54 protein-coding genes and 1 other RNA gene (1 of these 55 running past the window's edge) are annotated in these 56144 nt (G+C 62.5%); 38 read left to right on the forward strand and 17 right to left on the reverse strand.

Features of this window, described 5'->3' with window-relative positions:
• The first annotated feature begins 64 nt into the window (after positions 1-64).
• From gatC to L1069_RS06130, 7 genes are all read left to right on the forward strand, one after another.
• Complete coding sequence (gene gatC / locus L1069_RS06100; RefSeq protein WP_129370376.1) at positions 65-352, forward strand: Asp-tRNA(Asn)/Glu-tRNA(Gln) amidotransferase subunit GatC; 288 nt, start codon at positions 65-67, stop codon at positions 350-352.
• 5 nt (positions 353-357) lie between these two features.
• Positions 358-1845 (forward strand): Asp-tRNA(Asn)/Glu-tRNA(Gln) amidotransferase subunit GatA, encoded by a 1488-nt coding sequence (gatA, locus tag L1069_RS06105; RefSeq protein ID WP_237455059.1) that lies wholly within the window; start codon positions 358-360, stop codon positions 1843-1845.
• Between the two features lie 41 nt (positions 1846-1886).
• Positions 1887-2663, forward strand: coding sequence for a hypothetical protein (locus L1069_RS06110; RefSeq protein ID WP_237455060.1), 777 nt, complete (start codon positions 1887-1889; stop codon positions 2661-2663).
• The gene (locus L1069_RS06115; protein WP_237455061.1) at positions 2663-3352 is read left to right on the forward strand and encodes an N-acetylmuramoyl-L-alanine amidase; all 690 of its coding nucleotides are present in this window, start codon (positions 2663-2665) and stop codon (positions 3350-3352) included. Before L1069_RS06110 ends, L1069_RS06115 begins: the two co-directional genes overlap by 1 nt.
• A 187-nt stretch (positions 3353-3539) precedes the next feature.
• Positions 3540-3967, forward strand: an RNA gene (rnpB, locus tag L1069_RS06120) — RNase P RNA component class A.
• Between the two features lie 107 nt (positions 3968-4074).
• Positions 4075-4242 (forward strand): 50S ribosomal protein L33, encoded by a 168-nt coding sequence (gene rpmG / locus L1069_RS06125; protein ID WP_008554190.1) that lies wholly within the window; start codon positions 4075-4077, stop codon positions 4240-4242.
• A 210-nt stretch (positions 4243-4452) separates the two neighbouring features.
• Positions 4453-4866 carry a hypothetical protein gene (locus L1069_RS06130; RefSeq protein WP_237455062.1) on the forward strand — a complete coding sequence of 138 codons (414 nt, stop codon included), beginning with the start codon at positions 4453-4455 and terminating at the stop codon, positions 4864-4866.
• Between the two features lie 15 nt (positions 4867-4881).
• Here the strand turns inward: L1069_RS06130 and L1069_RS06135 are convergent, their stop codons facing one another.
• The 3 genes from L1069_RS06135 to L1069_RS06145 form a co-directional block, all read right to left on the reverse strand.
• Positions 4882-5355, reverse strand: coding sequence for a GNAT family N-acetyltransferase (locus tag L1069_RS06135; RefSeq protein WP_129370381.1), 474 nt, complete (start codon positions 5353-5355; stop codon positions 4882-4884).
• Between the two features lie 86 nt (positions 5356-5441).
• Entirely contained in the window at positions 5442-6218 is a 777-nt protein-coding gene (locus L1069_RS06140; protein ID WP_237455063.1) for a Bax inhibitor-1/YccA family protein, read from the reverse strand.
• Between the two features lie 198 nt (positions 6219-6416).
• Positions 6417-6638: a DUF1127 domain-containing protein gene (locus tag L1069_RS06145; RefSeq protein ID WP_129370383.1), complete on the reverse strand. Its 222-nt coding sequence runs from the start codon at positions 6636-6638 to the stop codon at positions 6417-6419.
• Between the two features lie 125 nt (positions 6639-6763).
• Between L1069_RS06145 and L1069_RS06150 the strand changes: the two genes are divergently transcribed.
• Positions 6764-7645: a LysR family transcriptional regulator gene (locus L1069_RS06150; protein ID WP_237455064.1), complete on the forward strand. Its 882-nt coding sequence runs from the start codon at positions 6764-6766 to the stop codon at positions 7643-7645.
• Positions 7646-7700: 55 nt separating this feature from the next.
• Here the strand turns inward: L1069_RS06150 and L1069_RS06155 are convergent, their stop codons facing one another.
• A complete protein-coding gene (locus tag L1069_RS06155) occupies positions 7701-8669 on the reverse strand; it encodes an NADPH:quinone oxidoreductase family protein (protein WP_237455065.1) in 969 nt (322 codons plus the stop codon).
• Between the two features lie 352 nt (positions 8670-9021).
• On the opposite strand from L1069_RS06155, the gene L1069_RS06160 reads away from it, so the two are divergent.
• The 3 genes from L1069_RS06160 (at position 9022) to L1069_RS06170 (ending at position 11741) form a co-directional block, all read left to right on the forward strand.
• On the forward strand, positions 9022-9393 hold the full coding sequence (locus tag L1069_RS06160; RefSeq protein ID WP_129370386.1) for a helix-turn-helix transcriptional regulator: 372 nt from the start codon (positions 9022-9024) through the stop codon (positions 9391-9393).
• 97 nt (positions 9394-9490) lie between these two features.
• Positions 9491-10282, forward strand: a complete 792-nt coding sequence (hisN, locus tag L1069_RS06165; RefSeq protein ID WP_275423050.1) for a histidinol-phosphatase — start codon at positions 9491-9493, stop codon at positions 10280-10282.
• 118 nt (positions 10283-10400) lie between these two features.
• Positions 10401-11741 carry an 8-oxoguanine deaminase gene (locus L1069_RS06170; protein ID WP_237455067.1) on the forward strand — a complete coding sequence of 447 codons (1341 nt, stop codon included), beginning with the start codon at positions 10401-10403 and terminating at the stop codon, positions 11739-11741.
• Between the two features lie 22 nt (positions 11742-11763).
• On the opposite strand, the gene guaD is transcribed toward L1069_RS06170, so the two are convergent.
• A complete protein-coding gene (guaD, locus tag L1069_RS06175) occupies positions 11764-13062 on the reverse strand; it encodes a guanine deaminase (protein ID WP_237455068.1) in 1299 nt (432 codons plus the stop codon).
• A 144-nt stretch (positions 13063-13206) separates the two neighbouring features.
• Here guaD and mgtE point away from each other — a divergent pair, with 144 nt between their 5' ends.
• The 4 genes from mgtE to L1069_RS06195 all read left to right on the forward strand — a co-directional run bounded on the left by mgtE (position 13207) and on the right by L1069_RS06195 (position 18086).
• Positions 13207-14595 (forward strand): magnesium transporter, encoded by a 1389-nt coding sequence (mgtE, locus tag L1069_RS06180; RefSeq protein ID WP_129370390.1) that lies wholly within the window; start codon positions 13207-13209, stop codon positions 14593-14595.
• A gap of 9 nt (positions 14596-14604) precedes the next feature.
• On the forward strand, positions 14605-15168 hold the full coding sequence (locus tag L1069_RS06185) for a 5-formyltetrahydrofolate cyclo-ligase (RefSeq protein WP_237455069.1): 564 nt from the start codon (positions 14605-14607) through the stop codon (positions 15166-15168).
• Between the two features lie 113 nt (positions 15169-15281).
• Positions 15282-16094, forward strand: coding sequence for a TIGR00282 family metallophosphoesterase (locus tag L1069_RS06190; RefSeq protein ID WP_129370392.1), 813 nt, complete (start codon positions 15282-15284; stop codon positions 16092-16094).
• Between the two features lie 213 nt (positions 16095-16307).
• Positions 16308-18086, forward strand: coding sequence for an SLC13 family permease (locus L1069_RS06195; RefSeq protein ID WP_237455070.1), 1779 nt, complete (start codon positions 16308-16310; stop codon positions 18084-18086).
• A gap of 286 nt (positions 18087-18372) precedes the next feature.
• On the opposite strand, the gene L1069_RS06200 is transcribed toward L1069_RS06195, so the two are convergent.
• Positions 18373-20148: an SLC13 family permease gene (locus tag L1069_RS06200; protein WP_237455071.1), complete on the reverse strand. Its 1776-nt coding sequence runs from the start codon at positions 20146-20148 to the stop codon at positions 18373-18375.
• A 122-nt stretch (positions 20149-20270) separates the two neighbouring features.
• Here L1069_RS06200 and L1069_RS06205 point away from each other — a divergent pair, with 122 nt between their 5' ends.
• Positions 20271-21011: a YebC/PmpR family DNA-binding transcriptional regulator gene (locus tag L1069_RS06205; protein WP_129370395.1), complete on the forward strand. Its 741-nt coding sequence runs from the start codon at positions 20271-20273 to the stop codon at positions 21009-21011.
• Here L1069_RS06205 and L1069_RS06210 read toward each other — a convergent pair.
• From L1069_RS06210 to L1069_RS06225, 4 genes are all read right to left on the reverse strand, one after another.
• Positions 21008-21454 (reverse strand): hypothetical protein, encoded by a 447-nt coding sequence (locus tag L1069_RS06210; protein WP_237455072.1) that lies wholly within the window; start codon positions 21452-21454, stop codon positions 21008-21010. The genes L1069_RS06205 and L1069_RS06210 overlap by 4 nt on opposite strands.
• Before the next feature lie 85 nt (positions 21455-21539).
• Positions 21540-22376: a hypothetical protein gene (locus tag L1069_RS06215; protein WP_237455073.1), complete on the reverse strand. Its 837-nt coding sequence runs from the start codon at positions 22374-22376 to the stop codon at positions 21540-21542.
• A gap of 88 nt (positions 22377-22464) precedes the next feature.
• Positions 22465-23157: a nitroreductase family protein gene (locus tag L1069_RS06220; RefSeq protein ID WP_237455074.1), complete on the reverse strand. Its 693-nt coding sequence runs from the start codon at positions 23155-23157 to the stop codon at positions 22465-22467.
• 16 nt (positions 23158-23173) lie between these two features.
• Positions 23174-24058 (reverse strand): LysR family transcriptional regulator ArgP, encoded by an 885-nt coding sequence (locus tag L1069_RS06225; RefSeq protein WP_237455075.1) that lies wholly within the window; start codon positions 24056-24058, stop codon positions 23174-23176.
• Between the two features lie 89 nt (positions 24059-24147).
• Here L1069_RS06225 and L1069_RS06230 point away from each other — a divergent pair, with 89 nt between their 5' ends.
• The 4 genes from L1069_RS06230 to L1069_RS06245 all read left to right on the forward strand — a co-directional run bounded on the left by L1069_RS06230 (position 24148) and on the right by L1069_RS06245 (position 27845).
• Positions 24148-24750, forward strand: coding sequence for a LysE/ArgO family amino acid transporter (locus L1069_RS06230; protein ID WP_237455076.1), 603 nt, complete (start codon positions 24148-24150; stop codon positions 24748-24750).
• Positions 24751-24834: 84 nt separating this feature from the next.
• Positions 24835-25779, forward strand: a complete 945-nt coding sequence (locus L1069_RS06235) for a pirin family protein (RefSeq protein WP_134830181.1) — start codon at positions 24835-24837, stop codon at positions 25777-25779.
• Positions 25780-25829: 50 nt separating this feature from the next.
• Positions 25830-26750: a DMT family transporter gene (locus tag L1069_RS06240; RefSeq protein ID WP_237455077.1), complete on the forward strand. Its 921-nt coding sequence runs from the start codon at positions 25830-25832 to the stop codon at positions 26748-26750.
• Between the two features lie 66 nt (positions 26751-26816).
• Complete coding sequence (locus tag L1069_RS06245; RefSeq protein ID WP_237455078.1) at positions 26817-27845, forward strand: DUF1036 domain-containing protein; 1029 nt, start codon at positions 26817-26819, stop codon at positions 27843-27845.
• Between the two features lie 3 nt (positions 27846-27848).
• On the opposite strand, the gene betI is transcribed toward L1069_RS06245, so the two are convergent.
• Positions 27849-28424 (reverse strand): transcriptional regulator BetI, encoded by a 576-nt coding sequence (gene betI, locus L1069_RS06250; RefSeq protein WP_129370403.1) that lies wholly within the window; start codon positions 28422-28424, stop codon positions 27849-27851.
• Positions 28425-28583: 159 nt separating this feature from the next.
• On the opposite strand from betI, the gene L1069_RS06255 reads away from it, so the two are divergent.
• The 5 genes from L1069_RS06255 (at position 28584) to L1069_RS06275 (ending at position 35258) form a co-directional block, all read left to right on the forward strand.
• Positions 28584-29792 carry a BCCT family transporter gene (locus L1069_RS06255; RefSeq protein ID WP_129370404.1) on the forward strand — a complete coding sequence of 403 codons (1209 nt, stop codon included), beginning with the start codon at positions 28584-28586 and terminating at the stop codon, positions 29790-29792.
• A gap of 124 nt (positions 29793-29916) precedes the next feature.
• On the forward strand, positions 29917-31425 hold the full coding sequence (gene betC, locus L1069_RS06260; protein WP_237455079.1) for a choline-sulfatase: 1509 nt from the start codon (positions 29917-29919) through the stop codon (positions 31423-31425).
• A 62-nt stretch (positions 31426-31487) separates the two neighbouring features.
• Complete coding sequence (gene betB, locus L1069_RS06265; protein WP_237455080.1) at positions 31488-32945, forward strand: betaine-aldehyde dehydrogenase; 1458 nt, start codon at positions 31488-31490, stop codon at positions 32943-32945.
• A gap of 210 nt (positions 32946-33155) precedes the next feature.
• Entirely contained in the window at positions 33156-34811 is a 1656-nt protein-coding gene (betA, locus tag L1069_RS06270) for a choline dehydrogenase (protein WP_134830176.1), read from the forward strand.
• Positions 34812-35018: 207 nt separating this feature from the next.
• Positions 35019-35258 carry a YdcH family protein gene (locus L1069_RS06275; protein ID WP_129370408.1) on the forward strand — a complete coding sequence of 80 codons (240 nt, stop codon included), beginning with the start codon at positions 35019-35021 and terminating at the stop codon, positions 35256-35258.
• 91 nt (positions 35259-35349) lie between these two features.
• On the opposite strand, the gene L1069_RS06280 is transcribed toward L1069_RS06275, so the two are convergent.
• From L1069_RS06280 to L1069_RS06295, 4 genes are all read right to left on the reverse strand, one after another.
• Entirely contained in the window at positions 35350-35958 is a 609-nt protein-coding gene (locus tag L1069_RS06280) for a class I SAM-dependent methyltransferase (RefSeq protein WP_237455081.1), read from the reverse strand.
• A 155-nt stretch (positions 35959-36113) separates the two neighbouring features.
• A complete protein-coding gene (locus L1069_RS06285) occupies positions 36114-36962 on the reverse strand; it encodes a patatin-like phospholipase family protein (protein ID WP_237455082.1) in 849 nt (282 codons plus the stop codon).
• Between the two features lie 45 nt (positions 36963-37007).
• Entirely contained in the window at positions 37008-38396 is a 1389-nt protein-coding gene (locus L1069_RS06290) for a helix-turn-helix transcriptional regulator (protein ID WP_237455083.1), read from the reverse strand.
• Between the two features lie 75 nt (positions 38397-38471).
• Positions 38472-39683 carry a multidrug effflux MFS transporter gene (locus L1069_RS06295; RefSeq protein ID WP_129370412.1) on the reverse strand — a complete coding sequence of 404 codons (1212 nt, stop codon included), beginning with the start codon at positions 39681-39683 and terminating at the stop codon, positions 38472-38474.
• A gap of 184 nt (positions 39684-39867) precedes the next feature.
• Between L1069_RS06295 and L1069_RS06300 the strand changes: the two genes are divergently transcribed.
• From L1069_RS06300 to L1069_RS06335, 8 genes are all read left to right on the forward strand, one after another.
• Positions 39868-42642 (forward strand): hypothetical protein, encoded by a 2775-nt coding sequence (locus L1069_RS06300; protein WP_237455084.1) that lies wholly within the window; start codon positions 39868-39870, stop codon positions 42640-42642.
• Entirely contained in the window at positions 42639-43022 is a 384-nt protein-coding gene (locus L1069_RS06305; RefSeq protein WP_237455085.1) for a hypothetical protein, read from the forward strand. The genes L1069_RS06300 and L1069_RS06305 overlap by 4 nt, the downstream gene beginning before the upstream one ends.
• A gap of 22 nt (positions 43023-43044) precedes the next feature.
• Positions 43045-44277: a hypothetical protein gene (locus L1069_RS06310; RefSeq protein ID WP_237455086.1), complete on the forward strand. Its 1233-nt coding sequence runs from the start codon at positions 43045-43047 to the stop codon at positions 44275-44277.
• A 167-nt stretch (positions 44278-44444) separates the two neighbouring features.
• On the forward strand, positions 44445-45977 hold the full coding sequence (locus L1069_RS06315) for an acyl-CoA carboxylase subunit beta (protein ID WP_237455087.1): 1533 nt from the start codon (positions 44445-44447) through the stop codon (positions 45975-45977).
• Positions 45978-46057: 80 nt separating this feature from the next.
• Positions 46058-46498, forward strand: coding sequence for a hypothetical protein (locus tag L1069_RS06320; protein WP_237455088.1), 441 nt, complete (start codon positions 46058-46060; stop codon positions 46496-46498).
• A gap of 113 nt (positions 46499-46611) precedes the next feature.
• Positions 46612-46989 (forward strand): DUF6497 family protein, encoded by a 378-nt coding sequence (locus L1069_RS06325; RefSeq protein ID WP_237455089.1) that lies wholly within the window; start codon positions 46612-46614, stop codon positions 46987-46989.
• A 214-nt stretch (positions 46990-47203) separates the two neighbouring features.
• On the forward strand, positions 47204-47344 hold the full coding sequence (locus L1069_RS06330; protein ID WP_024089507.1) for a hypothetical protein: 141 nt from the start codon (positions 47204-47206) through the stop codon (positions 47342-47344).
• Between the two features lie 69 nt (positions 47345-47413).
• Positions 47414-47758, forward strand: a complete 345-nt coding sequence (locus L1069_RS06335; RefSeq protein ID WP_134830166.1) for a hypothetical protein — start codon at positions 47414-47416, stop codon at positions 47756-47758.
• 95 nt (positions 47759-47853) lie between these two features.
• On the opposite strand, the gene L1069_RS06340 is transcribed toward L1069_RS06335, so the two are convergent.
• On the reverse strand, positions 47854-48996 hold the full coding sequence (locus L1069_RS06340; RefSeq protein ID WP_129370420.1) for a DcaP family trimeric outer membrane transporter: 1143 nt from the start codon (positions 48994-48996) through the stop codon (positions 47854-47856).
• Between the two features lie 677 nt (positions 48997-49673).
• Here L1069_RS06340 and L1069_RS06345 point away from each other — a divergent pair.
• The 3 genes from L1069_RS06345 to L1069_RS06355 all read left to right on the forward strand — a co-directional run bounded on the left by L1069_RS06345 (position 49674) and on the right by L1069_RS06355 (position 52726).
• A complete protein-coding gene (locus tag L1069_RS06345; RefSeq protein ID WP_237455090.1) occupies positions 49674-49877 on the forward strand; it encodes a hypothetical protein in 204 nt (67 codons plus the stop codon).
• Positions 49878-50029: 152 nt separating this feature from the next.
• Complete coding sequence (locus L1069_RS06350) at positions 50030-52075, forward strand: acetyl/propionyl/methylcrotonyl-CoA carboxylase subunit alpha (protein WP_129370422.1); 2046 nt, start codon at positions 50030-50032, stop codon at positions 52073-52075.
• A gap of 159 nt (positions 52076-52234) precedes the next feature.
• A complete protein-coding gene (locus L1069_RS06355) occupies positions 52235-52726 on the forward strand; it encodes a hypothetical protein (RefSeq protein ID WP_237455091.1) in 492 nt (163 codons plus the stop codon).
• Positions 52727-52748: 22 nt separating this feature from the next.
• Here the strand turns inward: L1069_RS06355 and L1069_RS06360 are convergent, their stop codons facing one another.
• The gene (locus tag L1069_RS06360) at positions 52749-53183 is read right to left on the reverse strand and encodes a DUF4174 domain-containing protein (protein ID WP_134830164.1); all 435 of its coding nucleotides are present in this window, start codon (positions 53181-53183) and stop codon (positions 52749-52751) included.
• Between the two features lie 174 nt (positions 53184-53357).
• Here L1069_RS06360 and L1069_RS06365 point away from each other — a divergent pair, with 174 nt between their 5' ends.
• Both L1069_RS06365 and scpA read left to right on the forward strand, forming a co-directional pair.
• A complete protein-coding gene (locus tag L1069_RS06365) occupies positions 53358-54293 on the forward strand; it encodes a hypothetical protein (RefSeq protein ID WP_343328043.1) in 936 nt (311 codons plus the stop codon).
• Positions 54259-56144 carry the 5' portion of a methylmalonyl-CoA mutase gene (scpA, locus tag L1069_RS06370; protein WP_237455092.1) on the forward strand. Its footprint extends 244 nt past the window's final position, so only the first 1886 of its 2130 coding nucleotides appear in the window; the start codon lies at positions 54259-54261; its stop codon lies beyond the right edge, outside the window. The genes L1069_RS06365 and scpA overlap by 35 nt, the downstream gene beginning before the upstream one ends.

Here is a 56144-nt window from a genome sequence, read left to right on the forward strand (position 1 = left end):
TTGCAGGCTTGCAGGCGGGGCGGTGCGGCGGTAAATGCCTATCCAACACCAGATGAGGGTTCCCATGTCGATTGACCAAAGCACCGCCGCCAAGGTGGCCAAACTGGCCCGGATCAAGGTTGAAGACGCAGCACTTCCGGCGCTGGCGGACGAGTTCAACACGATCCTGGGCTTCATCGAACAGCTGAACGAAGTGGATGTGACCGGCGTCGAGCCGATGACCTCGGTCACCCCGCAGCGCCTCAAGCGCCGGGTGGATGAAGTCACCGACGGCAGCCAGCAGGACAAGGTGCTGGCCAATGCGCCCGATGCCCGCGAAGGCTTCTTCGCAGTGCCCAAAGTGGTGGAGTAAGAGACATGAGCGATCTGAACAAACTGGGCCTGGCCGAGGCCCGCGACGCGCTGCGCAAGGGCGATACCACCTCTGTTGAGCTGACCGAAGCCTGCCTCAAGGCGATTGACGCCGCAGATGCGTTGAACGCCTTTGTGCACAAGACCCCGGAGATAGCGCTGGACCGCGCCCAGGCGGCAGACGTGCGCATCAAGGCGGGCGGTGCCCCTTCCATGTGCGGCCTGCCGGTCGGCATCAAGGATCTGTTCTGCACCAAAGGGGTGCCGTCGCAGGCCGCTTCGGGGATTCTGGAAGGCTTCAAGCCGGAATATGAATCCACTGTCTCGCAAAAACTGGCTGATGCCGGTTCCGTCATGCTGGGCAAGCTGAACATGGACGAATTCGCCATGGGGTCGTCCAACGAGACCTCGGTTTACGGCAATGCTGTCAGCCCCTGGCGCCGCGGCAATGATGACGCACAACTGACACCGGGCGGCTCCTCCGGCGGCTCGGCGTCTGCCGTGGCAGCAGACCTTTGCCTGGCAGCAACCGGCACCGACACCGGCGGCTCGATCCGCCAGCCTGCAGCGTTCACCGGAACTGTCGGCATCAAACCGACCTATGGCCGCTGCTCGCGCTGGGGCATTGTTGCCTTTGCCTCCTCGCTGGATCAGGCCGGTCCGATGACTAAATCGGTCCGCGATGCGGCGATCATGCTGGAAGCCATGTGCGGCTATGACCCCAAAGATTCGACCAGCGCCGAACTGGCGGTGCCGGATTTCGAGGCGATGCTGACCGGCGACATCAAGGGCAAGAAAATCGGTATCCCCAAGGAATACCGTATGGACGGCATGCCGGGCGAGATTGAAAAGCTGTGGTCCGATGGCGCCGAAATGCTGAAGGCCGCGGGCGCCGAGATCGTTGACATCTCGCTGCCCCACACCAAATACGCGCTGCCTGCCTATTATGTGATTGCCCCGGCTGAGGCGTCTTCGAACCTGGCCCGCTACGACGGTGTCCGCTATGGCCAGCGCGCCGCGCTGGAGGCTGGCGACGGCATCACCGAGATGTACGAAAAGACCCGCGCCGAAGGTTTCGGTCCCGAGGTGCAGCGCCGGGTGATGGTTGGCACATATGTGCTGTCGGCAGGATTCTATGACGCCTATTACAACCGCGCCCGCCGCGTCCGCACTCTGATCAAGAAAGATTTCGAGGACGTCTTTGCCGCTGGCGTCGATGCGATCCTGACCCCGGCAACCCCGTCGGCGGCCTTTGGTCTCGGCGAGATGACGGATGCGGACCCGGTGCAGATGTATCTGAACGACGTCTTTACCGTCACCGTGAACCTGGCAGGCCTGCCGGGGATTGCAGTGCCTGCGGGGCTGGATGCCCAAGGCCTGCCGCTGGGTCTGCAGCTGATCGGCAAGCCCTGGGATGAGGGCGATCTGCTGAACACTGCCTATGCGCTGGAGAATGCTGCAGGCTTTGTAGCCAAGCCGCAGCAATGGTGGTAATGCTCTGCTCAATGAGTTGAGCAGAACTGACAGGTAACCCCATGCGCGCATTCGCATCTTACGCCGCTGCAGGCAGCCTTCTGGTTATGGCTGCCTGTTCCCCTCAGGTCCCCGACAGTGCCGCAAAGGTCGGCATTGATGGTGATCCGTTTGCACCGCCTCCCGCCGCAGGCACCACAATTACAGGGGCGCCGCTGGTGCCGCCTGCGCGGGTCTCGACCGAACCCTATCAGGTAAGCCCGGCGCCGCGCAGCCCCGGCTCGATTGCGGCGGCAGGCACGTTCACCTCGTCTGTGCCGGCCGCTGGCAGCGATGCCGATATTGCCCGCGAAACGGCTGCGGCCCTTGCTGCCTCACAGTCGAATTCCGGGATCGCGCCGCTGCAGGCCAGCCCCTCCAACCCGGTGCCGCAGCCGGGCGGCAATGCCAGCATTTCGGATGAGAACGACTTCCAGGCGGTCTCCTCCCGTCAGTCGATCGAAAGCGATGCCGCCCGGCTGGAGCGCCAGCGGGCGCAATACCAGCAGGTGCAGCCGGTGGCAGTGCCGCAGAGGACCGATACTGCCAGTCCCAACATCGTGCGTTACGCGCTGAGCACCAGCAACCCCAAGGGTGCCCGTCTCTACAGCCGTGCGGGCATCAACCTGCAGGCCCGCAGCAAGCGCAACTGCGCCGAGTTTGCTTCACCAGATCAGGCCCAGACCGCATTCCTCGACGCAGGCGGCCCGCAGCGGGACCGCAAGGCGCTGGACCCGGATGGTGACGGCTTTGCCTGCGGCTGGGACCCGGCACCCTACCGGCAGGCCGTTCAGAACTGATGGCGCCGGATCAGCGCGGGCCTGATCATCCGGGCGCCATCTGGCACCCCAGCCCGAATTCAGGGCCGCGCAGGGACGGTCTGACACCGTCCCTGATTGTGTTGCATTACACCGCGATGAAAAGCGCGCAGGCCGCACTGGAACGGCTCTGCGACCCGGTTGCCGAGGTTTCCGCCCACTACCTGATCGGATCGGACGGCACCCTCTGGCAACTGGTGGCCGAGGCTGACCGCGCCTGGCATGCCGGGGCAGGGGAGTGGTGCGGCCAGGCGGACATAAACTCCCGCTCCATCGGCATCGAACTGGATAATCGCGGCAATCACCCCTTCAGCGCACCGCAGATGGCAGCGCTGGAAGATCTGATGCAGGGTATCACGCAGCGCTGGTTTATCGCTCCGGCCGGGGTCATCGGCCATTCCTGCATGGCACCGGGGCGCAAGGCCGACCCGGGCCCGCGGTTCGACTGGGCCCGGCTGGCCCGGCAGGGATTGGCTGAAGACACAGGGAGCGGACAGCGGCCGCAAGCCTTTACGTTCGATCACTTCCGCAAGGCCGCCCGCAAGGCCGGCTTCACGGCGCCGGCAGATGACGAAGCGCTGCTGGCCGCTGTCCGCTTGCGTTTCCGGCCTTGGGCGCGCGGGCCGCTCTCGCCTGAGGATTTTATTCCGCTTGGCCGGGGCGGCCTCTGAACATGATGTATAGCGAGGCTCTGCCTCGCGCTCCGGGATATTTCCGGCCAGATGAACAGGGGATCCTGTATTCTTCTGGCTGCCTATATCCTGGGGTGAATAGGCCGCGAGGCCAAGAGGGGCAAAGCCCCTGCCGTCTGCACTATCTGCTTGACGCCGCCCGCCGATGTTCCTACGCATCCGGCGCGCAGAAGGCTGGACGGCCGCGTGGGGTTCAGGCCCCGCGAGGAAAGTCCGGACTCCATGAAGCAACGGTGCCGGGTAACGCCCGGGCGGGGAAACCCGACGGAAAGCGCCACAGAAAACAGACCGCCCGCCGGACCGGAGGTTCGCCAACGGAGCATTCGGCGGGTAAGGGTGAAACGGTGGGGTAAGAGCCCACCGCGCCGCTGGCAACAGGGGCGGCACGGCAAGCCCCACCGGGAGCAATGCCAAATAGGGCCCCCGCGCAGGCAGGTCCCGGAAACGGGAAACCGCTGCTAGGCACGCTTCAGCCGAGAGGGGCCGGGTTGGCAGCTAGAGGCACGCAGCAATGCGGGCCCCAGATGAATGGCCGTCGAGCCCGGGATTACGGTCCCGGGGGAACAGGATCCGGCTTACAGGCCTTCTGCGCATAATTACCCCCGAATCCTATTGACTTGGGGGCTGGGGCAGGTACAAGCCGGGCTTCAGATAGGAATTTACCGAGAGGCCCCTGCCTTTTCGGACGCAGGAGAAGCACCATGGCGAAGCCGACCACAATCAAGATCCGCCTGAACTCGAGCGCGGGCACCGGCCACTTCTATGTGACCAAGAAAAACGCTCGCACCATGACCGAAAAAATGGTTGTGCGGAAGTACGACCCGGTTGTGCGCAAGCATGTCGAGTACAAAGAAGGCAAAATCAAGTAAGCCTTTCCTTTGGAATGATTTCCGGAAACGGGTCGCGCCTGGCGCGGCCCGTTTTCTTTTGCGCTGGCCTGGCGCTTCGCGCGGCTGCTTCAAATTCTCGGAAAATGCCGGGCTGTTTCCGCCGCGCGGCCACCTGCCGCGGCACGTTTGTGCCCCAATTCCCGCCTAGCCTTAAACCCGTGGGTTAATGAACAAACGGGTGGATGTGCTGTGAGGGTTTTTATGATTGCGGCTGCGCTGGCAGCGGGCGGGGCGCCGGTCTCCAGTTCTTTTGATGCTGGGATGGCGGTGCCGCCGCCGCCTGCAGTCGAGGCACGGCATCTGCAGGCAGCGTCGTCGGCCCCTTCCGGCGGAGAGCGGGCTGTGGTGGACAAAATCGTGCACCTGCAGGGGCGCAGGCTGGCCTTGTGCCTGGTCCGATCTGGCAGTGCCGGAATGGCGGTTTTAAGCATCCCGGAGGACAGTGCGGTGCCCAGCCTGCCAGAGATCCCAGCGGCTGAGTTCCTTGGTTTGGTCACAGAGGCTTCCGGCTGCCGCCCGGACGGAAAAGTGCGCAAAGTGTCGAGCCGCCGGGGCACAATCGCCGTCTCCACCGGGCTGGACTGCGCCGCTCCGGGATCCTGACGCCACAGATCTACACTAGGCGCGCCACTCGGCCATAGTCAGCACCGGATCCATTCCCATCCCCTGCATCAGCGCGGCTGAGGCGGTGTTGAAGGGCGCATAAGTGGCTGCAACCACTGTGGCGCCCGCCGCCAGTGCCTGTGCCCTCATCGCCTCGACCAGCGCCTTGCCAACCCCCATCCGGCGCCAGGCTTCGGTCACCGAAATATGGTGCAGCATGGCGCGGGTTTCAGCCGCGCGGATGGGCAGCGCCGGCCGGTTCTGCAGCTCATAGATCAGATAGCCCAGCAGCGCCCCTTGCGGGCTTTCTGCGGCCAGCGCAAAGATGTTCTCTTCCCGCAGCCACTCCTGCAGCCATGCGGCCAGATCAGTGCTGCCGGGGGCCGGTGTGTGGCGCTCTGGCTGATGTGCTGCGTGCAGCGCATGCAGGTCCTGCAACAGCGGCAGCAGACGGTCTGCCTCCACCGCGGGAATCTCGATAATCTTCATGGGGTCATCCCTCTTATTGTTGTTGAAACGAAAAGGGGCGGATCGTTGTGATCCGCCCCTCGCTGACTTTGGAATGTGTTGTACGCTTATTCGCGGTTTCCAAGCAGCTGGAGCACCATCATGAACATGTTGATGAAGTCCAGATAAAGGCTGAGTGCGCCCATGATGGCGGATTTTGCCAGCCATTCCTGGTCGCCCGAATGGGCCATCTGCAGGTAGTCGTTCTTGATCCGCTGGGTGTCATAGGCGGTGAGGCCCGCAAAGATCAGCACGCCGATCACCGAGATTGCAAAGGCCATCGCCGACGACGCCAGGAAAATATTGACGATCGAGGCCACGATCAGGCCGATCAGACCCATGATCAGGAAGGCGCCCATGCCGGACAGGTCTTTCTTGGTGGTGTAACCGACCAGCGACAGGCCTGCAAAAGCGACGGAAGTGATCAGGAACACCTGCACGATGCTCTCGCCGGTGAACACCAGGAAGATCGAGCTGATCGACAGGCCCATCACGGTGGCGAAGACATAAAACAGCAGCTGGACGCCGGCCGCGGACATGCGGTTTGCGGCAGCGCCGATGCCAAAGACAAAGGCCAGCGGGGCAAACATGACGACCCATTTCAGCGGCGAAGCATAAAGCGCATGGCCGATATTGGTCAGATATTTATCCGCGCTCAGCTGCGCCACGGCATTGGCCGGGTCCGCAGTGACGGCCAGGCCGGAAATGGCCCAGGCTGCAAGGAAAGTGATGAACGTGCCTGCGGCCATGGTGCCGTAGACCTTGTTCATATGGGCGCGCAGGCCCTCATCAATCTGCGCGGCGCGGGCGCCGGCGGCAGACCGGATGGTGTCGAATTGTGCCATCTTGGGTGGTCTCCGTAAATTACTCCCTTGCTGCCGGCGCACGAGCCGGGCCGCGGCCGGCAGCATTCCCGCTAAATATCGGGGGAACAGCGTTCCGGTTCAAGTATTTCAGGGCAATAAATACATGAAAAACGAGGAAACGGGCCGCCGGCTGGCGGCCCATCTCAAATGCGGGCGTCAAATCGGGCTGCAGTGGCCTCAGCGGGACCAGTGATCCGGCGCGCTCCAGAATCCGCGCCGGGCCTCGGCGTCTGCTTCTGCGCGGGTCACGCCGATGTCGTCCAATGCGCGGGTGTCCAGCTTGGCCAGCTGGCGGCGCTGCGTCCAGACCTTCAGGTGCAAACGCAGGCGGGCAGCCAGCGAAAGCTGCGGCTTTGCGGCAGGGCGGGGTGTGCAGCGGGAGGAGGTTGCAGGGGTCATGGCGCGGATCCTTCAGTTACGTTTGTGATGCGTCCCTTTTGGGTGATCAATTGTGTTGATGAATATGGCGTCTTGTGGCACATTTTAAAAACGAATGTTTTTGATACAATGCATCAGGTGCTGTGATGATAAGAAATCTCGATATTACCACGCTCCGCTCTTTTGTGGCGGTGGTGGACAATGGCGGCGTGACCCGGGCTGCCGGTTTTCTGCATCTCACTCAATCGGCGGTCTCCATGCAGATGAAGCGGCTGGAGGAGCTTTTGGGGTTAAGCCTTCTGGACCGCTCCGGGCGCACCATTGCGCTGACAGCGGAAGGCGAGCAGATGCTTGGCTATGCCCGCAGGATGGTGGCGCTGAATGACGAGGTGATCGGCAGGCTGACAGACCAGGCCTTTGAGGGCGAGGTGCTGCTGGGGGTGCCGCATGACGTGGTGCATCCGGTCATTCCGCAAGTGCTGAAGCGGTTCAATCTCAGCTACCCGCGGGTGAATGTGAACCTCTGCACTTCCAACACCCGCGACTTGAAGACCGAATTCTCGCGCGGTGCCTTCGACCTGATCCTAACCACGGAAAACGGATCAGGCGAGGGCGGTGAGACGATCCACAGCATGCCGTTGCGCTGGGTCGGCGCGCCCGACGGATCGGTCTGGCGGCAGCGTCCGCTGCGGCTCGGCTTCTGCCGCAACTGCAGTTTCCGCCCCGTGGCCACCGCGGCGCTGGATAAGGCGGGTATCGAATGGGAGATGGCGCTCGACAGCGATTCCGACCGCACCGTCGAGGCAACGGTCAGCGCCGATCTGGCGATTGGTGTGCTGCTGGAGGGCACCCAGCCGGGTTATCAAGAGCTTGTCGAACAAGGTTGCGGCCTGCCGGACCTTCCCATGCAGCACATCAACCTCTATGGGGCCGAGCGCGTGCGCGCACCCTATGTCGAGGAGCTGGCCGAATTTATCCGCCAGGCATTTCAAGGGCTGTGGTCGGCGCCGCTGCGCGCTGCCAGTTGACGCGCTGATGCTCCGGCACCGGGCGGGGGGAAGCGCGGCTCCCTCCCTTGTCTGGTCAGCGGTTGCGGCCCATGGTGATCACCACCTTGCCGGTGGACTTGCGGCTGCGCAGCAGCTCCAGCCCCTCGGCCGCGCGGTCCAGCGGCAGGGTGTGGCTGATATGCGGCTTAATGCGGCCTTCGCCGTGCCAGGTAAACAGCGTCTCAAAGGACCGGCGCACCGCTTCGGGCCGGAATTTCATGTAGCCGCCCAGATAGAAACCGATCACTGTCAGGTTCTTCACCAGCAGATGGTTGGCCGGAATTTGCGGCACCTCGCCGCCGGCAAATCCCACCGGCAGCAGCCGAGCGCCGGGATTGGCTGCGCGGAAAGCGGCTTTCCAAACATCGCCGCCCACAGCGTCATAAACCACATCGGCCCCGCCCAGTGCTTTCACAGTGCTGCGCAGGTCTTCACCGGCATCGACCAGGTGATCCGCACCGGCAGCGGCAGCAACCTCCAGCTTCTCCTGCCCGCGGGCCTGGGCAATCACCGTCGCTCCCATCAGCTTGCCGATTTCAACAGCCGTCAGCCCGACGCCGCCGGCGGCGCCTGTTACCAGCAGTGTCTCGCCCGGCTGCAGGCGGGCGCAATGATCCAGTGCCATGTGGCTGGTGCCATAGGCGATCTGCATCGCTGCGGCGTGCTCGAAACTCATCGCATCCGGGATCCGGATCAGTTGGGCTGCGTCAAAAACCCCGGCTTCAGCCAGCCCGCCGGAACCGCCGAACAGCGCAACCCGGTCGCCAGGAGCAAACCCTTTTGTGCCTTCACCCAGTTCCGTCACCACGCCTGCCGCTTCCAGTCCAAGGGTAAAGGGAGGCTCGGGCGTGTCCTGATAGCTGCCCTTCATCATCAGCAGGTCGGCAAAGTTCAAACCACAGGCCCGCAGCGCAACGGCAGCTTGGCCAGGGCCCGGTGGCGGGACGTCTGTTTCCGTCAGCGACGCCGGACGGTCAAAGGCCGGAACTTGAAAAGCCTGCATGTTTTTTCCTCAGCTTCCGCGGGAATCTGTGTGATTCGCCACCTTACACTGGCGGGGTGCTGCGCCTGGCCGCACCTCGCTATTTCTGGGGAGGTACGTGATCGGCAGCCGCTTGGCAACAAAACCTTTAGAAAAATGATACATGAAATCATGCGCTTGAACGTGCGGTCCGCGCACGGGGCGACGGCAGCCTTGCAATCAATCGCAAGGGTTGTACACTTTTGCTCAGAGGTTGAGCTTTGATCGCTCTGATGGGGAACCGTGTTCCGGCAAAGAATTGAAGCCGCCAGAACAGGTTATAGGAACGCAGCGGTCCGGGTTGCAGCCGGATTTTTGGACTTAGGAGAAACGCATGGCTCATCCAGTTGACGTGCATGTGGGAAAGCGCATCCGCCACCGCCGGTGGCTGATCGGCATGACACAGCAGCAACTCGCCGAGCAGGTCGGCATTAAATTTCAGCAAATTCAGAAATACGAGACCGGTGCCAATCGGGTCAGCGCCTCGCGGCTCTGGGATATTTCCGACGCCCTTGAGGTGCCGGTGAGCTTCTTCTTCGAAGGTCTGCAGGAAGAAGGCAAATCCTCGTCGGATAAAGCCTCCGTTCCGGAAGACCTGATGGGCGACAAGGAAGCTCTTGATCTGGTGCGCTCCTACTATGCAATCCCGGAAAACCAGCGCCGCCGCCTGTTTGAGCTGGCACGCGTGCTGAGCGACGTCGCCTGAAATCCTGACGGCGAATGAAGGGTAATAACAAGCGCAAAACCTGCGATGCCAGGGTTTGCGCTTGCAATAGTGCCGGGTGAGTGGCACCCGTATTGGTATGACACAGGCCGCTTTTCCCGATCTTGACGTTGCACACAGGATGGCAGACGCAGCCCGCGCCGCCATCCTGCCGCATTTCCGCACATCTTCGCTGACCGCTGAGAACAAACTCGACGGCGGGTTCGATCCGGTCACGGTTGCGGACCGCGCTGCCGAGCAGGCGATGCGGGCAGTGCTGGCGGAGTTGCGCCCCGATGACGGAATTCTGGGCGAAGAGTTCGGCACCAAGCCGGGGACTTCGGGCCGCACCTGGGTGCTGGACCCGATTGACGGAACCCGCGGTTTCATCAGCGGTACGCCAACCTGGGGCGTGCTGATTGCGCTGTCGAATGAAAACGGCCCGTTCCTGGGGGTAATCGACCAGCCCTATACCGGCGAGCGTTTCTGCGGCGGGCCGGATATTGCTTCCATGACCGGCCCGTTAGGCAAAAGACCTTTGCAGACCCGAGCCACTGCGGCGCTGGAAGACGCCATCCTGTTCACCACATTCCCGGAGGTCGGCACACCGCAAGACCGCGCTGCGTTCGAACGGGTCTCGGCCCGCTCCAAGCTGACCCGCTATGGCACCGACTGTTATGCCTATGCGCTGGTGGCGGCAGGACAAGTGGATCTGGTGATCGAGGCCGGTCTCAACGCTTATGACATTCAGGCGCCGATTGCGCTGATCCAGGCGGCGGGCGGAATTGTCACCGACTGGCAGGGCAACCCGGCTCACAACGGCGGCCGTGCCCTGGCCGCGGCCAACGCGGATATTCACGCGGCTGCGCTGGAACTGCTGCAACAGGCGTAAACGGGTTGAAATTGGCGCCCCCGGCTTGTAGTTTTCCCGGCAGGCCGGTTCTTCGCCCGTTTTCCACCGGTCAATCACACATTCCTCTGAAGCGGGCTGTCTTTTGGAGTGTGTGTAAATGACAGAGTTCCTGATACAAAATGCCGATACCATCCTGACGATGGATGATGAACGCCGTGTGCTGCACGGCGCTGATGTGCTGATCCGCGGCGGTAAGATTGCCGCCGTGGGGCAGGGGCTGCAAACCAGCGGAGATATTGTCTCCGGCCGCGGATGCGTCGTCACTCCCGGGCTGGTCAACACCCATCACCATCTCTACCAGAACCTGACCCGCGCGGTGCCGGGCGCCCAGGATGCGCTGCTGTTCGGCTGGCTGCAGCGGCTCTATCCCATCTGGGCGCAGTTCACCCCGGACGAGATGTTCGTCTCTGCCCAGCTGGGCCTGGCGGAGCTGGCGCTGTCAGGCTGCACGCTCAGTTCCGACCACCTGTACCTATACCCCAATGGCTCGCGGCTGGAGGACACTATCCATGCCGCCCGCGATGTGGGCCTGCGCTTTCACCCGACCCGCGGCGCGATGAGCATCGGCGAAAGCGACGGCGGATTGCCGCCTGACAGCCTGGTCGAGAAAGAGCAGGCCATTCTCGACGACATGATCCGGATTGTTGATGGCTTCCACGATGCAGGCGAAGGGTCCATGTGCCGCGTCGGCCTGGCGCCATGCTCGCCGTTTTCGGTCAGCCGCGAGCTGATGCGCGATGCCGCACTGCTGGCCCGTGACAAAGGCGTGATGCTGCACACCCATCTGGCCGAAAACGACGAAGACATCGCCTATTCGGAGGCCAAATTCGGCTGCCGCCCCGGCCAGTATGCCGAAGAGCTTGGCTGGACCGGCGATGATGTCTGGCATGCCCATTGCGTGAAGCTCGACGTGAAAGAGATTGACCTTTTTGCCAGAACCCGCACCGGGGTTGCCCATTGCCCCTGTTCTAACTGCCGCCTGGGCAGCGGCATTGCCCCTGTGCGCGCAATGCGGGACGCCGGGGTTCCTGTGGGGTTGGGCGTGGACGGCTCCGCCAGCAACGACATGGCCGGCCTGGCGTCAGAGGCGCGGCAGGCCATGCTGCTGCAGCGGGTTGCCAATGGCGCCGACGCGATGAGCGCTTATGAAACGCTGGAGATCGCCACCCGCGGCGGCGCCGATGTGCTGGGCCGCCCGGATTGCGGCCGCTTGGCACCGGGCAAGCGCGCCGATATCGCGATCTGGGACACCACAGGCATTGCCTCCAGCGGCAGCTGGGATGCCGCAGCCCTGCTGCTGGCCGGTCCGACCCAGGTGAAACACCTGTTTGTCGAAGGCAAGCAGATCATCCGCAGCGGCGAGATCACAACGCTCGACCTGCCGCAGCTGATCGAACGCCACGGGAAACTGGCGCGGGCGCTGGCTTCACCTTTCTGAAAATACTCAAGGCTGAGGCGCATCAGCGCCTCTGCTCAACCGGTCGCCCGCCAATCCAGACCTCGGTAATGGCGCGGTCGTCGCCCATCATGATGGTGGGGAACACCGCCTCCCAGATATCCTCCGCCCGCGCGGACCGCTGCGCGATGGCGGGGGCCGAGGCCAGATCCAGCACCACCAGATCCGCCTCCATGCCGGGGGCGATATTGCCGATCTTTGCCTCCATCCGCAGCGCCGTGGCGGATCCTTGGGTCGCCAGCCACAACAGCTGTGCTGCATGCAGCGGCGTGCCGCGCAGCTGGCCGATCTCATAGGCCGCCGCCATGGTGCGTAGCATCGAAAAGCTGGACCCGCCGCCGGTGTCAGTGGCAAGCCCGATCCGCTGGCCCTCGGCCATCAGCCCGGCCATGTCGAACAGCCCGGAGCCGATAAAGGTATTCGACGTCGGGCAGTGGATCAGCGCCGCGCCAAAGTCCCGCAACCGGTGCCGTTCACGCTCCTCCAGATGAATCGCATGACCGTAAAGGCCCCTGGCGCCCAGCAGTCCGAACTCCTCATAGGTGTCCAGATAATCGCGGGCTTGCGGAAACAACGACCTGACCCATTCGATTTCATCAGTCTGCTCGCTCAGATGCGTTTGCATCAGGCATTCCGGGTGCTTGCCCCACAGTGCACCCATTGCCTCCAGCTGCACAGGGGTGGAGGTGGGCGAAAACCGCGGGGAAATTGCATATTCCAGCCGGTCCACACCGTGCCAGCGCCCGATCAATGCGTCTGAATCGTCATAAGCCGACTGCGCGGTATCCCGCAGTTCCTCCGGCGCGTTGCGGTCCATGCAGGTCTTGCCCGCAACCACCCGCTGCCCTCGCGATTGCGCGGCCGTGAAAAACGCATCCACGCTTTCGGGATGAATTGTGCAATAGCTGCAGACCGTGGTGGTGCCATGTGCGGCAGTCAGGTCCAGATACCTGTTGGCAATTCCGTCTGCATAGACGCGGTCGCCGAACCGCATCTCCTCCGGGAAGGTATAGCTGTTCAGCCAGTCGATCAGCCGCTTGCCCCAGCTGGCGATAATCGCGGTCTGCGGATAATGCACATGGGCGTCAACAAAGCCTGCCATGATCAGCTTGCCGCTGTGATCCACGGCTTCCGCCTTTGGCAGCAGCGCCTGCATTTCTGCCAGCGGCCCGGCACCCGCGACCTTGCCGTTTTGCACCGCCACCGCATCCAGCAGACGGGCCGCGTCTTCGGGCCGGTCCGCGGCAAAGGGAGAGCCGGCAAAAGACAGTACGTGCCCTTTCAGGATGTAATCGGTGCCCATTCTTCCAACCCTTTCCTTGCAAAATGGCTCTTGGCAGGATACCCGCCGCATCAGCTCCGGTAAATTATGCCGATGTCATTGTTTTCCGGTAGCCGCTTCTTCTACTTTGCAGGCAGACACTAATAAAATACCCGGGGGCAACACATGAGCAGCGGCGACAACATCACCGGCGATCTGTCTCAGGACGACTCCTATGACCTGGACCGTAAATTGGTTGCCCGGATTCTGGGTGCGGTGGAGCAGGGCGATCAGCAGGCGCTGACGGATCTGCTCGAAGACCTGCACGCAGCCGACATCGCCGACCTTCTGGAACAGATCGATGCCAGCGACCGGGCGCGGCTGATCCGGCTTTACGACCGTGAGTTCGACGGCGAGATCCTGTCCGAACTGGACGAGTCGATCCGCGAAGAAGTCATCGAGACGCTGAACCCGCTGGTTCTGGCCGACGCGGTCCGGGAGATGGAAAGCGACGATGTCGTCGACCTTCTCGAAGACCTTGAGGTGCCGCAGCAGGAAGCCATTCTTGAGGCGCTTGAAGATGCCGACCGGGTCGCGGTTGAGCAATCTCTGAGCTATCCGGAAAACTCGGCCGGCCGCTTGATGCAGCGCGAAGTGGTGATGGCGCCTGAGCATTGGAATGTCGGTCAGGCCATTGATTTCATGCGCAACTCGGATGATTTGCCAGAGCAGTTCTATCACGTGGTCCTGGTTGATCCGCGACTGCATCCGATTGGCAATGTCACCCTTGGCCGGATCATGGCCACCAAACGCCAAGTACCGCTGACCGAACTGGTCGAGGACACCTTTCAGGTGATCCCCGCCGATCAGGACGAGGAAGACGTGGCTTATGCCTTCAACCAGTACCACCTGATTTCGGCGCCCGTGACCGACGCTGAGGGGCGTCTGGTCGGTGTGATCACCATCGACGATGCGATGATCGTGCAGGACGAGGAACACGAAGAAGACATCCTGCGTCTGGCCGGTGTGGGCGAGGAAAGCTCGCTGGCTGACCGGGTGATTGAAACCACCAAACGCCGGTTCCCCTGGCTCGCTGTGAATCTGGTCACGGCGATATTGGCCTCGCTGGTGATTGCGCAGTTTGAAGCAACCATTTCGCAGTTCGTGGCCCTTGCGGTGCTGATGCCGATTGTCGCCTCGATGGGCGGTAATGCCGGCACCCAGTCGCTGACGGTTGCCGTGCGCGCGATTGCCACCCGCGACCTTACCGGCTCCAACGTCTGGCGGGTGATCCGCCGCGAAGTGCTGGTGGGGCTGGTCAACGGGGTGATCTTTGCCATTGTGATGGGTCTGGTGGGCCTCGCTTGGTTCGGCTCGCCGATGCTGGGTGTCGTGATTGCCGTCGCTATGGTGATCAATCTGGTCGTGGCGGGGCTGGCGGGCACGGTGATCCCGGTTCTATTGGAGAAAGCCGGTATTGACCCGGCGCTGGCCTCAGGCGCTTTTGTGACCACGGTGACCGATGTGGTCGGGTTCTTTGCCTTCCTCGGGCTTGCCGCAACTGTTTTGCTGTAGGAGACCGCGATGACGGATCTGACTGAAATCAAGGCCGCCGCCCGCAAGGCCGCCTTTGCCCGCCGCAAGCTGGCGCATGCCCGCAATACTCCAGGTGCCGCAGGCCATCTGTCCGAGGTGCTGGCCGGTTACCGCGGTGTGCCGTTGTCGGGATTTCTGCCGATCCGCACCGAGATCGACCCGGTGCCAGCAATGGCCGAAGCGGCAGCGCACGGGCCTGTTGGCGTTCCGGTTATCATGGGGGCGGGCCAGCCGCTTAAATTCAGCCGCTGGCAGCCCGAAGGCCCGCTGCGCGACGGCCCTTTTGGCGCCATGGTTCCCGAGGCAGATGACTTTTTCGAGCCTGAGATCCTCGTGGTGCCGCTGGTTGCCTTTGATGCCAAGGGCGGACGGCTGGGTTACGGCGGCGGCTTTTATGACCGCACGCTGGAATTGCTGCGCGGCAAGCGGGCGACGCTGGCGATCGGCTTTGCCTTTGACGCGCAAGAGGCCGAAGACCTGCCGCTGGAACCCACCGATCAACCGCTGGACATGCTGATTACCGAAAGCCGGATCCTGCAATTCAGCCGCTGACGCTGGCCGCGCGACCAAGATTTTTCGAAAAATCTTGGCAAAACTTTTCAGAAAAGTTTTGCGCGCCTGCCGCAGGCCTTGTTCTGCCGTCCGCATCCGCGTACCACGCCCGCATGCGAATTCTGTTTCTAGGCGATGTGATGGGCCGCGCGGGGCGCAGTGCCATTACCGAAAATCTACGGCGGCTGCGCCAGGACTGGCGGCTCGATTTTGTTGTGGTGAACGGCGAAAACGCCTCCAACGGCATGGGGCTGAGCGGCGAGCACGCCAAACTGCTGCTGGAGGCCGGCGTTGATTGCCTGACCCTGGGCGACCATGCCTTTGATCAAAAGGACATGCTGCAGTTCATTGAGAAGGAACAGCGCATTATCCGGCCGCTGAACTTTGCCAAAGGCGCACCGGGCCGCGGCTTCCGGCTGTTCCAGGCCCCGGGCGGGCGCAAGGTGCTGGTGGTGCAGGTGCTGGGCCAAGTGTTCATGAAACGCGCTTTCGATGATCCCTTCGGCGCGGTTGAGGCGGTGCTGAAATCGCACCCCCGGGGCGGGCTGGCACAGGCCATCATTGTGGATGTGCATTGCGAAGCCACCTCCGAGAAGATGGCGATGGGCCATTTCTGCAACGGGCGTGCCTCGCTGGTGGTCGGGACCCATACCCATGTTCCAACGGCTGACGCGCAGATCCTGTCCGAAGGCACCGGCTATCTGACCGATGCCGGCATGTGCGGTGATTACAATTCGGTCATCGGCATGGACAAGGCCGAGCCGATGCGCCGCTTCCTGACCGGAATGCCCAAGGCGCGCTTTACCCCTGCAAACGGCGCGGCCACCCTGTCCGGCGTGTTTGTCGAGACCGACGACCGCACAGGTGCTGCCAAGCAGATTCGCATGGTGCGCAACGGCGGCCTGCTGCAGGAGGCCGCCCCCTGACGGAATGCCTTTCCGCCCCGCGGTGCAGCTTGTGGCGGGATGAATTGCCGGTGCAGCCGCGATTTTGCGCATAAATTCCCGAATTCAGGCCTACGCAGCGGGGCGGGCGCGGAAATTCTTGCTCAGGCCAAGGGTTTCAGGGAAACTGCGCGATGGCGGAGCGTGCAGCAGCGCGCTAAACCCGTCTGAAACAATAAGGCATCGTCACGGTATATGCAGTTTTTCCAACTAGGTGATTCCGGCAGCGCGGTCCTGGCGATAGCCATTGTTCTGGCCATGTTCGTGGCTTTTCTGCGCGAAACCTATCCCACCGAAGTTGTGGCGCTGACCGGCGTTGCAGCAATGCTGGCCACCGGCGTTTTGCCCTACAATCAGGCGTTGCCGGTGCTGTCCAACCCGGCGCCTTGGACCATTGCGGCGATGTTCATCATCATGGGTGCCTTGGTGCGGACCGGTGCGCTGGATGCCTTCACTCAAATCGCCAAAAAGCAGGCTGAGGTGAGCCCCAAGCTTGCGGTTGCCTTGCTGATGGCCTTTGTGGTTGCGGCCTCTGCCGTGGTGTCAAACACGCCGGTGGTGGTGGTGATGATCCCAGTGTTCATCCAGATCTCCCGCACCCTGAAGGTTTCCGCCTCCAAGATGCTGATCCCGCTCAGCTATGCGGCGATCCTGGGCGGCACGCTGACACTGATCGGAACCTCGACCAACCTGCTGGTGGATGGTGTTGCGCGGGCGCAGGGCCTGCAGCCTTTCACTATTTTTGAGGTCACGCCGCTGGGCGTGATCCTGGTCATCTATGGCATGATCTACCTGCGCTTTGTCGCACCGCGGCTGCTGCCGGACCGTGACAGCATGGCCATGCTGCTGAGCGACAAATCCAAGATGAAGTTCTTCACCGAAGCGGTGATCCCGCCCGAAAGCAACCTGATCGGCCGCGAAGTCACCGGCGTGCAGCTGTTCAAACGCCCTGGCGTGCGGCTGATCGACGTGATCCGCGGCGATGATTCTTTGCGCCGCAACCTCATGGGTGTGGAGCTGCAGGTCGGCGACAGGGTGGTGCTGCGCACCCGGATGACCGAGCTGTTGAGCCTGCAAACCAACAAAGAGCTCAAGCGGGTGGATCAGGTTTCCGCCGTCGAGACCGAAACCGTGGAGGTGCTGATCACGCCCGGATGCCGCATGGTGGGCCGCAGCCTTGGCGCCATGCGCCTGCGCCGCCGCTACGGCGTCTATACCCTGGCGGTGCACCGCCGGAACCAGAACATCGGCGTGCAGCTGGATGACCTCGTGGTGCGGATCGGCGACACCCTGCTGCTGGAGGGGGCGCCCGCCGATATCCAGCGTCTGGCCTCCGATATGGATCTGGCCGATGTCTCGCAGCCGACCCAGCGCGCCTACCGCCGCAGCCACGCGCCGATTGCCGTTGTTGCACTGCTCGGGATCGTTCTGCTGGCCGCCTTCGGCGTGGCACCTATCCTGATGCTGTCCCTGCTGATGGTGTCGCTGGTGTTCGTGACCCGCTGCATCGACGCGGACGAGGCGTTCTCCTTTGTGGACGGGCGGCTCCTGGCGTTGATTTTTTCGATGCTGGCCATCGGCGCCGCGCTGGAAAGCTCTGGTGCGGTTGCCCTGATCGTCAACGCCATTGCCCCCGGCTTGTCGATGCTGCCGCCGTTCCTGCTGGTCTGGGCGGTCTATCTGCTGACCTCTGTCTTGACCGAGCTGGTCTCAAACAACGCAGTGGCTGTAGTCGTCACCCCGATTGCCATTGGCCTGGCTCAGGCCATGGGGGTGGATCCGCGCCCCTTGGTGGTGGCCGTGATGGTCGCCGCCTCGGCCTCCTTTGCCACCCCGATCGGATATCAGACCAACACGCTGGTTTACGGTCCTGGCGGTTACAAGTTCACCGATTTCCTGCGTGTCGGCATCCCGCTGAACCTGACCGTCGGCATGGTTGCGTCCTTGATTATTCCGTTTTTCTGGCCGCTCTGACATCACCGGATGCCCATGGTGATGGCGGTTTTCCGCTTCGCCAGCATTTGTTTACGTGAAATTGTTAAAGCCGGGCCCATATGAAACAGAGAGTACTTCAAGGGGTGGCAAAGTGGATTTCAGAAAACTGTTCCTGATCGCGGTCCTGGGTGGATCAACAGCCATCGTGCTGATGTCGCAGGCCTGGGCAGACCGGCACCCACAGCCTTCAAAAGTCTCCGCGCAGGCCGCAAAATCCTTGTGAAAGGATTTTGGCAAAACTTTTCCTCAAAAGTTTTAGACCCCGCTACAATGGCCAAAACACCAGGATTGCCGGAATAGAAACGGCAATGACCAGAACCTCCAGCGGCAATCCCATCCGCCAATAATCGCCAAAGCGGTAACCGCCAGGACCCAGCACAAGCGTGTTGTTCTTATGTCCGATCGGCGTCAGGAACGCCGCCGAGGCGGCAACCGCCACCGCCATCAGGAACGGATCCGGGGATACCCTTAGGGACTCCGCCATCTGAATGCCCACAGGTGCCGCGACAATGGCTGTGGCGGTATTGTTCAGCACATCCGACAGGGTCATGGTCACCACCATCAGCACTGTGAGCACCGCCCAGGCGGGCAAGCCTTCGGTCAGGCCTGTCAGCGCATTGGCAATCAGTGCGGTGCCGCCTGAACTGTCCAGCGCCGCCCCCAACGGGATCATCGACCCCAGCAGCACCACAACCGGCCATTCCACATGATCATAGATCTCCGCCACCGGCAGGATCTTAAAAAGAACATAACCGATCGCCACCAGTCCCAGGGCCACCGGCAGGTAGATCAGCCCGGCCGAGGCCGCCAAAACCGCTGTGGCAAACAGGCCGATGGCGGCCCAGGTTTTGTCATTTGCCGTTACCGCCAGCCCGCGCTGCGCCAGCGGCAGGCAGCCCAGCCAGTCGGTCACATCGGCACTGCGCCCGCGCGGGCAAAGCAGCAGCAGAATGTCGCCTGCCTCGATCTCTGCCTGCCGGATATGTTTGGTGATCCGCCGGCCTTGACGGGAAATCCCCAGCAGCACCGCGCTTTGCCGCCAGGCCAGTCCGATCGACTGGGCACTGCGCCCGCGCACACGGGCCGCTTCCGGCACTACGACCTCAACCAGCTCCAGCCCGTCGCCTGCAGCGGTCAGCTTTTCCTGCCGGGCGGCGTCGGCAAAATCCAGTTTCAAGGCACTGCGGAACTCATCAAGTGCCTCCGGTTCAGCCTCGATCACCAGCGTATCCCCGTCCCGCAGCGTCGCAGCGCTGGCGCGGCCATAGCGGCGCTTGCCGTCCCGGATCAACCCGATGATCGCTACATCCGCCTTTTCGGCCTCTTCGTCCAATTCGCCCAGCCGCTTGCCGGTCAGCTCTGACCCTTCGCCCACAGTCAGCTCAGCAATATAGGGCGCCAACTGCGCCTCGGACGCTCCCGCTGCATTCTCCCGCGCGGGGATCAGCCGCCAGCCGATCAGCGCCACAAAGGTAAGCCCCGCCAGCGCCGCGACGCCACCCACCGGGGCAAAATCGAACATCCGGAACGGCTCTCCCAGCCGCTCCTCCCGGATCGCGGCAATGATGATGTTGGGCGGCGTGCCGATAAGGGTCGCCATGCCGCCCAGAATAGTGGCAAAGGACAGGGGCATCAGGCTCAACCCCGGCGCCCGGCCTGACTTGCGTGCAGTCTGGATGTCCACCGGCATCAGCAGCGCCAGCGCCGCAACATTGTTCATGAAGGCTGACAGCACCGCACCGACCCCGCCCATCAGAGCGATATGACCGCCCAACCCGCGCGCACTGTCCACCAATGTGCGGGTGATCAGAAACACCGCGCCTGACCGCACCAGCCCTGCGGACACAATCAGCACCAGCGCCACCACCAGCGTTGCCGGATGGCCGAACCCGCCAAAGGCATCGCCAGCAGGAACCACCCCCAGCACCACCCCCGCCATCAGCGCCGCAAAGGCCACCAGATCATAGCGGTAACGCCCCCATAACAGCAGGGCAAAAACGGCAGCAAATAACGCAAATAAAACAGCTTGATCATATGTCATCGGGCCAGCTTAACCCCGAAACCCCGCGGAGCAAGGGCCAAGCTGGGGCAGGGTGCTTGAAACCCGGTGCCGGCACGGGCTATATGGGCGCCAATTCAGATATTCAGCAGCAAGGATGCACCATGGCAGGCCATTCAAAATGGGCAAACATTCAGCACCGCAAAGGCCGTCAGGACGCGGCGCGGTCGAAACTGTTTTCCAAGCTGGCCAAGGAGATCACCGTGGCCGCCAAAATGGGCGACCCTGATCCCGACAAGAACCCGCGTCTGCGCCTGGCGGTCAAGGAAGCCAAAAGCCAGTCCGTCCCCAAGGACGTGATCGACCGCGCGATCAAGAAGGCCGTGGGCGGCGACGCTGAAAACTATGACGAAATCCGCTACGAAGGGTACGGCCCCAATGGCGTGGCCGTCATCGTCGAGGCCATGACCGACAACAAGAACCGCACAGCCTCCAACGTGCGTTCGACCTTTTCCAAGAACGGCGGCAACCTGGGCGAGACCGGTTCGGTCGGCTTCATGTTCGAACGCAAGGGTGAAGTCACCTATCCGGCCTCTGTTGGTGATGCCGACACCGTGATGATGGCAGCAATCGAAGCCGGCGCCGAAGATGTCGAAAGCTCGGAGGACGGCCATATCATCTACTGCGCCGATACCGACCTCAATGACGTGTCAAACGCACTGGAAGCGGAACTGGGCGAGTCCGAGAGCACTAAGCTGGTCTGGAAGCCGGGCACCACCACCGAGCTGGATCTCGAAGGCATGCAAAAGCTGATGAAGCTGGTCGATGCGCTGGAGGACGACGACGACGTGCAGCGTGTCACCACCAACTTCGAAGCGTCTGACGAGGTCATGGCGCAGCTCTAAATTGCTGCAGCCGCGCAACGATGAAAGCCCGCCGCGCCTCCGGCGGGCTTTTGTTTTGGCGCACAGGCCACCTTTATCGGGCCACCTGTATCGGGCCACCCGTATGGCTCCGGGCTGCTGCTTCTTTCTGGTCGGAAATACCCCGGGGGTGAGGCCGCAAGGCCGAGGGGGCAGCGCCCCTCCCTGCCGCCGCGCCGGGATCGGTCCAGCTTGCTGTACTTCAGAACATTTCCGCGCGGCAGATACATCGGTATCAGCTCTAAGTGATTCACATAGTCGATCACATAGCAGTAATCCTCGCCGGTTTCTTCCTCGCGGCCATAGAGATACGGCCCGCCGCCCTCGAAATTGAAACACCGTTCCGAAACAGCCGGATAGTCCAGCCCGGCAGTGGCAGGCGATGCTGCCAGCCCCAGGCCCGCAGCAAGTAGATTATGCTCCATGCAAAACGTCCCCCGGCTGATGCCTGAAACGCTAGGGGGGATGGTAGAGGCGGCAAGAGAAACCGGTTGCACGGCGGCTGGCCGGTCAATCGGTTACGACACCGCCAATTCGCAGGGCCGTGGCATCCGGTATCCATATCTCCCGGTGGGGGATGGCAAAGACCCTGTTGGCAAACTCGGCGCTCACCCCTTGCTGCAACAGAAAGGCGCGGTCCTTTTCCTGCTCTTTTTCCAGGTTTATCTGCGGCAGACCGCTTTCGAACTGCAAAGCATAGCTGTGAAAGCCAAGCTGCCCGTCCCCGCCAAGGCTGCGCCGGAGCCCGGCTGCGAACATCAATGTGCAGGCCGAAGCACACAGACCCTCTGCACGGGTGGAAAACCCCTGTTCGCGGATCAGTCTGGCGGCGCCACGGGCTTCGGCAATCAGACCGCCGGGACTGGTCAGGGTAATTCGCTGCAGCCCGGGGTGCTGGAGGATCATCTGCTCAATCCGCCGTGTCAGGCCAAAGGTGATTTCACCTGCAAAGATCAGTGCGCGGCCGTCATTGGAAACTGTCAGCTTGTAAAGCGCTTCGCGCGCTTGCCGCCGCTGTTCGGCATAGACGGGTTCCTCCTTTGTCCGGGCAATCAACTGGGCGTCCCACCACAGGGTGACCGCCGCAAAACCCGCAAACAGCAGCACCAGATAACCGCCCCAGACTGGCGCCATCGCACCGGTGCTGCGTACATGCGCATCGGCACTGTGCAGAAAGATGCGGGCCTGCCACAGCAGAAACAGCCCGTCCGCCGCCATCAAAGCAAAGACCAGCGGTACCGGCAGGCTGACCCATTGGTTCAGCACCAGCCAGATGAGTACAACCCCTGCGCGCGGCAGCAGCACCTGCAGGCCGAGGCTGCGGCGCAAGGAGGCTGGCGCCGGCATCAGCCGCACCGCCCGCCGCAGGCGGCACAATTTTCTTGCAAGAAAATTGGCCGGAAAATTCGAATTTTCCGGCTGCCGGCGGTGAGGGCTATTCTACAAATGCTGCAATCTCCTCGAGCGGTTTTTTCAGCTTGGCAACGGAGGGCACCATCGCGTTCTCTGCCGGATGGCCCACGGCAATGATCATCGTCGGTTTTTCCGATGCCGGGCGGCCCAGGGCGCCATTCAGGAACTTCATCGGGTTCGGCGTGTGGGTAAGAGTGCACAGGCCCGCCGTATGCAAAGCTGTCAGTAATACGCCGGTGGCAATATTCACGCTTTCCGGCACGTAATAGTTTTTGTAGCGGCTGCCGTCCTCAAAAGCGCCCCAGCGCTGGGCGAAAACCACAATCAGCCAGGGCGCGGTGGTCAGATGCGGCTTGTCCGCATCGGTGCCGATCGGCTCCAGCGCCGTGATCCATTCATCGCCCGCACCGCCCGCATAGAACTTTTTTTCCTCTTCTTCAGCCTCGGCGCGGATCTGCGCCTTCAGCTCCGGATTGGAAATCGCAGCAAAGAACCAGGGCTGATGGTTGGCCCCCGAGGGTGCCGTGCCGGCTGCACGGATACAGGTCTCGATCACCTGCCGCGGCACCGGCTGGCCGGTAAAGTCCCGCACCGAATGCCGCCGCCGCATATGGGCCAGAAACTCTGCTGCTTTTTCCTGCATTTCAGCGTCGGAGTACTCGGCTCGGTCCGGCAAGGGCAGGGGATCATAGCTGAGAGCGTCTTTTGAAAACATCGGCGGGCTTTCCTGTTTAGCTTTGGGTCAAATACTGCCTAGCAGATTTCTGCACGGCGCGGGTCACCTCCGCAAGGGCAGGGGCCATTACCCGCGCCACCTGCCAGGTCAAGGGCACCGGCAGCGTGGTCTCAGGGATCAGTGGCACCAGCCGCCCGCTGCGGATATCGCCGGCGACCATTGCCAACGGATTCATGCCCCAGCCCAGGCCGGCCGCGGCGGCATCAATGAAGGCCTGGGTCGAGGGCAGGTAATGGGCAGGCGGCGCCAGCTGCGGCGCCACATTCCGCTCCAGCCACAGCCGCTGCAGATTGTCCTTGGCATTGAAGATCAGGCACGGAGCGCGGGCGGCAGCCTCCGGCGTCACCCCTGCCGGAAACCAGCGCGCCATGAAGTCGGGATTGGTGGTTGCCACATAGTCCAGCGTGCCCAGCGGATGGGCGTCAAACCCGGTGACCGGCTTGGCGCTGGCCGTCACCGCAGCAGAGACCTCGCCGCGCTTCAGCCACTCCGCGCTGTGGTCCTGATCATCCACCAAAAGATCGAAAAGCACCCCGTCCACCTCGGCCATCGCGTCAATGAACCAGCTGGCCAGGCTGTCTGCATTGACCGCAATCCGCAGCCGCACCGGGCCGTGATCCACCTCCAAAGCCAGTTCCCGCGCCAGCTGCGCCTCCAGCAGGCCGATGTCCTCGGCATGTTTGGCAATCCTGAGACCCGCCGCCGTTCCGGTGCAGGGCGTGCCGCGCAGCACCAGCGCGGTGCCGATGCGGTCCTCCAGCGCTTTGATCCGCTGCGAAACGGCTGATGGCGTCACCCGCAAGGAATGCGCCGCGGCCTCAAAAGTGCCAAGGCGCAGCACCGCGCTCAGCGCCGCCATCTGGCTGGGATCCATCTGCATTAGCAACTCTAATCTGACTTAAGCCTCTTTAACTGGATTAATGGCGTGGCAGTCTCTAGTCAAACCCCAGCACAACGATGGAGACCACAATGCCCCCCAGCCTGCTTGCCGGATTCGCTCTTGGCCTTAGCCTGATCGCGGCGATCGGTGCCCAAAACGCCTTTGTTCTGCGCCAGGGGCTGCGGCGCCAGCATGTGTTCTGGATCTGCTTCACCTGTGCGGGATCCGATGCGGTGCTGATCACTGCGGGTGTTTTCGGCTTTGGCTCGCTTGCGCTGGCAGTTCCGTGGTTTGAACAGGCGATGCGGCTTGGCGGTGCGGCTTTTCTGATCTGGTACGGCGCCCGCGCCCTGCGCAGCGCCTGGCGCGGCGGCGAAACCCTGGACACGGCGGGCGAAGGCGCAGGCGCTGCCCTGCTGCCGGTACTGGCCACGGTGCTGGCGCTGACCTGGCTGAACCCGCATGTCTACCTTGATACAGTGGTTCTCCTTGGCTCGATCTCAGCACAATACCCCGAGCCGCTGGTCTTTGCCGCCGGGGCCACCATCGCCAGCTTCACCTTTTTCTTCACGCTCGGCTATGGCGCCAGCCTGCTGGCTCCGGTCTTTGCCCGCCCGCGCGCCTGGCAGGTGCTGGATGCCATCGTCGGCCTGACCATGTGGGCGATTGCGCTGAAACTGCTGATGATGTGACGAACAGCATCTGTGCGCAGGCCGCTCTAACGCCTGCGCAGAAATGCGCTACCTTCCTCCTGAAGCCGCCAACAGGAGGGAAGGATGAGCTGGAACCCGGCACTGGAACCGCAATGCCCCGATGCGGGCAGCCTTGATGCAATTGAAACGGTGATTATCCCGCGCGCCCGTGACCTCGGCGGCTTTGAGGTCCGCCGCGCCTTGCCCGCACCGCGCCGCCAGATGGTCGGCCCGTTCATCTTCTTCGATCAGGCCGGGCCGGCGGAGTTCCTGACCGGGCAAGGCATCGACGTGCGCCCGCATCCGCATATCGGCCTTGGCACTGTGACCTATCTCTATCAGGGCGAATTCGAACATCGCGATTCCTTAGGCACTCACCAGATGATCTATCCGGGCGAGGTGAACTGGATGGTGGCAGGCCAGGGGGTCACCCATTCCGAACGCACCTCGGCCACGACCCGCGCAGCCCCAAGCAGCCTGTTCGGTATTCAGACCTGGATCGCGTTGCCCGACAGCCACGAGGACACGCCCGCGGCCTTTGAACACCACGGCAAGGAAGCGCTGCCGCTGCTGGAGGGCGAGGGCAAGGCCGTGCGGTTGATCCTCGGCTCCGCCTGGGGTGAGAAAGCCCCTGCAACGCTTTATTCTGAAACATTTTATGCCGATGCGGTATTGCAGGCGGGCGCCAAACTGCCGCTGCCCTTGGATCACGAGGACCGGGGGCTTTATGTCACGCAAGGATCGGTTGAGATTGCCGGCGAAACATTTGAGGCCGGCCGGATGATGGTTTTCCGGCCCGGTGACGCGATCACTGTGACCGCAGGCCCGCAAGGGGCGCGGCTGATGGCGCTGGGCGGTGCGACGCTGAACGGGCCGCGCTATATCTGGTGGAACTTCGTCGCCTCCTCCCGCGACCGGATCGAAGACGCCAAGTCCGCCTGGGCCGCTGGCGACTGGCAGCAGGGCCGCTTCCAGCTGCCGCCTGGCGATGATGAAGAATTCACCCCGCTGCCAGAGAAGCGGAAATAATTCACATGTGAAGCCTTGCGCCGCCGCCCGAACGGGTGTTCTGTCCGGCCATGTCCCAAACCGTCAAATCCGTCCAAACCGCGCAAAACCCTCTCCGGGGCGTGTTCTGGATGGTTGTAACAGGCCTCTGTTTTGTGGCGGTCACAGCGCTGGTCAAACACCTTGGCAGCCGCATCCCGCCCGCCGAAAGCGCCTTTTTGCGGTACTTGCTGGGGCTGGTGTTTCTGATCCCGATGGCCGGGGCCTTGCGCCGGGCGCAGCTGACCCCGCGGCTTTGGGCATTGTTTGCAGGCCGCGGCGTGGTGCATTCTGCCGGCGTGATCCTGTGGTTTTATGCCATGACCCAGATCCCTCTGGCCGAGGTTACGGCAATGAACTACCTGTCCCCGGTTTATGTCACCTTGGGGGCTGCGCTGTTTCTGGGGGAGAAGCTGGCGGTGCGCCGGATATCGGCGATTGCTGTCGCTTTGATCGGCGCGATGATCATCCTGCGTCCGGGCTTCCGCGAAGTCTCCCCCGGCCATATCGCCATGCTGTTCACTGCCGTGTCCTTCGGGGCCTCTTACCTGATCGCCAAGTTTACTGTCGGCAGCAACAGCCCGGCTGTCGTGGTCGGCATGCTGTCGATCTTTGTCACTCTGGGCCTTGCCCCCTTTGCCTTGGCGGTCTGGGTGACGCCCACGCTGGCCGAGATTGCAATTCTGTTCGGAGTCGCCAGCTTTGCCACCGCGGGCCACTACACCATGACGCTTGCCTTTGCTGCGGCACCCGTGGCGGTGACCCAGCCGGTCACGTTCCTGCAACTGGTCTGGGCCACCTTGCTGGGCGCGCTGGCGTTTGGTGAACCGGCTGACATCTGGGTAATGTCCGGCGGCGGGCTGATCCTGGCTGCGGTCAGTTTTATCTCGTGGCGTGAAGCCAGAATTAAAAAGAAGGCTCTTACACCTTCCGGTAATGCGACTGGTGTTTGATCGTCTTATGGATGTTACAAACCCGAAGTAATCTCCCGCTCTTACCGACGCAGGCGGAGACCGCGCATGGCGAATTGGCTTTGGCCCACGGCGTTGCTGCTGGCGGCCCTTTTTGATCCGCCGGCCGCCCAGGCCGGGCCCAGTATCTGCAACGATACTGAGGCTTTGCATCAATTGGCCGTCAGCTTGCGGATTGACGGCCGTTGGGTGGTGCAGGGCTGGCAGCCGCTCATCCCGGGAGATTGCGCCGAACCGGTGCCGGCCGGCTATCAGGGCCGGTTTCTCTACTTCCGCGCCAAAAGCCCCGGATACAGTTTCCGCGACGACAGCGTCCGGTTTTGCACGGCCCAGGGCCGGTTCCGGATTGAGCATGGCAGCGATTGCACCGCACAAGGCTATGCAATGCAGGGTTTTGCCAAAACCGTTACGGCACCAGCAGGACCGCAGGTTCTGCTCAGTTCCCGATCACAGTCCGAGCGCCGGGAGGCTGCGTTTGCCGCCGCTGAGGACGGGCATGACGCAACAGAAGACCAATTTCATTACGCGGCGGAGGTGGTCTTTCAAGGCTGCAAGCAGCAGAAAAGCCCGGGCGCCGTCACCTGCAGTTTTGTTGGCGGCGGGATGGAGTTTGGTGCTGTGGGCAAGGTCCGGATCTCCGATCCGGTCTTCACATTCCTGCTGGGGCTGGTGCGCGGCACCCCGCTGGCTATTGACGGTGAGATAGTCACCCGTTTCGGCTCCTTTGCAGAGCTGGAGCTGCACAGTGTCACGCCGCGTGTGCCGAACCGGTTCGACAAGATGCTGCAGAACATGCAGGGAGAGTGGCGGTCCGTGCAAAACCCCAATGACCGGTTTGCCATTTCCGGTGCCGTGCGCCAGGTCCGATACGGCGGCAGGCAAATGACCCCGGAGTTTGTCACGATCCAGCAAGGCTGCCGCGGCATGGGGTTTACGGGTGACTTCCTGATGGCCTGGGACAGCCAGAGCGGCACCAAACTGTGTTATCAGATCGATTCTCTGACCCGCGATGGAATGACACTTATTTATTTGCCGCGCGGAACCCGGCTGGACTACGAACGGCTGCCTGGCGGCTAGGCCTTATGGGATGACAAGATCCACAACCAGATGCGCCGCAGCTCGCGCGGCCTCGGGATTCAGCGGATCTTCCGACTGCGCGGCCTGCAGCCAGACCCCGTCCATATAGCATTGCAGCGCCTGGCGCGCGGTTTCCAACTGTCCGCCGGGCAGCAGCGCCCGCAGCTCGGCCAGGACATGGCTGCGCACCCGGGCACGGTTGATTCGGTGCAGGCGGCTCAGCCGCGGCGAATAGGGGGCATTTGCCCAGAACTGCATCCAGATACTGCACTGGGGCACAGTGAAAAGACCGTCGGCAAAGTTCGCGTCCATCACCGCATATAGCCGTTCGCGCGGGGTGCGCGCTGTGGCATAGCCATCCGCCATGGCCCGCCGCAGCTTGCCCAGAAGATGCAGCATTGTGGCTTCCATCAGCCCTTCCTTGGAGCCGAAATAATAGTTTATCGAGGCCGCCGAAGCACCGGCCTCCCTGGCGATTTCCGCCATGGTTACAACACCGTAACCGCGCTCATGCACTGCAACGATGGTGGCTTCGATCAGCTCTTCGTTGCGGATATCCCGGATGCGTTTCCTGCTCATGAATAAGTTGTGCGGCAATTGGGCCGGCGTTTCAACTGTTGTTCGAGGGAATTCAAATCTTGAATGACCATTCAAAAAACTATTTGGCCGATCAGTCTGCTGTGTTATGTACCCGACCCATGTCTTAGGGCGGGAACCGCCTGGAAATGGGAGGGACATATGACTTCAATCATTTCATTCGGGATTCTGCTGGCCTTTGCACTGGTGGTGTTCTGCGTGATCAAGTGGTGGAACGTCCGCAACGTCGGCGTGACTCCGGTCCACTTGTTCACCTTCATCGCAATCCTCTTCACCTCGGGTCTGGACGTCGGCCTGATCATGTTCCCGCTGGCCTGGGACTTTCCGCTTTATGCCGACACCGCGGCAGAGCCCGCCTATGGGTTCACCAACCCGCTGGCGCTGGAATTCGGCTTCTGGGGCTTCCTGATCTGGGGCTTCTACTTCCTGACCACCTTCTATTTCTGCGTGGTCGAGCCGCGGGTGAAGTTCTTTGAGATCCCGCTGGTGAAATGGCTCAACAACATCGTGATCATCGGCACCTGCGCCTTCACCGGCGCGCTGTTCCTGATCTACCTGCCGTATTATGCCACTTTCATGGGCGACGGCGAGAGCGTGATCCCGGCCTTCTATGTCATTACCTTCCTGGTGATCCTGTTTGCCGCCTTCTCGTCGACCGACATCAAATACGTGCGCATCCTGTCGGTCGGCTCCACCGTGTTGTTCCTGTCGCTGATCCTCGGCATGTGGGCTTATTCCGGTATGGGGCTGAGCGCCTTCGGCGATACTGCCTCTAACATCGGCGGCTATTTTGCCAACATCCACAAATTCGTGCTGCCGCTGACCGACTATCACGAATTCTACCTGTTCTGGTGGTTCGCATGGTCGATCATGATCGGCCAGTTCACCTCGCGCTTTGTCGGCGGGCTGCGCACCTGGCAGGTTCTGGCAGCGCTGCTGATCTTCCCGTCGATCCCGCTGGGTGTGTGGTTCTCGGTTCTGTACTATTACCACCTCAACAGCATCGAGACGACGCTGCTGATCAATGTCTCCATGGTCGCGGTGGGCATCATCTTCGTGGTCAACTCCTTTGACTCGCTGATCCGCCTCTACACCGACAACTTGAACCTGACGGCCAAGCGTTTCGGCACCATTCCTTATGTGCTGGGCAATGCGGTTGTACTGTTTGCCCTGACCCTGGCGTTCCAAAGCCAGTGGCTGCAGATCCAATGGATCGGCACCGTGGTGATCGGCATCTATGTCGCCTGCCTGGCCTATATCGTGCTGTTCAAGCGCAGCGAAGTGATGAGCATCACCGCTTCGCCCGAGGAAAACACGCTCGACTTCGACAAGATCAAGACAGCCCATTAAGGGCGGTCTCCCGGCTGGCCCCTAGTTTCCCCGAATGATGGGACCAGCCTCTAACTGCCTGGCAGCGCCTTCGGGCCTGCCAGGCGCCTTTCGAAGAAACATCGCCAATACTGGGAGGTCCGCGATGAGTGCCCCGAATATCCTGATCCTGATGGTTGACCAGTTGAATGGGACGCTTTTCCCGGACGGCCCCGCCGAATGGCTGCATGCTCCGAACCTTAAGAAACTGGCGGAACGCTCGACCCGCTTTAAGAACGCCTATACCGCGTCGCCCTTGTGCGCACCGGGCCGGGCGTCTTTCATGTCCGGCCAGCTGCCGTCGCGCACTGGCGTCTATGACAACGCAGCTGAGTTCCGCAGCGACATCCCGACATACGCCCACCATCTGCGCCGCGCAGGCTACTACACCTGCCTTTCAGGCAAGATGCATTTTGTCGGCCCCGACCAGATGCACGGGTTCGAGGACCGCCTGACCACCGACATCTACCCGGCTGATTTCGGCTGGACCCCGGACTACCGCAAGCCCGGTGAACGCATTGATTGGTGGTATCACAACATGGGGAGCGTCACCGGGGCAGGGGTCGCGGAGACCTCCAACCAGATGGAATACGACGACGAGGTCGCCTATAATGCCACTGCCAAGCTCTATGAGCTGTCGCGCGGGCTGGACGACCGCCCCTGGGCGCTGACCGTCAGCTTTACCCACCCGCACGACCCCTATGTGGCGCGCAAGAAGTACTGGGATCTCTACGAGGACTGCGAGCATCTTCTGCCGCAGGTTCCGGCAATGGATTACGAAGACCACGACCCGCACGCCCGGCGGATCTTTGACGCCAACGACTGGCGCAGCTTCGACATCACAGAAGAGAACATCAAACGCTCCCGCCGCGCCTATTTCGCCAATATCTCCTATTTGGATGACAAGATCGGCGAGATCCTGAATGTGCTGGAAACCACCCGGCAGGAGGCAATCATTCTGTTTGTCTCCGACCACGGTGACATGCTGGGCGAACGGGGCCTGTGGTTCAAGATGAGCTTCTATGACGGCTCCTCCCGCGTGCCGCTGATGATCTCCGCGCCGGACCTGCCTGCGGGTCTGATCGAAGCACCTGTTTCCACGCTAGACGTGACTCCGACGCTGGGCGCGCTGGCGGGTGTCGATATGGCTGAAATCGAACCCTGGACCGACGGCCAGAACCTGGTGCCGCTGGCCACCGGCACGGAACGGACTGAGCCGGTTGCCATTGAATACGCGGCTGAGGCCTCATATGCGCCGCTGGTGTCGCTCCGCTATGGCAAGTGGAAATACAACCGCTGCGCGCTGGACCCCGATCAACTGTTCGATCTGCAGGCCGACCCGCACGAGCTGACCAATCTGGCAGCCGATCCGGCCCATGCCGGAACGCTGGAAACCTTGCGCGCCAAATCAGACGCCCGCTGGGACCTGGAGGTCTTCGACGCCGAGGTGCGCGCCAGTCAGGCCCGCCGCTGGGTGGTCTACGAGGCTCTGCGCCAGGGCGGCTATTACCCCTGGGATTACCAGCCGCTGCAAAAGGCATCCGAGCGCTACATGCGCAACCACATGGATCTTAACACCCTCGAGGAAAACAAACGTTTTCCCCGCGGCGAATAACCCGAAATCAGCACCCCGCCAGTTCTTCTGGCCCCCAATATCCCCGCCGGAGGCATGAAAATATGACCCACCCCGCACAGCCCAAAGCCAGCCACTTCATCAACGGCGCATACGTCGAAGACACCGCAGGCACCCCGATCCCGGTGATCTACGCCGCCACCGGTGAGCAGATCGCCACCGTCTACGCCGCAACGCCCGCAATCGTTGAACAGGCACTCTCCACCGCCAAGGAAGCGCAAAAAGCATGGGCCAAGATGACCGGCACCGAGCGCGGCCGCATCCTGCGCCGCGCCGCCGACATCATGCGCGAGCGCAACCACGACCTCAGCGTGCTGGAAACCTATGACACCGGCAAGCCGCTGCAGGAAACCCTGGTGGCGGATGCAACTTCCGGCGCCGATGCGCTGGAGTATTTCGGCGGTCTGGCAGCAAGCCTCACCGGCGAACACATCCCGCTGGGAGAGGACTGGGTATACACCAAACGCGAGGCGCTGGGCCTCTGCGTCGGCATCGGCGCCTGGAACTACCCGACCCAGATCGCCTGCTGGAAAGGCGCGCCCGCGCTGGCCTGCGGCAACTCGATGGTGTTCAAGCCGTCCGAGACCACGCCGCTCTGCGCCCTGAAAGTGGCCGAAATCCTGATCGAGGCCGGCGCCCCCGCAGGCGTCTTCAACGTCGTTCAGGGCATGGGCGAAGTGGGCGGTGCGCTGGTGACCGATCCGCGCGTTGACAAGGTTTCGCTGACCGGTTCGGTGCCGACCGGCAAGAAGGTCTATGCCGCCGCCGCTGCGGGCATGAAGCACGTCACCATGGAACTGGGCGGCAAGTCGCCGTTGATCATCTTTGACGATGCCGACATCGACAACGCCGTCGGCGGCGCCATCAACGGCAACTTCTACTCCTCCGGCCAGGTCTGCTCAAACGGCACCCGCGTGTTTGTGCAGAAAGGCATCAAGGAAAAATTCCTTGCCCGTCTCGCCGAACGCACCGGGAATGCCATCATCGGCGACCCGATGGATGAGGCCACCAGCTTTGGCCCGATGGTCACCGAGAACCAGATGAACATCGTTTTGGGCTACATCGAGAAGGGCAAAGAAGAAGGCGCCCGCCTGATCTGCGGCGGCAACCGCGCCGACAAGGACGGCTACTTTATCGAGCCGACCGTCTTTGCCGATGTGACCGACGACATGACAATCGCGCGCGAAGAAATCTTCGGCCCGGTGATGTCTGTCCTCGATTTCGACACCGAAGAAGAGGTCGTCGCCCGCGCCAATGACACCGAATTCGGCCTGTCCGCTGGTGTGTTCACCAAGGACTTCACCCGCGCCCACCGGGTGATCGGCAATCTTGAGGCCGGCAGCTGCTTTATCAACTCTTACAACGACGCGCCGGTCGAGGCGCCGTTCGGCGGCGTAAAGGCATCCGGCGTGGGCCGCGAGAACTCGAAAGAGGCGATCAAGCACTTCAGCCAGGTGAAATCGGTCTACGTCCGCATGGGCGACGTCGAAGCGGCATTCTGATTGCCCTTTCGGGCAACGCCCACCCGCCCGCCCCGTTGCCCGAAAGGGCAAGAGGGAAGGGGTTGCTGAGAGGTCGCTGAGGGCGCTTTGCGTCCTCAGCAGACCAGTACAATGATGAGGCAGATTCGGGATGCCTCAAGGACAAGCCGCGCCAAGGCGCGGTGCCAATGGCATCCTTGACCCAACCCGGATCCGCAATGGAGAGAAGAAATGAACGCGGATTATGTGATTGTCGGGGCCGGGTCTGCCGGTTGTGCAATAGCCTACCGGCTGTCTGAGGCCGGCAAAAAGGTTCTGGTGATCGAACACGGCGGCACCGATGCCGGGCCGTTCATCCAGATGCCGGGCGCGCTCAGCTACCCGATGAACATGCCGCTGTACGATTGGGGCTACAAATCCCAGCCCGAGCCGCATCTGGGCGGCCGCGAACTGGTTTGCCCGCGCGGCAAGGTGATCGGCGGCTCCTCCTCGATCAACGGTATGGTCTATGTGCGCGGCCACGCCGGCGACTACAACCACTGGGCCGAGTCTGGCGCTGCCGGCTGGTCCTACGCCGACGTGCTGCCGTACTTCAAACGCATGGAAACCTGGAACGATCGCGGCCATGGCGGCGATCCGGACTGGCGCGGCACCGACGGCCCGCTGCATGTGACCCGCGGCCCCCGCGACAACCCGCTGCACGACGCCTTTGTCAATGCAGGCGCGCAGGCGGGCTACCCGGTCACCTCCGACTACAACGGCGAGCAGCAGGAAGGCTTCGGCCCGATGGAGATGACGGTCTACAAAGGCCAGCGCTGGTCCGCTGCCAACGCCTATCTGCGCCCGGCGCTGAAGCGTGACAACTGCAACCTGATCCGTGCCTTCGCCCGCAAGGTGGTGATCGAGGACGGCCGCGCCGTCGGGGTCGAGGTTGAACGCGGCGGCAAGGTTGAAGTGATCCGCGCCAATACCGAAGTGATCCTGGCCGCCTCCTCGCTGAATTCCCCCAAGATGCTGATGCTGTCCGGTATCGGTCCGGCCAAACATCTGGCGGAACACGGCATTGACGTGGTCGCCGACCGCCCCGGCGTCGGTCAGAACCTGCAGGACCACCTGGAATTCTATTTCCAGTTCGCCTGCAAACAGCCGATCACCCTGTTCAAATACTGGAACCTGTTCGGCAAGGCGCTGGTGGGGGCGCAATGGCTGTTCACCAAGACCGGCCTTGGCGCCTCGAACCAGTTCGAAAGCGCCGCTTTTGTCCGGTCCGGCAAGGGGGTGGACTACCCGGACATCATGTATCACTTCCTGCCGATTGCCGTCCGCTATGACGGTCAGGCCGCGGCAGAGGGCCATGGTTTCCAGGCCCATGTCGGCCCGATGCGCTCCGGCTCGCGCGGCGAGGTCACGCTGAACTCTGCCGATCCGAAAGACGCGCCAAACATCCTGTTCAACTACATGTCGACCGAACAGGACTGGGAGGATTTCCGCAAATGCATCCGTCTGACGCGCGAAATCTTCGGCCAGGAGGCGATGAAGCCATTCCTCAAGCATGAGATCCAGCCCGGCGATGCGCTGCAATCGGACGAGGAGCTGAACGGTTTCATCCGGGAGCACGTGGAAAGCGCCTATCACCCCTGCGGCACCTGCAAGATGGGCGCAGTTGATGACCCGATGTCGGTGGTCGATCCGGAGTGCCGGGTGATCGGTGTTGACGGGTTGCGGGTTGCCGACAGCTCGATCTTCCCGCGCATCACCAACGGCAACCTCAACGGCCCCTCGATCATGACCGGCGAGAAGGCCTCGGACCACATCCTGGGCCGCCGCCTGCCGTCCTCGAACGCTGAACCGTGGTTCAACCCGGACTGGCGCCAGGCGCAGCGCTGATCCTGTTGCGCTGCCAGCAAGCCGCCCGCCACCTCCCCGTTGTGCGGGCGGCTTATTTCCTGATGTCCTGGCCTGGGATCGGGCCAGGGAACGGGGCTGAAATCAGGCCTGAAAATCAGCGCGCTTGCCGCATCTTTTGATCCGCGTCAAAGCGGGTGCGCAGCGCTGCGGATAACCTGCAACCGACCCAAAAAAAGGAGCGGGCAGATGTCCAACACCCCCCATGAACTGGCCGAAGAATTCCCCGAAAAGGCAGTGCAGATCAGTCAGCTGAAACAGGCCGATGCCCATTTCGCCAAGCTGTCGGACGAATACCACGAGGTGAACCGAGCCGTGCACCGGGCCGAAACCAACGTGGAGCCAGTGAGTGCTGAGGCCGAAACCGGCCTGCGCAAACAACGCGCCGCGCTGAAGGACGAGATCTGGGGGATATTGTCGAAGGCGTGAGAGCAGATCGTGTTTAAGGCAGAGCGGGGTATCACTGTAGCCCCGTTCTGTTTTTTTGAACCTGTTCGGCCCTGACTGGCCTAGACCCGTTTCAGGGCCGGTCTGCGTTGCAGGTACCTGAGCCCATCAAGACCGGCATGGATTGCCCGCCGGTGTCCAGCGCAAAGACCTGTTTCACCCGAATAGAGCCAAGCCCCGCAGCCGTAAGTGCTGCGCGCATTTGTTGTTCTGTCAGCCCGAAGCCACCGCCGTCCTGGCCTTGCCAATCCCATTGCACAAACCGGCCGTCGCGCTCAAGCAGGCCTGAAAGTGCCTTCACGGCAGCTGCGTAGTCCGGCAGGAAGCCGCAGACGGAAGACGCGCAGATCAAATCGAATCCGGAAAGCCGGTCTTTGCCGCCCGCAGCTCCACCGCCTAGGATGTCCGCGTGGACAGGTGTCACGCTGGACAGATTCTTGTCCTTCAGGACCGCAATCATCCTGTCCGAGGTGTCAACGGCAATCACCTCCTTAACATGCGGTGCAATCAGTTCCGTCAGCAGCCCGGTTCCGCATCCAAAGTCGAGGACACGTTTCGATTGCCAAGCCTCACCGCGTATTCCGGCATGCGAGTCGAGCGCGGAAAACGCTCTGGCTGCAAAAAGCCTGACATCGCTGTTGCCGTCCCACCCGTCCGCATAGTCATTCCAGTCGTCTGTCATTCGTTATGCATTCCCTCAGTATTGGCGACGGCTCCGGTCCGCTGAAGACCCGATCGTGCGTGCCGCGGAAGCACCGGACATTGGCTGGGCCGGACGCGGCAGTCAATACGGCAGACAATTCGGGGGACAGGCATTGTTTCCAGACGCTCAGTGTCTCAATCCGCGGCGTCAGGGATCACCCCTGCCGCTCTTTCCCGCAGGAACTTTTCCCCAGCCGTCAGGCCTGCGTCCCAGGTGGCCTGGATCTTCTCCGGATCGGTGAAGTCGATCTTATCCGCGGGCACCTCTTCCTCGGGCCAGACGTACAACCGCCCGGCGACCTCGGGCAGGCGCTTGTACGGGCGCGTCAGCAGTACCAGCGTGCGCCCCTTGTCGGGGTCCGGCATCGGCGCCTGATCGGCCATGCCGCCGTCGATCACCGCCCGTCCGTTCCAGCGGGGCGGGGCGAACACAGGCGGGATGGTGGCCGCGAACCGCACCAGAGCGGCCAGCTTCCCCTCCTGCGCTGCGGCGCGGGCGTCCACCAGGCTGGAGCTGACACCCAGCCGCTCTGCCCAGTTGAAATGCGGCGAGCCGACCATATGCAGCTCGGTTTCATAGGCCAGCGTCGCCAGGCTGCCAGTCAGGCGCGCCCAGCGGTCAGAGGGCGGATGGCCCAGCAGGATCTGCGCCTGCGGCCCGGCGGCCACCCGCGACATGGCATCGCCATCCAACGACCGGGTGACCACCTCCTCATAGACCGTCTGGTGCGGCGTCAGTCCGGCCTCGCTAGGGTGGTGCCAATTGATGTTGCTGCCGGTTGAACGGAAGGCCTCCTTCATCTCCGCCAGCACCCGCTCGCCGCGGCCCGCCAGGAACCCGGCCAGCGTCAGGGCGCCGCCAGAAACCCCGGTCACGCGGGCGGGGCTCAGCGGCAGTTCATTCTGCACCACGTGCAGAAAACCGCCTTGCCAGAAGCAGCGGCAGCCGCCGCCGGACAGGACCAATTGTTCAAAATCTGCCATGAATCCTACCCTAGAGTGCGCCAGGCGCGCAGGCCAGCCGGTGCATCAGCTGACCTCATACGGCAGCACGCCGCGCTGGTCGGTGTTGATGGTCAGCCGCCGTTCCAGCGGCGGAACCGAACGCTGGTGGCAGTCTTTCCGCTCGCAGATGCGGCAGGAAATGCCGATCGGCTCATAGGCGCTGTCCTGGTTCACATCCATCCCGTCTGCATAAACCAGCGCCTCCGCGTGGCGCACCTCGCAGCCCAGCGCAATGGCATAGCGCCGCACCGGGGATCCGAATGAGCCGCCCGGTTTCGACACATCCCGCGCCAGTGAGATATAGCGCACCCCGTCCGGCGTCTCTGCCAGCTGGCGCAGGAACCGGCCCGGGGTCTCAAACGCCCGGTGCACGTTCCACAGCGGGCAGGCGCCGCCGAACCGGGCAAACTGCAGCCGCGTGGCCGAGTGCCGCTTGGTGATCGTGCCAGCCTGATCAACCCGGACAAAGAAAAACGGCACTCCCTTGGCGCCGGGCCGCTGCATGGTCGACAGCCGGTGCGATATTTGCTCAATTGAGGCGCCAAAGCGGATCGACAGAAGCTCCAGATCATGGCGGCAGGCCTGCGCCGCCTCCAGAAACCTTGTGTAGGGCATCAGGGCGGCTCCAGCGAAATAATTGGCAAGGCCGATCTTGGCGATGGCGCGGGCCTCCTCGCTTTGGAACTTTGCAAAATCCAGCGTCGCTTCCAGCAGCGCGTTTTGCCGCAAAAGCGCCACCTGCAGCAGCATCTGAAACAGCTGTGTTTGCGGCGCCGAGCGGTTGGATAGATGCAGCACGCCGGTCTCCGCATCATAGTGGCGCAAGCCCTCCATCTCGGATTGGCGCACGGTCACGCCGCCGCGTTCCAGCGCGGCCACGGCTGCCGCGCGGATGTCATTGGCGGCGGCAAAATGCTCGGCTGCATGGTCCACTGCATCGATGTAATTGTCGCAGTAATGGAAGAAATCGCGCACCTCTTCCCAAGGCGACGCCTGAATGCGCGCGTCCTCGCGCCCCAGTGCCTCGTCCAGCGAGGCCAGCCGTTCATGCGTTTGCCTGTAGGCCCGGTGCAGCGACAGAAAGGCCCGCGCCAGGGCTGGCGCGTTCGAGGCCGTCAGCCGCAGATCCGCCAGCGGCGGCGCGTCATCTGCAAAGACCGGATCCGCCATTGCCTCGCGCATGTCGCTGACCAGCCGTTCGCTGTCCCCTGCAGACAGCTCGGTCACATCCATGCCGAATTCCTGCGCCAGCGCCAGCACCACCGTGGTCGATACTGGCCGGTTGTTGTTCTCCATCTGGTTCAGATAGGGCAGGGAGACCCCCAGCTTGGCGGCAAAATCCTTTTGCGTCAGCTCCAGCCGCTGCCGCATTTCGCGCAGCTTGGCGCCGGCGTATAGTTTCTGGGTGGCCATTAGGCGCCCCTTTGCAAATCCAACTCTTGCGAATGGTATATTTGCAAACCCATGCCTGCAAGCCGGCCGCAGGCGTTATGCGCCGATCTGCCGCTCCCGCCGGACCACCAGCAGGATTGCAGCCAGCCCGCACATTGCGGTGCCGAACATGATCGCAAGCAGTGGCACCGCGGTGGATCCCGGCACCAAAAGCATCCCCGCAAAGGCGCTGAGCGCGGCCCCCGCGCCGATCATGATCGCACCGCTCAGGCCGGACGCAGTTCCTGCCAGATGCGGGCGGACTGAGATGGCGCCAGCAGTGGCGTTGGGGATCGCCATGCCATTGCCCAGGCCGATAAAGCACATCAGGCCAAAGAAGGTGAACACACTGTCGGCGCCTGCCATTGCAATCAGCAGCGACACCAGAACTCCGCCGCCATTGATTATGCAGCCCCACAGCACCATGCGGTTGACCCCGATCCGGGTGGAAAACCGCCCCGAGATGAAATTGCCGGCAAAATACCCCACCGCCGGAGTGGAGAAGTAAACCCCCAGCTCCGCCGTGCTAAGGCCATAGACCTCGGTGCCGACAAAAGGCGCGCCGCCCAAGTAAGCAAAGAAAGCGCCTGACGCGAGGCCCGAGGCCAGCGAATAGCCCCAGAACCGGGGTGAGCGCAGCAGCTCCGGGTATTCGCGGAACTGCGCCATCAGCGTCTTGCCGCTTTTGTGGGCCGTCTCGCCAAAATCGGTAAAGGTGATGGCCAGTGTCGCCGCACCGACCAGGAACAGCAGCCAGAAGTTGGCTTGCCAGCCCATCCACTGATCCAGGAAGCCGCCGATGGCGGGGCCGATCATCGGAACAATTGCCATGCCCATTGTGACATAGCCGATCATGCTGGCGGCTTGGTTGGTGTCATACATGTCGCGCACCGCCGCCCGGCTTAGCACCATAGTGGCCGCCACCGCCGTCTGCGCCACCCGGAACAGCAGGAACGCCTCGGCCGTCGGCGCATAGATGCAGCCCAATGTTGCCAGCAGGAACAGCACAATGCTGACCAGGATCACCGGCCGCCGTCCTATCTGGTCCGAGATCGGCCCGACAAAGATCTGCACCACCGCATTGCCCGCCAGATACAGCGCCACCGACAGCTGCATCACCCGGTAATCGACCGCATAATACTCGGACATCCCCGCCAGCGACGGCAGATGCAGGTTCATGCCAAGCGCCGACAGCCCGGCAAGCAGGATCAGGGTGAAAATGCGCGGAGGCGTCCGCTGGCCGGACACGCGGGAATTATATGTGGACATACCATCCGGTTAGAGCAGTCGGCCCGTCTTGTCCATCAGTCCCCGGCCTGGCAGGGCATAAGGTTGCCGCAGCGTCAAAAGACTCTTGCGCCGAATTCAAAGCCTCCCCTATGGTTGCTTAAGCATTCCTTCAATTCGCGCATTCCCCCGAGGCCCGTCCTTTTAAGTTCTGTTGAGGTGACCCATGGCCAATACCCCTGATCCGCTTGCCAACAATCCGGCCATCCGGCAATGGGCCGAACGGTTTTACAGCCTCAAGGCCTGGACCATGCCTGACTTCCCCGATCCGGTGAATGAAGACGTGGACAACAGGCGTTCGGCGGCCCTGACCGAGCTGAACAAGATCACCATTCCCGCCGAACTCAGCTCAGGCGCGCGGCGCAGCCTGGCGGGCGGGCGCAAAGCATTGAAAAAGGAAATCCTCAGCGCGGATGAGGCCGGCGCCTTTGACAAGATCGACAGCGATATCTCGGATCTGTCCAGCCAGATCGCCGCGCAGCTGGCTGTTGCGGCAGCGCGTGACAAGGCGCAGACCGCCCTGGCCGCAGCTGAGGATAAATTCGCCTCGGTGCGCGACAGTCTGGACCAGGGTGCCTTTACCTATGTGGAGGGGCTGATCAAGGCGGCGCAAAAGACCATGGCCGCCGCCGTTACCGACAAGGACTTTGAAGCGGTGGAGGCCGCGGCCAAGGATGCCTCATCCAAGGCGGAAGACGCCAATACCTATGGTCTCTTCTTCGACAATTGGACCAGCGCCACGCTGGCGCTGATCAACCCGATGACAGGCGGTACCAAAGATACCGCCGAAGCCGCCCGCGGCACCCAGATGAAAGCCGCCGCCGTCCATTCCAAAGCCGGGGAATTCGGCGCCGCCAAACTGGCCCTGGAGGCCTGGAAATCCAATCTGGGCGACGAGGGGGATCTGGCAGAGGCTCTCAGCTTTGCCGCGCTGATGGACGAATACATGGCGAAAACCCATGACCGTTGCGAGTTCATCCTCGGCAGCGCTGTTCCGGACGCCAAGGATTTCCGCAATCACCTGAAAAACGCCAAGAAAAAAGGCTATAAGGAGCAGAAATTCAACGAGGCCAAGGCGCTGCTGCAGGAGCTGATCGACTACAGCTCCAAGGAGCGCGGCAAACTGGCCCGCTATATGCGCGGCTTTGACGGCTCTCTCAAGGCAGACGAGGGATTCCGCAACGCTTTGGCAGCGGCGGATACCAAGCAGAAATTCAAAGGCAACAATGATCCCGCGGGCGCACAGGCGGATCTGAAGGTCTGGGAAAAGGCTAACCGCGATCTGATGCGCAAGAGCCACTCCAAACAGATCGTCAAGGCGCTGGAAAAGAAATACGATGCCCTGAAAAAGGTTCTGACAGAGCCGGAACTCAGTGATCTGAACACCACCTGGAACGACCACAAACTGCTGGCCGATGCGGATAACTTCGACAAGAAAACCGGCGCGCCGCAGTATCATGTTAAGCTCAACCAGCTGTTTCAGCTGGAAAAAGTGGTGGATGACCGGCGCGAAATGGCGCAGATCCTGACCCGGCACCCAGGTGCTGCGGACTATGACTTCCACAAACCGGTGGCGGATGCCATTGCGGCGCAGAAATACCCCGAGGCCATCACCGCCGTGCCGGCCGCGCTGGCGCTATTGCGGGCAATGCCAGGCTATTTGACCGCCAAAAAAGCCGCCGAAGACCTGCTTGCGGTGCTGCCCGATGAAGCGGATGTTTTGAAGAGCACGCTGGATGACGCGGTCAAGGCCGCCGATCTCACTGCCCGCAGCGGTGATCCGGCCAAGGCCGCAGGTGAACTGCAAACGGTTCTGGATAACGCCGATTACATGGATCTGGTGCTGGCCATGGCGGATTACCGCGCCAAGCTGGCCAAGGTCGAAAAACAGCACGACCGGACCAAGAAATACCTCAAACTGCCAGCTGCCGAGAGCAAACTGGACGAAGCCCTGCAGGCGGCCAAGGACCGGGCCGGAACGGACAAGGAATACGGCGACGCCTTCCTGATGCTGGACACCCATGAAAAGCTGCTGAAGACGGTCAAACCGATGGCCACGGCCCGTTTCCAGGTGCAGGGCATCATTGGCGCGCTTAAACGCGCGGACTTGGAGGCGGAAAAACTGGATCCGCTGGAGGTCCGGGTGGCCTCTGCTGAGGATGAGGCAAAGAAGCCGGATTTTGAAAAGGCCAGGACCGCCTTTGACGGCATCCGCACCGATCTCGAAGGGCTAAGCAATGAAGCGGCGGAAGCCTATGAAATGCTGGACGGGGTCGGCAGCAACGCGGGCCACTCGCTGGACCGCCACGGTCCGGACGTCAGCGACGAGGATCTGATCATCCGGCTGAAAACCGGCAAGCCGCCCAATGCGCATTCCGACGACGAACGCTCCTATACCGGTGCGTCGTCCAAGTTCCACAGCCCGCAGGACTGGCTTGCAGGCCGCGAAATTGCTGCCGAGGCCGCGCTGGCTAAAGGTGTTGATATCACTGAAACCGAAATGACCTTCTCCGGTGATCCGCTGACCGACCCTGATGAAAGCGCCGACTTCACCGTCGAACACGGCCGCCCGATCGACAAGGCCTATATCGGCCACAAGAAACACGTGCGCTCCGATGACAACGGCGAGCCGATTTCCGATAAGACCTATGAAAGCTTCGAGGAGGTCGAGGGGCTGACACGTGCCTATGTGAACTTCATCTGGGAGCCGGAGCTGTTGCCTGCGGAAACCACAGACAATCCCGATCCTGCAACCGACTATCCCGAGGAAAAAGCGCAGGATAACGCTGACTATGTGGCGAAATACACCACCCGGCACGGCACCGCTCCGGCCAAAATACCGGGCCGCTGGGTGATGATGCAGCAATACCCGGTCGCTGATGGCTGGGATAACGAGACCAAGACCTACACCAATGGCAATCCGGGGAACATGATCCCATGAAAATCCGCAAGGAACTGATCGCGGGCTATACGCGGCTTCTGACCATGGGCCGGGCGGTGAACGCGCCTGATCCGATGTCCGATCTGGCCCAGTTCGACGCCGACATCCGCAGCATGCACAAACGCGCCTATAAAGAGGGCAACCTGGACTGGCTGCGGCTGGCGCTGGACGCGCTGATCGCCCGCCCGGCTGGACGCATCAGCCAGTTTGCAGGCCAGCAATACCCGTTCGACGACGCCGAACTGCAGGCGCTGTTCCGCCGCGCCTACGGGATGATCTGGCCGGATCAGCCGTTGTCCGAACCGGGCGACGAAGCCGATCTCGATTTTGTGGAAATGAGCGCTGAGGACTGGGACGCCTTCACCGGCAACGCCAGCTAGGAGCCAGCTTAGGAGACACGCTATGCCTGATCAGGCTTTTGACGCGGACGCTGTTCTGAAACTTCTGAAAAAGGCCAAGGCCTCCGGCAAGGAGCTGCCTTTTGCCTTTGGCCTTGCGGGCAAACCGGAAGACTGCGGATTGATGATCGACTTGCGCAAACCCGGCAAGGTGCTGCGCGGCGACATGAAAAAGGCGCCGGGGATCAAGAAATCCTGTTTCGGCACCCTGCGGGTCGAGGAAAACGAGGTTCTCCTGCAGCCGGAAAAACCGCTGAAGGGCATCGTCAAGCAGCTGAAGAAAAAGTTCATGAAGGAGGGCATGGTCAAGTTTAAGCCGGTGCTTGTCGGCCCCGATGGCAGCATCATTGACGAAGACAGCCTGCCGGATGACGACGATACCGCAGGGACCAGCCCTGAACCCCGCCCCGCCGAAGACAGTACGCCTGATGCAGGGGCTGCTGCGGCGTTGAAATCCCGCATTGCGGCAGCGGCTGAGGCGGTCAAGGCGCTGGGCAAGCCGGACTTGGCAGGCAAGCTGGCCCCGGAAATCAAAGCCAGCGTGAAACTGCTGGGGCAGGGTGATCACGACGCCTGCGCGGCCCGGCTCGACCGGCTTGAGGCAGCCCTTGCCAAACTGGGCGGCCAGCCCAAGCCTGCGCCCGCGGACCCGGCCCAGTCCGAGCAGGCCGCAAAACTGGGCAAGCTGCTGACCGCACAGGCGGCCAAGCTTAAATCCCTGCCGCCGGAACAGGCCGCGCCCTTGGCTGAACAGGCCCGCGCTATCGCCGCCAACCTGAAATCAGGTGCCTTGCCCGCGGCCGCCGATGGCCTGAAGGCGCTGATCAAGGCGCTGGACACGCCTGCCGGGGACACGGCGCCGCAAGCGGACGTGATGGAAATCTGGCAAGCCGCCAAGGAGGACGTGGACCGCGGCGTCTCCAGCCTGCAGGACGCGCTGAAGTCCCACAACCACCCGGTGCTGGCGCAAATCGCCGATGCCGGGCTGGCAGGTGTCACGGACGGCAACCAGACGGCGCTGATGAAGGCCTTGTTCGAGATGAAATCGGCCGCTGGCGACGCCCGCAAAAAAGCCGCACAGGCGCTGCTGGCCCAGATTGCCGCCTATCTGAAGTTCCTTAAGGACGATCCGGTGATCGGCATGGTCGAAGACAATCCTTTCGGAGTCAAAGCCCCGGTTAAAACACCGCTGACAAACGCCCTGCGGCAAATGGCCGAGATCGCCAAAGCGGCCTGAGGCTGCCTTCCCGGCCCCGGTCAGGGGCTGGAACCCGAATGCAGAGTTTGCTGATTTACAGATTTGCACCATGCGTATGCAAACGATTTGCAAATTTGCGATAATGTTCTTTGGCTTCGCTGCAGCGCAATATATGGTCCCGGTGAAATCTACAGGGGACATGTGCCATGAAAGACATCCTTTCCGAGCTGGAAGACCGCCGCCAGGACGCGCGGCTGGGCGGCGGCCAGCGCCGCATTGACGCGCAGCACGGCCGCGGCAAGCTGACGGCCCGTGAACGGATCGAACTGTTGCTGGACGAGGACAGCTTTGAAGAGTTCGACATGTTCATCAGCCACCGCTGCACCGATTTCGGCATGGAAGACAACAAACCGGCAGGCGACGGTGTGGTCACCGGCTGGGGCACCATCAATGGCCGCCAGGTCTATGTGTTTTCCCAGGATTTCACCGTGCTGGGCGGCTCGGTCTCGGCGACCCACGCCCAGAAGATCTGCAAGATCATGGATATGGCGATGCAAAACGGCGCGCCGGTGATTGGCATCAATGATTCCGGCGGCGCCCGCATCCAGGAAGGCGTTGACGCGCTGGCAGGCTACGCCGAGATTTTCCAGCGCAATATCATGGCCTCTGGCGTGATCCCGCAGATTTCCGTCATCATGGGCCCCTGCGCCGGCGGCGCCGTGTACTCACCCGCAATGACCGATTTTATCTTCATGGTCAAAGACACGTCCTATATGTTCGTGACCGGCCCGGATGTGGTGAAAACCGTGACCAACGAGGTGGTGACAGCTGAAGAGCTGGGTGGCGCCTCCACCCACACCAAGAAATCCTCGGTTGCTGACGGCGCCTTTGAAAACGACGTCGAAGCGCTGGCCGAAGTCCGCCGCCTGGTGGACTTCCTGCCGCTGAACAACCGCGAAAAACCCCCGGTGCGCCCGTTCTTTGACGAACCGGGCCGGATCGAGAGCAGCCTGGACACCCTGATCCCGGACAATCCCAACAGCCCCTACGACATGAAGGAGCTGATCACCAAGGTCGCGGACGAGGGTGATTTCTACGAGATCCAGGAGGATTTCGCCAAGAACATCATCACCGGTTTCATCCGTCTTGAGGGCCAGACCGTGGGCATCGTCGCCAACCAGCCGATGGTGCTGGCAGGCTGTCTCGACATCGACAGCTCCCGCAAGGCCGCGCGTTTTGTGCGCTTCTGCGACTGTTTCGAGATCCCGATCCTGACCTTTGTTGATGTGCCGGGCTTCCTGCCGGGCACCTCCCAGGAATACGGCGGCGTCATCAAACACGGTGCCAAGCTGCTGTTTGCTTACGGCGAAGCCACCGTGCCCAAGGTCACCGTGATCACCCGCAAGGCTTATGGCGGCGCCTATGACGTGATGGCCTCCAAGCACCTGCGCGGCGATTTCAATTATGCCTGGCCGACCGCGGAAATCGCGGTGATGGGCGCCAAGGGCGCGACCGAAATCATCCACCGCGCCGATCTCAAAGACGCGGACAAGATCGCGGCCCACGCCAAGGATTATGAAGACCGTTTCGCCAACCCCTTTGTGGCGGCAGAACGCGGCTTTATCGACGAGGTGATTATGCCCCAATCCACCCGCCGCCGGGTTTCGCGCGCCTTTGCTTCCCTGCGCGGCAAACAGCTGAAGAACCCGTGGAAGAAACACGACAACATTCCGCTGTAATTGCGGATGTTGAGCGGGGGCTGTCTGCCCCCGCACCCCCGAAGGTATTTTTGACCAGAAAGAAGAGGGAGTCTTCGGATTTGTCCAGCAACCGTTGGCATATCACCCGCACGGACAGCAGCCTGACGCTGTCGCGCCGCCTGCCTGCGCAGTTCGACGTGGCGGCGGAGACCGTGCTGATGCCGGGCGACCCGCTGCGGCTGGCGCATCAGATCCGCCAGGATATGTGGCGTAAGCTGCAGGGCATGCGGGGCTTCTCTCCGGTGGTGGAAATCACCGCCACGGGGCCGGGGGCGGGGCAGGGGCTGCGGGTCCGTGCAGGCGGGCAGGTGATGGGCCGGGTGCCCTCCAATGCCGCCGGGCTGATTACCGACGTTCTGGAAAACCCCGCCAACCGGGCCCGCTGGCAGCGCCATGCGGTGCGGCGCCGGGACAAGACATGCCCGGAAACGGGCCCGAAAACGAATAATACGCCCGAAATTGCGGCAAAATTTGACAAGGGAAACGAATCAGTCTCATGATCCGCCTCAGTCAGATACCTACAGCGCGCGCTTTATGCGCTGCGCCAGCAGCCCCGGCCGGAGGAGCCTGGGAAACCGGGGGCCGGGGCTGCGGATATCTGGCTGTTATCCCTTTGGCATTGTCCGTCCTGTCCGCCTCTGCCGCGGAACCGGTTGCGGTTCCGTCGGGCCAGCCCGTGACCCTGGCCGAGGTGCTGCTGGACGAAGCACCCGGACAGGCGGGCGAAACCTGGGCCCGGTTCCGCTTCCTGGCGCCGGAAATCGCCCGGGAAACCGGTTCCGTCAGCTATGAGGCGGCGGCGCCCGACATGGACCATCTCTGCGAGACCTTGGCGGTGCCCTATCTGGCCGGTCGCGGGCTGACCGCAGCCCGGGTGGTGATTTCGCTCTCGGACCGAATGGTGCCTTTTGGGGCGCAGGACCCGGCAGCCACCCAGTTTTTCGAGGCCTACCGCCCCGAGGCCGCAGGCTGCATGTGGGAGGCTTTCTGATGCATCCACAACATCTTGCGGGGCGAACTTCAGATCGGCGGATTCTTGCGGCATTGCAGCCACAGCGCTGCCAATTGCCGCGATTCACATGTGACTCGGTTGCAAACCCCGCTATCCTTGGCGCGGGCAGCCTGCGGGCTGCCTTCACATTGAGGTTGAGGCAGGCGGCGGGCCAAGCCCCCGCAGGTTTCGCGTTTTTTATCAGGAGACAGAAATGTCCAAGAGCATCAAGCTTATCGCCCTGGCCGGCCTGCTGGCCGCCGTCACTGCCTGCGCCCAGCAGGAAGAAGAATTTGTCGTGGTCGAGCCCGAGCCGATCTCGCAAGAGCCGGAATTCACCGGCAAGTACAAGTAACGACCACAAGGGTCCGGCCCTGCGGCCGGCCCTTACCCGCCCGCAGGGTGCCGGACAGGAGGCACCCAAATGCTGAAACACCGCGGGTTCCCGGGCCGTATGCCCGGCACCGATTTTCAATTCACCGTCCGCCGCCCCAATCCCAAAGGGGTCACGCCGCTGACCCGGCGCGAGCGTTTTGCCGACCGCAAGAACGTCGACCGGCGCGTCGATGCCACCTTTATGCGGGCTCTGTGGGAGCAGTTCGGCGACCAGCCGTTCGAACGCGGCAATCTGGACGCCGGCCGTCTTAGCTGGCTGTTCGGCCGCGAGGTGGTCGCTGCCGAAGATCCGTTTGATCCGGCCAGCTACGAGGCGCTGCTGGTCATTAACGTGGCCGTGGCGCAGGCGTCTTTCCCGGACGTGTTTGACTGATGGCACCGTCCCGGACGCATATCCCGCAACAGGCACCGCGGATCTTTCCGCGATGCCTGCCGCTGCGTCCGGGGCGCCGCCCGTCTGCTGTTTCCTCAGAAGTTCAGCTGAACCGCCAGCTGCACCCGGTCGCCGTCAAACGTATTGCCGGAGATCGTGTCGTTGCGCTCGCCAAAGATGTATTCAGCGCTGAAGGTCAGATTGTCGGTGGGGCTGTAGAAGGCATTCACGTGAATGGTCTCCAGCTCGGTAAAGGACAGCGTGCCGGTCGAGGTCGGCAGGTCATAATCCTCGCGTCCGTAGGCGATGCCGACATTCCATTGGTCGGTGATGTCCTGGCGGAATTCGACGGTATAACCCTTCACATCGTTGGCCTGGCCGCCGACCACCGCATCCCCGAGGCCGATCAGCAACGGCCCCAGGGCCTCGCCGTCAACATAGGTGGCCTGGAACAATCCGCCGTCCCAGGGCGTGATGGAGCCGGACACGGTAACACCGGTCTGATCAACGTCAACACCGCCGCTTTGGATGGTGCCGGCAAGGCCGGCAATCCGCGCGGTGAACAGATCATTGCTGTACTGGAACGCTGCCGTGGCGACCGGATCGCTGGAGGCGGCGGTGTTTTCCTCCAGCGACAGGCTGTAGTCGAAACCGTCGCCAAAGCTGTTGCTGTAGCGGACCTGCGGCACCCGGGCAAAGGCAATTCCGACCGGGCCATTGAACTCGACACTGGCGGGGTATTGCCCCAGCGGCATGAAGTTGGTCCAGGTCTGGCCGATCAGCCAGTGATCGCCGATCTGCACATTGGCATGGCGCAGCCGCAGTTCGGAAGTGCCGCCCGAGGCGAACAGGTCGAACTCCAGCTGGCCCTGAATGGTGCCGATGCCGGTCTCGGTGGTGGTGCGGATGCCCAGCCGCGACTGCCGCACGGTGGCGCCGAAGTCGCCGTCGGTGGCATTCACCGGCTCGCCGATGTTGTTGACAAAGGCCGTGTCACCCTGGACGAAATCGAAATCATAAAAGAAATCGGCCTTGACGTAGCCGTAGATGTCGACCGCGGTATTGCCCAGGCGGAAGTCGCCGGGCGCGCCGGTCACCTGCTGGTTTTCCGCTTCCAGCACCTCGACCCGGTTGCGCAGCTCTTGCAGCTCGGATTGCGTGTCCGCCTGGGCCAGGCCAGCGCTGCCGGCAAGTGCAGCAGCAGCCAGGGCGAAGCGCCCTCTATGCACTTTGGTCATGGGGTTATCCCTCCTCCTTATGTGATGTGCAGCCAGACTCCCACGTGCGCAAACGGGGGGGAAATGACTTCAAAGAGAGCCGCCGTGAGGATTTGCGCCGGAAAAAGTGCGGAATTTTCACGGGCTGTTCACGCTGCAGTGTTTGCGCAGGCCAAGGTGCTGGCGGGGCTGCAAATCTCCGCGCCGGTCCGGCGCTGCCGTTCACAGCGCTTTGACGGCCGCTTGTTTGGCCGGCCAGCACAGCGTCAGGGTTGTAACGGCGATGTGACAGGGCTGACGCGGCCCTGCGCCACTGCCCGGTGGGCGGTGCGTGATTTCGGCGTGAAATCGCACAGCCGCCGCGCCGGTCAGCAGGAATCTGCCCAAATCCGCGGCCTTGCATTTCAGGGGCTTACAGCAGCGCCGGGGCTGTGCATCGTGGGTCAAGCAGCGCAGCCACGCTGCTGTGCCGAGCATCTGTTCCGGCCCCTTCGCCTGAACGGGCAGGTACGCGCCCCCATCCGCGTCCTGCCCGTCTTTTCTCCCCTTCAGGCACCGGCGGAAGCTTGCCGTATACTCCCCCCCATGCGGCAAGCCTCCGCCCAACTGAAGGGCGGGGTCCGCACAGCGTTGCGCGCGGCTGTCCAGCCTGCAAATTCCGCGGGGACACTGACGTCCCCGGAAGAAGGAAACTGGACATGCAGGCAAAAACTTTCATCGCGGCCCTGTCGCTCTGCGGCTTTGCGGCGGCCTGCGGCGACACCACTGGCGAACGTATCGTATATGGTGCCGGCGCAGGCGCCGCAGGTGCTGCACTGCTGGACGGCAGCCTGGTCACCGGCGCAGCCGTCGGCGTGGCCGCTAACCTGGTCTATTGCCAGCAGAACCCCCGCAAGTGCTAAGGCCGCCACCGCTGCCGCTGCACTGCTGAACATCCGGCCCGCTGCGGCCGGTGCAAAAATCGCGCAAACGCCGTGCCTGGGTCTGCCCCGGGCGCGGCGTTTTGCATTCCGGAATGCCAAGGACCAAGGGCCAGAATACAAAGGGACCACCTATGTTTGACAAGATCCTGATCGCCAACCGGGGCGAAATCGCCTGCCGGGTGATCAAAACCGCGCGGAAAATGGGCATCAAAACCGTTGCCATCTACTCTGACGCCGACAAGCAGGCCCTGCATGTGCAAATGGCCGACGAGGCTGTCCACATCGGCCCGCCGCCTGCCAACCAGTCCTATATCGTCATCGACAAGGTGATGGAGGCGGTCCGCGCAACCGGCGCCCAGGCGGTGCATCCGGGCTATGGCTTCTTGTCGGAAAACTCCAAATTCGCCGAGGCCCTGGCCGCCGAAGGCGTCGCCTTTGTCGGCCCGCCGGTGGGTGCGATTGAAAGCATGGGCGACAAGATCACCTCTAAGAAAATCGCCCAGGAGGCCGGTGTTTCCACCGTGCCCGGCTACATGGGGCTGATTGCCGACGCGGATGAGGCGGTTAAGATCTCGAACGAGGTCGGCTACCCGGTGATGATCAAGGCCTCCGCCGGCGGCGGCGGCAAGGGCATGCGCATCGCCTGGAACGACGAAGAGGCCCGCGAAGGTTTCCAGTCTTCCAAGAACGAGGCCGCGAACTCCTTTGGCGACGACCGCATCTTCATCGAGAAATTCGTCACCCAGCCGCGCCACATCGAAATCCAGGTGCTCTGCGACACCCACGGCAACGGTATCTACCTGGGCGAGCGTGAATGCTCGATCCAGCGCCGCAACCAGAAAGTAGTCGAAGAAGCCCCGTCGCCGTTCCTTGACGAGGAAACCCGCAAGGCAATGGGCGAGCAGGCCGTCGCCCTGGCCAAGGCGGTGGGCTATGCCTCAGCCGGCACTGTGGAATTCATCGTCGATGGCGACAAGAACTTCTACTTCCTGGAAATGAACACCCGCCTGCAGGTGGAGCATCCGGTGACCGAGCTGATCACCGGTGTTGATCTGGTCGAACAGATGATCCGCGTTGCCGGCGGCGGTGAGCTGCCGTTGCGCCAGGAAGACGTGAAACTTACCGGCTGGGCAATTGAAAACCGTCTTTATGCCGAAGATCCCTACCGCGGCTTCCTGCCCTCCATCGGCCGCCTGTCGCGCTACCGCCCGCCGGCCGAGACTGCCGCAGGCCCGATGCTGATCAATGGCAAGTGGCAGGGGGATGCGCCCGCGGGCGAGACCGCCGTGCGCAACGACACCGGCGTCTATGAGGGCGGCGAGATCTCGATGTATTACGACCCGATGATCGCCAAGCTTTGCACCTGGGCGCCCACCCGGGCTGAGGCGATCGACGCCATGCGCATTGCCCTCGACAGTTTCGAGGTCGAAGGCATCGGCCACAACCTGCCGTTCCTGTCAGCTGTCATGGATCACCCGATCTTCATCGACGGCACCATGACCACCGCCTTTATCGAGGAACAGTATCCCGAAGGTTTTGAGGGCGTTGAGCTGCCCGAAGCCGACCTGCGCAAGATCGCCGCCTCCTGTGCGGCCATGCACCGGGTTGCCGAAATCCGCCGCACCCGGGTGTCGGGCCGGATGGATAACCACGAACGCAAGGTCGGCACCGATTGGACCGTCACCCTGCAGGGCCAGTCCTATGACGTGGTGATTGACGCCGACCGTGACGGCGCCACTGTCAAGTTCGCCGACGGTGCCGCATTGCGCGTGTCCTCGGACTGGACGCCGGGCGACCAGCTGGCCACCCTGGACGTGGACGGCGAGATCCTGGTGCTGAAGACCGGCAAGGTCACCCAGGGTTTCCGCATCCGCTCCCGCGGGGCGGATCTCAAAGTCCATGTGCGCACCCCGCGCCAGGCGGAACTGGCGCAGCTGATGCCGGAAAAACTGCCGCCCGACACCTCCAAGATGCTGCTGTGCCCGATGCCCGGCCTGATTGTGAAGGTCGACGTCGAAGCGGGGCAGGAGGTCCAGGAGGGCCAGGCCCTTTGCACAATCGAGGCGATGAAGATGGAAAACATCCTGCGCGCCGAGAAAAAGGGTGTGGTCGCCAAGATCAACGCAGGCGCCGGCGACAGCCTGGCGGTCGACGATGTGATCATGGAATTCGAATAATGCACCACGGGGCAGGCATATATGCGGACGCGGCGGCGGGGTCTCCCGCCGACGGCTGCGTGCCTGCCCCGCACAGCACGCCCCCGTGCACGAAATCTTCAGGAATCTCTGCCATCCTGCCCGGGTTGAACTTCCTCAAGGTGCCGTATGTTCCGCTTAATGACCGGTTTGCTTTCGGGCATTCTCCTGCTGACGGGCTGCACGCTCGACAAGGAAGAGGAGGTGCGCGTGCTGCTGTCCGAATGGACGGAACTGGGCGAAACCTTCTTTTTCCAATCCTCGTCCACCTGCACCGCTGCGGTTTTCCACACAACGGAACAGCCGCGGATCACCTCGCTGCTGGGCAGGGCGCGATCCGTCAACACCGGCATGAAAATGCTGGCAGACGGCAAGCCGGTTGTGTTCCGCGTGGCGGGAAAATCCCCCAATGCGGTGACCGAGGCGATCATGTCGCGGGATCTGCCGCAGGGTATCGGGATCCTGAACTCGGGCCTGGCCGGCGTCAATTGCATGAGCGAGATCGTCAAGGGCGTCTACTACCGCGCCATCCTGAACCCGCAATCCAACCTTGTCTTTGTGCCGGACAGCCATGCCATGGTTGTGCTCGACAAACAGGCGATGGCGCTGATTTACGTCCGCGGCAACAGCTGACAGCAGGCGCGGCCCGGTCAGCTCAGCCGCCGCGCCGCTCTTCCACTTCGCGCAGCCGCTCGGGGAATTTGTCGATGGTGCGGGACAATTCGCGCGCCGTCCAAGGGTGCGGTTTGCGCAGCTTCACGCCGCCGTCCTTGCCGACCAGAACCAGCATGAATCCGCGCGGACGCAGCTTGTTGCGCAGCGCCGATTTTGCGGCCGGGTCGGTGTCAACCAGCACCACCACATCCCGGGTTTTCAGAACCTCGGCGCCCTGCATCAGCCGCTCCATCTGCTCGTGGAAGCGCGGGTCGTCGGGGCTGTCGGCAAACACCACCACAGGGCGCTGCTTCCACTGGAAATCCTCCAGTTCCACATCATACCCGGGCTGTATCCAATCAGGCGCACTGCCATCTGCAGCCAGGGCCGCAAGCGGAATAAAACCTGCCAAAACAACGGTTAGGATTGCTCTCATGATCTCTCCTGTCCCGTTGAATATATGCGCAGCGGCGGCAAATGCGACCGGGAAATCCGCAACTTGGCCAAAAAACATCATCGTTAACGGGATACTGAGGGGTTGCCGGCCATGATTGTGCCATTCCCCTTGACCGGGCTGCGGCCTGCGGCCCTCCAGAAGAGGTCCCGAAGCATGATGAAAGTGATCCTTCATACCGGTGCGCACCGCTGCGCAACCACGTCGTTTCAGGAATACATGCGCCAGAACGCCGATGGGCTTGCCAAACAGCGCATTGGGTTCTGGGGGCCGTTCCGCACCAGGGGCGGGCTGTTCCACGGCATCCAGCCAGGGCCTGCACGGGTGACCGGCCGCGACCTCGCCCAGCGCGCCCGCGGACGGCTGCAGATCCAGGTTTCCGGCTGCCGTGAGCAGGGCATCCATCAGCTGCTGATCAGTGAAGAAAACATGATCGGCTCCATCCGCGGCAACCTGCGGTTTGGCGATCTTTATAACGGCGTGGGGGAACGGATGGCGCGGTTCTCCCAGGCCTTCGGCAATGCTGTGACAGACGTGGCACTCAGCATCCGCAGCCTGGACGGCTACTGGACCTCGGCACTGGCCTATGCGGTGGCCCGCGGCCACCGGGTGCCATCTGCAGCGCAGCTTGACCGTCTGGTGCAGGCGCCGCGCAGCTGGCGCGATGTGATCACCGATATTGCCTGCGCGGTGCCTGATGTGCGCCTGCATGTGCTGCCGTTTGAAACCTTTGGCACCCGGCCCGAGGCACAGCTGGCCGCCCTCACCGGGGCCGAGGCGCCGCGCACCCACGCAAGGGTGCGGCTCAACGCCTCGCTGTGCCTGCAGGACCTGCGCGCCAGCGTGCCGTCCTCTGCGGCGGCCAAACTGCCAGAGGGCTCAGGCCGCTGGCGCCCCTTTGACGACGCGCAGACCGCACGCCTGCGCGAGGCGTATGCCGACGACATGATGTGGCTGGCAGGCGGTGCCGATGGCATCGCCGCGCTGGCCCATGATCCCGATAAACCGGCGGCGGGCTTGAACCCGCCCCACACCGGACTGACAAGAGGAAGACCTGATGACAAACAAAGACGAATGGCAGGCTCTGGCTGAGAAAGAGCTGCGCGGACGGGCGGTTGACGACCTTAATTGGCAGACGCTGGAAGGCATCGAGGTCAAGCCGCTTTATACCGAAGACGACACCAAGGACCTGCCCCACATGGGCACGCTGCCCGGCGTCGGCCCGTTTACCCGCGGCGTCAAGGCCACCATGTATGCCGGCCGCCCCTGGACCATCCGCCAGTACGCGGGCTTTTCCACCGCCGAGGAAAGCAACGCCTTCTACCGCCGCAACCTGGCCGCCGGCCAGCAGGGTGTCTCGGTCGCCTTCGACCTCGCCACCCACCGCGGTTATGACAGCGATCACCCCCGTGTGGTCGGCGACGTCGGCAAGGCCGGCGTGGCGATTGACAGCGTCGAGGACATGAAAATCCTGTTCGACGGCATCCCGCTCGACAAGGTTTCGGTCTCGATGACCATGAACGGTGCGGTGATCCCGGTTCTGGCATCCTTCATTGTTGCGGGCGAAGAACAGGGCCACGATAAATCGGTCCTCGCAGGCACCATTCAGAACGACATTCTGAAGGAGTTCATGGTCCGCAACACCTATATCTATCCGCCGAAACCCTCGATGCGGATCATCTCGGACATTATCGAATACACCTCCAACGAGATGCCCAAGTTCAACTCGATCTCGATCTCCGGCTACCACATGCAGGAGGCCGGCGCGAACCTGGTGCAGGAGCTGGCCTATACCATCGCCGACGGGCGCGAATATGTGCGCGCGGCGCTGGATGCCGGTATGGACGTGGATAAATTCGCAGGGCGGCTGTCGTTCTTCTTTGCGATCGGCATGAACTTTTTCATGGAAATCGCCAAACTGCGCGCCGCCCGTACCCTGTGGCACCGGGTGATGACCGAGTTCGGCGCCAAGTCCGAACGCTCCAAGATGCTGCGCACCCATTGCCAGACCTCCGGTGTGTCGCTGCAGGAGCAGGATCCCTACAACAACGTGATCCGCACCGCCTATGAGGCGATGAGCGCAGTCCTCGGCGGCACGCAAAGCCTGCACACCAACGCGCTGGATGAAGCCATCGCGCTGCCCACCGACTTCTCCGCCCGCATCGCCCGCAACACCCAGCTGGTGCTGCAGGAGGAAACCGGTGTGACCAATGTCGTCGATCCGCTGGCCGGCTCTTATTATGTCGAAAGCCTCACCAACGACCTGATCGAACAGGCCTGGGCCTTAATCGAAGAGGTTGAGGAAATGGGCGGCATGACCAAGGCGGTCGAGAGCGGCATGCCCAAGCTGCGCATTGAGGAAAGCGCCGCCCGCCGCCAGGCGATGATTGACCGCGGCGACGAGGTGGTTGTCGGCGTCAACAAGTACCGCAAGGAAAAAGAAGACCTGATCGACATCCTGGATGTGGACAATGTGGCTGTCCGCGAGTCTCAGATCGCCCGTTTGCAGAAAATGCGGGCCGGCCGCGACGAAACCGCTTGCCAGGCCGCGCTTGATGAACTCACCCGCCGTGCCCAGGCGGGCAGCGGCAATCTGCTGGAAGCCGCAGTTGAAGCCGCCCGCGCGCGGGCCTCAGTCGGAGAAATCTCCATGGCGATGGAAAAGGAATTCGGCCGCCACCGTGCGGAAGTGAAGACTTTGGCGGGGGTCTATGGTGCCGCATACGAAGGCGATGAAGGCTTTGCCGCGATCCAGAAATCGATCGAGGATTTCGCCGAAGAAGAGGGCCGCCGCCCGCGTCTTCTGGTGGTCAAGATGGGCCAGGACGGCCACGACCGCGGCGCCAAGGTGATTGCGACGGCGTTCGCTGACATCGGTTTCGACGTTGATGTCGGCCCGCTGTTCCAGACCCCTGCCGAGGCCGCGCAGGACGCCATCGACAA

It is taken from the genome of Leisingera sp. MMG026 (assembly GCF_021654205.1).
In the GTDB taxonomy this organism is placed as follows: Bacteria; Pseudomonadota; Alphaproteobacteria; order Rhodobacterales; family Rhodobacteraceae; genus Leisingera.

Excerpts from the sequence above, each read along its gene's own strand:
- gatC (WP_129370376.1), top strand. The coding sequence starts at position 65 with ATGTCGATTGACCAAAGCACCGCCGCCAAGGTGGCCAAACTGGCCCGG.
- gatA (WP_237455059.1), top strand. The coding sequence starts at position 358 with ATGAGCGATCTGAACAAACTGGGCCTGGCCGAGGCCCGCGACGCGCTG.
- L1069_RS06110 (WP_237455060.1), top strand. The coding sequence starts at position 1,887 with ATGCGCGCATTCGCATCTTACGCCGCTGCAGGCAGCCTTCTGGTTATG.
- L1069_RS06115 (WP_237455061.1), top strand. The coding sequence starts at position 2,663 with ATGGCGCCGGATCAGCGCGGGCCTGATCATCCGGGCGCCATCTGGCAC.
- rpmG (WP_008554190.1), top strand. The coding sequence starts at position 4,075 with ATGGCGAAGCCGACCACAATCAAGATCCGCCTGAACTCGAGCGCGGGC.
- L1069_RS06135 (WP_129370381.1), bottom strand. The coding sequence starts at position 5,355 with ATGAAGATTATCGAGATTCCCGCGGTGGAGGCAGACCGTCTGCTGCCG.
- L1069_RS06140 (WP_237455063.1), bottom strand. The coding sequence starts at position 6,218 with ATGGCACAATTCGACACCATCCGGTCTGCCGCCGGCGCCCGCGCCGCG.
- L1069_RS06145 (WP_129370383.1), bottom strand. The coding sequence starts at position 6,638 with ATGACCCCTGCAACCTCCTCCCGCTGCACACCCCGCCCTGCCGCAAAG.
- L1069_RS06150 (WP_237455064.1), top strand. The coding sequence starts at position 6,764 with ATGATAAGAAATCTCGATATTACCACGCTCCGCTCTTTTGTGGCGGTG.
- L1069_RS06155 (WP_237455065.1), bottom strand. The coding sequence starts at position 8,669 with ATGCAGGCTTTTCAAGTTCCGGCCTTTGACCGTCCGGCGTCGCTGACG.
- L1069_RS06160 (WP_129370386.1), top strand. The coding sequence starts at position 9,022 with ATGGCTCATCCAGTTGACGTGCATGTGGGAAAGCGCATCCGCCACCGC.
- hisN (WP_275423050.1), top strand. The coding sequence starts at position 9,491 with ATGACACAGGCCGCTTTTCCCGATCTTGACGTTGCACACAGGATGGCA.
- L1069_RS06170 (WP_237455067.1), top strand. The coding sequence starts at position 10,401 with ATGACAGAGTTCCTGATACAAAATGCCGATACCATCCTGACGATGGAT.
- guaD (WP_237455068.1), bottom strand. The coding sequence starts at position 13,062 with ATGGGCACCGATTACATCCTGAAAGGGCACGTACTGTCTTTTGCCGGC.
- mgtE (WP_129370390.1), top strand. The coding sequence starts at position 13,207 with ATGAGCAGCGGCGACAACATCACCGGCGATCTGTCTCAGGACGACTCC.
- L1069_RS06185 (WP_237455069.1), top strand. The coding sequence starts at position 14,605 with ATGACGGATCTGACTGAAATCAAGGCCGCCGCCCGCAAGGCCGCCTTT.
- L1069_RS06190 (WP_129370392.1), top strand. The coding sequence starts at position 15,282 with ATGCGAATTCTGTTTCTAGGCGATGTGATGGGCCGCGCGGGGCGCAGT.
- L1069_RS06195 (WP_237455070.1), top strand. The coding sequence starts at position 16,308 with ATGCAGTTTTTCCAACTAGGTGATTCCGGCAGCGCGGTCCTGGCGATA.
- L1069_RS06200 (WP_237455071.1), bottom strand. The coding sequence starts at position 20,148 with ATGACATATGATCAAGCTGTTTTATTTGCGTTATTTGCTGCCGTTTTT.
- L1069_RS06205 (WP_129370395.1), top strand. The coding sequence starts at position 20,271 with ATGGCAGGCCATTCAAAATGGGCAAACATTCAGCACCGCAAAGGCCGT.
- L1069_RS06210 (WP_237455072.1), bottom strand. The coding sequence starts at position 21,454 with ATGGAGCATAATCTACTTGCTGCGGGCCTGGGGCTGGCAGCATCGCCT.
- L1069_RS06215 (WP_237455073.1), bottom strand. The coding sequence starts at position 22,376 with ATGCCGGCGCCAGCCTCCTTGCGCCGCAGCCTCGGCCTGCAGGTGCTG.
- L1069_RS06220 (WP_237455074.1), bottom strand. The coding sequence starts at position 23,157 with ATGTTTTCAAAAGACGCTCTCAGCTATGATCCCCTGCCCTTGCCGGAC.
- L1069_RS06225 (WP_237455075.1), bottom strand. The coding sequence starts at position 24,058 with ATGCAGATGGATCCCAGCCAGATGGCGGCGCTGAGCGCGGTGCTGCGC.
- L1069_RS06230 (WP_237455076.1), top strand. The coding sequence starts at position 24,148 with ATGCCCCCCAGCCTGCTTGCCGGATTCGCTCTTGGCCTTAGCCTGATC.
- L1069_RS06235 (WP_134830181.1), top strand. The coding sequence starts at position 24,835 with ATGAGCTGGAACCCGGCACTGGAACCGCAATGCCCCGATGCGGGCAGC.
- L1069_RS06240 (WP_237455077.1), top strand. The coding sequence starts at position 25,830 with ATGTCCCAAACCGTCAAATCCGTCCAAACCGCGCAAAACCCTCTCCGG.
- L1069_RS06245 (WP_237455078.1), top strand. The coding sequence starts at position 26,817 with ATGGCGAATTGGCTTTGGCCCACGGCGTTGCTGCTGGCGGCCCTTTTT.
- betI (WP_129370403.1), bottom strand. The coding sequence starts at position 28,424 with ATGAGCAGGAAACGCATCCGGGATATCCGCAACGAAGAGCTGATCGAA.
- L1069_RS06255 (WP_129370404.1), top strand. The coding sequence starts at position 28,584 with ATGACTTCAATCATTTCATTCGGGATTCTGCTGGCCTTTGCACTGGTG.
- betC (WP_237455079.1), top strand. The coding sequence starts at position 29,917 with ATGAGTGCCCCGAATATCCTGATCCTGATGGTTGACCAGTTGAATGGG.
- betB (WP_237455080.1), top strand. The coding sequence starts at position 31,488 with ATGACCCACCCCGCACAGCCCAAAGCCAGCCACTTCATCAACGGCGCA.
- betA (WP_134830176.1), top strand. The coding sequence starts at position 33,156 with ATGAACGCGGATTATGTGATTGTCGGGGCCGGGTCTGCCGGTTGTGCA.
- L1069_RS06275 (WP_129370408.1), top strand. The coding sequence starts at position 35,019 with ATGTCCAACACCCCCCATGAACTGGCCGAAGAATTCCCCGAAAAGGCA.
- L1069_RS06280 (WP_237455081.1), bottom strand. The coding sequence starts at position 35,958 with ATGACAGACGACTGGAATGACTATGCGGACGGGTGGGACGGCAACAGC.
- L1069_RS06285 (WP_237455082.1), bottom strand. The coding sequence starts at position 36,962 with ATGGCAGATTTTGAACAATTGGTCCTGTCCGGCGGCGGCTGCCGCTGC.
- L1069_RS06290 (WP_237455083.1), bottom strand. The coding sequence starts at position 38,396 with ATGGCCACCCAGAAACTATACGCCGGCGCCAAGCTGCGCGAAATGCGG.
- L1069_RS06295 (WP_129370412.1), bottom strand. The coding sequence starts at position 39,683 with ATGTCCACATATAATTCCCGCGTGTCCGGCCAGCGGACGCCTCCGCGC.
- L1069_RS06300 (WP_237455084.1), top strand. The coding sequence starts at position 39,868 with ATGGCCAATACCCCTGATCCGCTTGCCAACAATCCGGCCATCCGGCAA.
- L1069_RS06305 (WP_237455085.1), top strand. The coding sequence starts at position 42,639 with ATGAAAATCCGCAAGGAACTGATCGCGGGCTATACGCGGCTTCTGACC.
- L1069_RS06310 (WP_237455086.1), top strand. The coding sequence starts at position 43,045 with ATGCCTGATCAGGCTTTTGACGCGGACGCTGTTCTGAAACTTCTGAAA.
- L1069_RS06315 (WP_237455087.1), top strand. The coding sequence starts at position 44,445 with ATGAAAGACATCCTTTCCGAGCTGGAAGACCGCCGCCAGGACGCGCGG.
- L1069_RS06330 (WP_024089507.1), top strand. The coding sequence starts at position 47,204 with ATGTCCAAGAGCATCAAGCTTATCGCCCTGGCCGGCCTGCTGGCCGCC.
- L1069_RS06335 (WP_134830166.1), top strand. The coding sequence starts at position 47,414 with ATGCTGAAACACCGCGGGTTCCCGGGCCGTATGCCCGGCACCGATTTT.
- L1069_RS06340 (WP_129370420.1), bottom strand. The coding sequence starts at position 48,996 with ATGACCAAAGTGCATAGAGGGCGCTTCGCCCTGGCTGCTGCTGCACTT.
- L1069_RS06345 (WP_237455090.1), top strand. The coding sequence starts at position 49,674 with ATGCAGGCAAAAACTTTCATCGCGGCCCTGTCGCTCTGCGGCTTTGCG.
- L1069_RS06350 (WP_129370422.1), top strand. The coding sequence starts at position 50,030 with ATGTTTGACAAGATCCTGATCGCCAACCGGGGCGAAATCGCCTGCCGG.
- L1069_RS06355 (WP_237455091.1), top strand. The coding sequence starts at position 52,235 with ATGACCGGTTTGCTTTCGGGCATTCTCCTGCTGACGGGCTGCACGCTC.
- L1069_RS06360 (WP_134830164.1), bottom strand. The coding sequence starts at position 53,183 with ATGAGAGCAATCCTAACCGTTGTTTTGGCAGGTTTTATTCCGCTTGCG.
- L1069_RS06365 (WP_343328043.1), top strand. The coding sequence starts at position 53,358 with ATGATGAAAGTGATCCTTCATACCGGTGCGCACCGCTGCGCAACCACG.